Below are 57,671 nucleotides of genomic sequence, written 5' to 3'. Positions count from 1 at the left end.
GGTGAAAAGCGATGAAAAAGATCGCGAAAAAAATTTTAATCGTATTGGTTATCGCTATTGCGGCCGGCATTTCATAAACAGGAATAAGGCAGCACGGAGAATCGTTCCGAGCTGCCTTCGTTATTTTATTGCCCAAACTTGCGCATCGTTTCTTCGAGACGGCGGCGCATTAGCTGCGGGAAGAAATTTAACGATTGCCGTCCTTGATCCGCTTCGCGGAGCGCTTTAATGACATCCACCTGTCCATAGCCGAATATTTCGTCCCGGCCGGGATTTCCCAGATCGATGGACGTTCTTCGCATAATATCCATCACTTCCGTATTGGTTAACGCCGGATTTTTCGAACGGATTAAAGCCGCGAGCGCAGCGACATGCGGGCTGGCCATCGAGGTGCCGGACAGCGCTGCGTATTGATTGTCCAAATAGGTGCTGGCAATGGTGGCGCCCGGAGCTACGACGTCGATATAATTGCCGTAATTGGAGAATGACGCCTTCTTCCGGTTATAATCCGTTGCCGAAACGGCGAACACTTCGGGATAGGCTGCCGGATAACCGGGACGATCCGTATTGTCGTTGCCTGTGGCGGCGATGAGCACCACGTCGCGATCGAAAGCGTACTTGATCGCATCGTGCAAAAATTGGGCTTCCGCATAGTTGCCGAGACTTAAATTGATCACTTTGGCGCCGTGATCCGTCGCCCAAATAATGCCTTCCGCCACCGAGTACGATGTGCCGGCGCCTGAACTGTCCAGCACTTTGACCGGCAATATTTTGTTGTACCAGGTCATGCCCGCGACGCCTTCATTGTTGTTGACCAAGGCGGCTATAATGCCGGCGACATGCGTGCCGTGTCCGACATCGTCCTGCGGAGGTTTGGAAGGATCGATGACGTTGTACCCGTCAAGCAATTGTCCTTTCAAATCCGAATGGGTCAAATCCACTCCGGTATCGACGACGGCTACAATGACATCGTTGCTGCCTTTCGAAATCGACCAGCCTTTATTCGTCTCGATCATCGGCAAATTCCATTGATACTGCTGATACAGCGTATCGTTCGGAATTTCGGCCGCCTGCGGGTCGGCAGGCAAGGGATCGGCTGGTGCCGGATTGGCAGGCGCCGGGACGGCGGGGGCTTGAGCGGGCGGAGCCTCATTGGTCAAATATAAGTAATGAGGTTCGACATAAAGCGGATTCCAGCGCTGGAAGTATTGCTCCAATTGCTTGACGCTCATGCTTCTGGATTTGAAAATATAGGTGTTCCCCACTTTGCGCTCATGCTCGCAATCGATATCCGACCGGATCTGTTCCATCTGCTCCGCCGTCGGGTCTTGCTGGAAGCGGACGACCAGCTCGCGTTTATAATAATGGCTTGCATTGCCGTTATCCTCGCCGTCTTTGACGGTAGTGTCCCGCATCGTATCCGCATCGACCGATTCGGTCCGGTACCTCGACTCGCTAGGAAACGGTACGAGCCGCAAATTCCGGCGTTGGTGGTTGGTTACATGCTGCACGACATTTTGACTGATCACGGCAACAACGCCGCGCTCTCCGTCGCCGTCGGACGGCATGCCAAGCACGAGGTAACGTTTCCCTTCTAGGGTAATGGACGGGGATTCGTACGGCTTGCGGCCGGCTACGTTTTGTTTGGCCGCAACGACATGTTCATGGATCGTTTGCCGCGATTTGTCGGTCCACTTTGCCGGCAAAGCTCCGAATTCTTTTTCCTGCCCGGTTTTCCGATCCATCCATAATATATAAGAGAGATGCTTGTGGTCTTTCTGCAGTCCGTCCACGTACGTTTTTATTTTTTCCGGAGACGCTTTATCCAATTCGGTCAGCATCATTCGCATATGATTGCCGCAGTCGAGCCGGCATAACCGCTCGGTCATCGCCGCATCGTTTTGCAGCGTTTCAAGTTTCATGCGCATTTCTTCCTTCGGCGAAGTATCCGGTTCGGTCGTTTTAAAGGTTACGGGACCCCATAGCGGGTAAAGAAGGGTGCCGACCCCCAGTACGAACAATAAAGCGATTAATCCGCGCCGCATATATAACCCTCCATCAATCGTTTTTCTTCTGATCATTTCGCATTCATACTTTGTAGGTTGCAATCGAACGGGCTTTTTTATGCAGTTTTCCTAATCATAATTCGATCCGACCGAAATTTGCCGCACGCCTATTTCAGCCCAAAAAATATAATATTTGCTTGAGTAAGACCGTACGGCCCAGGGAAAGTTGATAAAGGGGTGATATTATGGCGAACAAGCCGGTAGTAAAATGCAGCGTAGCAAACTGCGCCTATTGGGGAGAAGGCAACAATTGCAATGCCGATGCCATTATGATCGATATCGACGAGCATGCCGGAGCGAAGTATAAAGCGGAATTCGCCGGTGAAACTTTCGATACCGAGCATCAAGATTATGCGTCGAAGTCCTCCGAAACTTGCTGTCATACATTTAAACCTAAAGCGGGTGCATCCAAATGAAGAAAAAGGGAAAAAAGCGTATTGTAGACAAACGGCAAAACCATAACCGCGAGCATGAAGAATATGCCGCGGAAATCGCTCCCGACAACTCGGCTCGCCGCGAGTTGACGAATACGGACAGAGCGGAAGAAAACAACGAGGCGGCAGCCGGCGTAAATATCGGTTGGGTTGCGCTCGTGTTTGCGATCGCTTCGTTATTTTTCTGGCCTGTCATTCTTGGTCCCACTTCGGCAATATTAGGTTTATTCGCTTATTGGCAAGGCAAACGGACGATGGGAGCATGGGCGATAGGGATCGGAGCGGCGGCGTTTCTTTTATCGTTCTTCATGTACAGGTAAAAGCTGCGCGCAACATCGGAAGGAACGGAGCGACGGTGCGAACCGCGGCTCCGTTCGTTTTTTTCGACAGATTTGCATAAAAGTATGGTCGTCCTGCGCAAAAAAGTGTAAAATAGATAAAACATAACAATGAAACAGGGGAATCGATCATGCAAATTGAGCCTCGATTAATGAAAGAAATGATTCGATTGCAAATGACGAACGATGCGGATATTACAAGCGCTTCATTGCAAAGCAACGGCAGTAGCCGCGGCAAGGACGACAATTTTCAAACGATGCTGGAGCAATTGATGTTTGGCGGCTTGCCGGCAGGCGGCGGACGCGGGGCAAGCTCGTTCGATCAACCGTTGTTCGGATACGGAGATGTCATGGAATCGGTTCTGGCTTGGAGCGAACCGACGGATACGGCATCGTCTCATTCGGCAGCGGCTGCTCCGACGGCGTATGACGATATGATTGCGAGGGCAAGCGCGAACTACGGAGTTGACGAATTGTTGGTGAAGGCCGTCATCCGGACGGAATCGTCATTTCGCCCGAATGCGGTTTCTTCCGCAGGGGCCAAAGGGTTAATGCAATTGATGGACGGTACGGCGCGCGGCTTGGGTGTCACCGATTCGTTCGATCCGGAACAGAACATCGACGGGGGAACGAGATACTTATCGTATCAGCTGAAGCGCTTCGGCGGTCATGAGAAGGTGGCGCTGGCAGCGTACAACGCCGGTCCGAACCGTATCGCGCAATTAGGAATTCGGACGGAACAGGACTTGATGGACAAATATCATTTATTGCCGAAAGAAACGCAAAATTATATACGTAAAATTGAAGAAGCGAAACATAAATTGGCATGATAACGTCGAAAGACGTTTTTTTTGTTCATAACCGGACGACGATAATAAAGACATGAATTCAATTATTCGATGAAGAAGGGGACAACATGATTTATTTCGACCACAGCGCGTCAACGCCGCCGTATGCCGAAGTGATTGAGACGGTTGCCGAAGTGATGAAACTGCATTACGGGAACCCGTCTTCGCTCCATCGCGCCGGCGTGGAAGCGGAGAAGCTGATCGAACGGGCCCGCGCGGTAATCGGCAAAGCGCTGCAAGTCAAGCCCGGCGAACTGATATTTACGTCCGGGGCGACGGAAAGCAATAATTTGGCCATTAAAGGGGCGGCCATGCAGTATGCGGGGCGCGGCAAGCATTTTGTTACGACTCAGGTGGAGCATGCTTCCGTATACGAATGTTTTCGCCAATTGGAAGAGCAAGGCTGCAAAGTCACCTATTTGCCCGTAGACCGCAACGGCGTCGTGTCCGTCGATCAGGTGAGGGAGGCTTTGACGAACGAAACCGTGCTGGTCAGTGTCATGCATGTCAACAACGAGGTCGGGAGCGTACAGCCGATTGCCGAAATCGGCGAACTGTTGAAAAGGTACCCGCGCGTATTATTTCATGTCGACGGCGTGCAAAGCGTCGGGAAGCTGCCGCTCTCGATTCGCGAATGGGGAATCGATTTGTTCAGCCTGTCGGCGCATAAATTGCGCGGCCCGAAAGGAACCGGTTTGCTGTATTGCCGGGAGGGGGTACGTCTGACGCCGCTGCTTAACGGGGGAGCGCAGGAGCATGGCATGCGTGCCGGTACGCAAAACGTTCCGAACATCGTAGGGATGGCCAAAGCGATCCGAATAACGATCGAAAGCCAGCCGGAAACGGCCGCGCATTTGTACAAGCTTAGAGATCGATTGATCGAGGCGATCGGACAGATGCCGCAGCTAACCGTGAACGGAGACGCCGCCAGCTCTCTTCAAACAGCGCCGCATATCGTCAACGTTTCCTTTCCGGGCATGAAACCGGAAGTCGTCCTGCACATGCTGGAGCAGCGAGGCATCATCGCTTCGACGCAATCGGCTTGCTCTTCCAAAACCGGAAAGCCGAGCCGGGTGCTGACTGCTATGGGCGCCGGCGAGCTTTGCGCGGCCAGCGGTATACGGTTCAGCATGGCGGCGGAACATACGGAAGAGGACATCGACGTTCTTGCATCGTCGCTTCGGCAAGTGACCGATGAGCTGGGGCGGATCGGGCGTAAGCTTCCGCACGGCTCTTAGCGCGGAACAGGCCTAGCGGGAAACGCCGCCGGCCCAAATTTGAGGAGGAACGATAACCAGATGAATTATGATATGATACTTGTCCGTTTCGGAGAATTTACGATAAAAGGCAAAAACCGCACCCGGTTTGAAAATACGATGCTGCGTCAAGTTCAGCGAGCGATGGCGGCGTTTCCGGAAGCGAGCATCATCAAAGAATACGGGCGTCTTTATGTCGCCTTGAACGGAATGGCCTCCGAGCCGGTCATCGCCGCACTTCGGAACGTATTCGGCATCGTCTCTTTAAGTCCGGTAAAACGAACCGAATCGGTATTGGAGTCGATTCAGACGACGGCGAAGCAATTTATCGAACGGATCGACTTTAAGCCGGGAACGACTTTCAAAGTCAATGCCCGCCGCGTATGGAAACAGTTCCCTCACGGATCGCAGGAAATGAACCATCTTGTCGCCTCGCCGATACTGCAAACATTTCCGGGATTAAAGGTGGATGTCCGCCGTCCGGATATCGAGCTTCGAGTTGAAATTCGCCATGATTATACGTATATCTATTATGAAACGATTCCTGCGGTGGGCGGTTTTCCGTACGGTTCGAACGGGAAGGCGATGTTGCTGCTGTCCGGCGGCATCGACAGCCCGGTGGCCGGCTGGCAGGCGCTGCGCAGAGGTTTGGCGATCGAAGCCGTTCATTTCCACAGCTATCCGTTTACAAGCGAACGGGCGAAACAGAAAGTGATCGACTTGGCGCAAGTGTTGGCCGGTTATGCGGGAGAGGTTCGGCTTCATCTCGTTCCTTTCACGGAAATTCAAACACGGTTGACGCAGACGGGCCACGATAATTTAATCATTACGCTGATGCGCAGAGCGATGCTGAGGATCGCGACGCTGCTTGCCGAAAAGCAAGGTGCTCTGGCGCTCGTCACCGGCGACAGCTTGGGGCAAGTGGCCAGCCAAACGCTCGGCAGCATGAATGTCATCGGCAAAGTAACCGATCTGCCGCTGCTGCGGCCGCTAGTGATGATGGACAAGTCCGAAATTACGAAAATCGCGCAGGATATCGGAACATATGAGCTGTCGATATTGCCGTACGAAGATTGCTGCACGCTGTTCGTGCCGAAAAATCCGTCGACGAATCCGAACCTGAACATTGTGGAACTGGCGGAAAGCAGCATCGAAAATTTGCAGGAGATGATTCGAATCGCGGCAGATACGACCGAGACGCTCGTGCTTAAGGACGAGCCGCAGCCGCAACTGGTCGAATGCGACGACGACCGCTGGTTTTAGCAACGTCCGCCATAAACTTGGAGAGAGCCGTTAATGGCTCTCTCCGCTTTTCTTGTTGGCCGACAAGAGCGGCCGGTCCGTGTGCTTATGTTTTTTGGTGACGAAGCCTGCCGAAAGAATGAACGCGATGAGTAAAGCTATAAACATACATTGAATCAAAAGATGCTGGTCGAAAAAAGGTTTCAGCTTCGGCTCTTCGGTAATCATGTTCGACGCGGTGTAGGCAAGTACGGCGGAGCCGAGATATACGATCCATTGGAACCGATTGATTAGTTTAATGAACAAAGTGCTTCCCCATATCACGATCGGAACGCTGATAAGGAGTCCGAGGACGACGAGCAGCAAATGCCCGCGGGCGGCTCCGGCAACCGCGATCACATTGTCCAAGCCCATGGCGGCGTCGGCGACGACGATGGTACGCACCGCCGCCCATAATGTGCCTTCGGCTTTAATGCCGCCGTGTTTGTTCTCCTCGATTAACAGTTTATAAGCGATCCATAATAATAAAATTCCTCCGACTACAAGCAGCCAAGGGATTTTCAGCAGCCATACGACGATTGCCGTAGCGGCGATTCGAATGGCTACCGCTCCGAACGTACCGTAAATAATCGCTTTCTTCTGCTGGGTGGCCGGCAAGTTTCTCGCCGCCATGCCGATGACGATCGCATTGTCCCCCGCTAAGATTAAGTCGATGAATACAATGTTGGCCAGCGCGAATAAAAATTGCATACTGAAGATTTCCACTTCTGTCACTCCTTTGCCTTGTAATACGGATGGGCGTCCAATAAGATTCATCGAACATTTTCATGCGAGTTCAAAAAGTCCGCTTTTCAGCACCGAGAAGCTCTTTTGGAGAAATCGGCATGCATAGCTTGGCCCCTTCATTCATACAAGTGTAAAGGGGGGATGTCCGTGGAAAATATATGGTTGCTATTGGAAATTTTGATTATCAATATGGTGCTCAGCGGCGATAATGCCGTCGTCATTGCACTCGCGGGGAAAAATTTGCCCCCGAAACAGCGCAAGCTTGCCGTATGGTGGGGAGCGTTCGGAGCTGTTGCGATGCGGTCGATCCTTACCGTTGCCGCCCTATTCCTGCTGAAAATTCCATATATTCAAGCGATCGGTTCTTTGCTGCTTTTGTATATAGCTGTGAAGCTGCTGATCGATGAAGAAAATTATACGAAAGTTCGCGAATCTTCCTCGTTGTGGAGCGCCGTCTGGACGATCATGGTGGCCGATTTCGTCATGAGTCTGGACAATGTCCTTGCCATCGCCGCCATTGCAAGGGGCGATTTTGCCCTCATTGTCATCGGGATCGCGCTTAGCATTCCGATCGTCGTTTGGGGCAGCGGCATCATTATGAAGTTGCTGCACCGCTTTCCGGTGCTCGTCTATATCGGCGCCGCCATATTAGGGTATACATCCGGCGAAATGCTGATGAACGACGCCAAATTGGAATCTTTGTTCAGCGGGTGGGCGCTGGCGCACGCGTATGTTCCGATCGTTCTCGCCGTCCTTGTTATTGTCATCGGAATCGTGAAAAAATATCGATCCTCCGTTCAATCGTAAACGGTATTTTTTCGAATTTGTGGTTTTTTTTCAAAAGTTCAGATAAAATATATTTAGAAACTGTCGTTTCGTGTCTAGTCCATATATGATGAACGGGGGGATAGGACTGGTGTCGAACAAACAGCATGCGATAGGTATCTTTATCGTCATCGCCGGTGTGGTCATATTGCTGGGAAAACTGGGCGTAATCGGTTTTTTGGGAAAGGCGCTATGGCCGCTTCTCATTTTGATTCCAGGACTGCTCGCCCATTATTTCGTTTTTGCCCGTATGGTTCCTTCGATCGTTCTTGTCCCTGGAGGAATGCTAACGGTTTACGGTTTGCTTTTTATTTTTTGCAACTGGTTCGGATGGGATAAGATGAAATATGCATGGCCGGTATTGATTCTGGGCGTTGCCGTCGGATTGTACGAATATTACTTGTCCGATCCTTATCAATCCCGCGGCCTGTTTGTGGCTGCCGCCGCGCTTGGCGTCGTTTCCTTGCTCCTGTTGTTTATTACGCTTTGGAGCTCCATGATTTATTTTTTAGCATTTGTTCTCATTCTGCTCGGTTTATGGCTTGTTTTCCGCAGAAAACCGCGCACTTGGTAAAGATTACGGGGTGTTACGGGGGCTCCGGCGATTTGCAATTTTATTACAATCCCGTATAATATAAGAGATATGTAGCGTCGGCTTATTCTCCGGCGCTTCTTTTGTGTCGATCACTCGCAAAAAATGTCAAATTGATAATTGAAAGGGTTTGGAACTTAGTTATGCATACAAGAGAAAATATACGCAATATCGCTATTATCGCTCACGTCGACCACGGCAAAACGACGCTTGTAGACAAGCTGCTGCAGCAATCGGGTACGTTTCGCGAGCATGAGCATGTTCATGAGCGCGCGATGGATTCGGGTGATTTGGAACGCGAACGCGGGATTACCATTTTGGCGAAAAATACGGCCATTACGTATAAAGATTATTTAATCAATATCGTCGACACGCCGGGACATGCCGATTTCGGCGGCGAGGTCGAGCGGATTATGAAAATGGTCGACGGCGTCTTGCTTGTCGTCGACGCTTTCGAAGGATGCATGCCGCAAACGAAATTCGTCTTGCGCAAAGCGCTTGAGCATCAGTTGACTCCGATCGTCGTCGTCAACAAAATCGACCGTCCGAACGCGCGTCCGGTGGAAGTGATCGACGAAGTGCTGGAGCTGTTTATCGAACTTGGAGCCAGCGACGAGCAGTTGGATTTTCCGGTCGTATACGCTTCGGCGTTAATGGGAACGTCGAGCTTGAATCCCGAACAGCAGGAAGAGAACATGTTCTCGTTGTATGAAACGATTGTCGGGCATATTCCGGCGCCTACGGAAGACGCGGAAGCGCCGCTCCAATTTCTGGTCACGCTGATGGATTACAACGAATATTTGGGAAGAGTGGCGATTGGCCGTGTCAATCGCGGCCAAATCCGGCAAGGCCAGTCGGTTGCCGTTCTGACTCGGGAAGGCCAAACGAAGCAAGCCCGCATCGAGAAGCTTTTCGGATTTCAAGGCTTGAAACGAGTCGAGATTGCCGCAGCCGGAGCGGGGGATATTATCGCCATCGCCGGCATCAAAGATATCAATATTGGAGAAACGATCGCCGATCCGGCCCATCCCGAGGCGCTGCCGGTGCTTGAAATCGACGAGCCTACGCTGCAAATGACGTTCCTGGTCAACAACAGCCCGTTTGCGGGCCGCGAAGGGAAATGGATTACATCGCGCAAGCTGCGGGAACGTTTAATGAAGGAATTGGAGACGGACGTAAGTTTGCGGGTGGACGAAACCGACAGTCCGGATGCATTTATCGTGTCCGGGCGCGGAGAGCTTCATCTTGGCATCTTGATCGAAAATATGCGCCGCGAAGGCTATGAGTTGCAAGTGTCCAAACCGGAAGTGATCGTGAAGGTGGAAGACGGCGTCAAGATGGAGCCGATCGAACGGCTGCTCATCGATATACCGGAAGACAGCATGGGTGCGGTTATGGAAAGCTTGGGAACGCGCAAAGCGGAGATGGTCAATATGGTCAACCACGGCAACGGCCAAATCAGGCTCGAATTTTTAATCCCCGCCCGTGGATTGATCGGATACCGCACTCATTTTCTGACCTTGACGAGAGGGTACGGCGTCATGAATCACGCCTTCGACAGCTACGGTCCGTTCGCAGGCGGGCAAGTCGGCGGCCGGCACCAAGGCGTGCTCGTTTCGACCGAGAATGGGACGGCGACGATGTACGGCATTTTGTCGGTCGAAGACCGGGGCATTTTGTTCGTGCAGCCGGGTACGGAAGTCTATGAGGGCATGATTGTCGGCGAGCATACGCGCGATAACGATATCGTCGTCAACATTTGCAAAGAGAAGCAGTTAACGAATATTCGTTCCGCGACGAAGGACGACACCGTCAAAATGAAGACGCCTCGCCTCTACTCCTTGGAGCAGGCGCTCGAATATTTGAACGATGACGAATATTGCGAAATTACGCCGAAATCGATCCGGCTGCGCAAAAAGATATTGAACAAAAGCGAGCGCGAACGCGCGGAAAAACATCGAAAAATGGCCGAGGCCAATTCATAATTCGACTTTCTCGCATGGAAGAGTGGCGCAAGCACGACATGAACGTGTACAATAACTAGGGAAAGGAGTGATCGTATGCTGCACGATTGGTTTGCCTCCCACAAAATCATTTCGTATATCATTATATACGTTTTGCTGATGTACATTTTCAACAAAGTGTTTCGCGTTCGCAGGCTGCCTCTACTAAAGGAGATTCTCATCTATCTGTTAATGGGGGTAGGAGCGTTTATTTTGTTGATTTTTCAAGTCGACAAGCTGCCGATTATACCTTGCCTGCTCGTTGCGGTCGGTTTAATGCTGCTGGTGCGCATTCGCTATTTCGTCGAAGCGCGCCAGAAACGCAAGGCCGAAGCCTCCGCATCGGCGGGCCAATCTCCCTCTCCCGGGGAATAGAGAGGAGGGAGAGCTCGGGTGAAATTTCAGGATGCGCTCTTTAACTGGCTGCAAATCAAAATCGTGGCCAACGCTCGTCCGGACGATCGGGCGGCGCTCGATACATGCGAATTTTTCGCCGCCATTTTGACGGAAGATCATGGGGTAAGCGAATTGAATATCGAAACGACCGACGCGACGATGGTTCATATCCGTTACGTCGTCGACGGACAGGCGAAGAAGCAAATGTTTCCGCGGGAAGTCGCGGAACAATTGCTCCATGACATTAACTCCAATCCGAAATATAACGAGTAAGACGGGGATCGTAGGAGGGCTTTGGAAGCAACCTCTAAAAAGCATAAGGGTGTTGGATACATGAAGAATTCTGTTGCGAATCTTCCGCCGCGGGAGCGGGGCAAACGTTCCAAGACGAATCCGTGGTGGTACGTTCTATATGTTTTTATTGCAATCGTCATTATTTTGCTAATACTGTCTATTTTATCGGTTCTAGGTTTGATCGGATATACCGGCGTCAAAGTGAACGATGCCATCAATGAAATTTCGACGGTGGAGGATGGCGAACCAAGCGATCTCCCCGTTCCGTCTGCGAAGGAAAAACCGGTGTCCATGTTGATTCTGGGCTTGGATTCGCGCAAAGAGACGGGTTCTTTGAATACCGACGTTATTATGGTAGCGGTGTTGAATCCGGAAACGAAGAAAGCGACCATCGTTTCGCTGCCGCGCGATACGTTAGTCGAAATGGACGGATACGAGAAACATAAAATCAATTGGTTCTACCCGAACTTCAAATCGATGGAAAACCGCAAAAAAGTAGAAGACGGCAATGCAGAAATGAAGAAGATGATGAGCCAGTTTATCGGGATTCCGATCGATTACTTGACGACGATCAATTTCCAAGGTTTCGTGGACGTCGTCAATACGTTGGGCGGCATTGAAATCGATGTCGATATGGATATGAGATATAAGGATACGGCGGACGGAACGAACATCGATTTGAAAAAGGGATTGCAAACGTTAAACGGCGAGCAAGCTCTCGATTTTGTCCGTTACCGCAAATCGTCCTCCAACGTGAAAAAGCCGACGAGAGAATCGAGCGATTTCGAACGGAATCAGCGGCAAACGAAAGTGCTTAAAGAAATTGTGCGCAAACTGCAATCGTTTAATGCCGTCATGAAGATCGACGAAATTTTCGGGGCTGTCGGCAAAAATTTGAAAATGGACGTGCAGCCAAGCCAAATTCGCGAGATGATCTCGACATACTACAATATTAATAGAGACGATATCGAATACATACCTGTGCCGGGGACGTGGAAAAGTCCATACGTCTATTTGGATGAGACCGAATTTGCCGCGGCGAAGGAGAAATTGAAGCAGCATTACGATACGGAAGCGCCGCAATAATCCGTAGTTGTCATATAGCGGCCATAATGCGCCTATGCTATAATATATAAACATCATTGCTTCGGCAACGCAAAGGAGGTCGGCCCATGACGGAACCAGTTACGGTATTGTCAGCGGCTTTATTCGATCAATTGCAAAAAGAAACGTTCGCTCTATTGAACACCATCGATGCCGAAACGGGCGCTCCGACCTGCAGCGCTATATCGTGGATCTACGCTGTGAATCAAACGACGCTTCGTTTCGCGATCGATCAGCGTTCCCGGTTGATCGCGAACATGAAGAACAATCCAAACGTGACGGTCTCCGTGTTTGGATTGGGTACGCTGTATGCGATATACGGGAAGGCATCCGTTGCGGACGGTACGCTGGAAGGCGTTCCTATCAAATTGGCCTGTATCGATGTAGGGATCGACGCGGTGCGCGAAGCGATGTTTTACGGCGCCCGCATTACCGCAATGCCTGAATATGAAAAAACATACGATAAGCGTGCGGCGGCAAAATTGGATGGACAAGTGTTTGCCGCATTACAAAAAGCCTAGTGATATGCTCACTTGGCTTTTTGTTTTTTGGCGGGTTCGCCAACTTGCGGAAGCTATAGATGCCGGTTCAATTTTGGCTCGTCTACCGGTTTTCGATCCGGATTTTCCCTGACGGGAACGGTGTCTTTCGGCATTTGCGGCACGATTCTGCCGACGATATCGGCCAGTTCGTTTAAGATTCCGGCGATCGGTTTTCCGTTTTGTATATCGAGCCCAACTTCGCGAATCCGTTCGCGCAAATCAACGTCGGCGGTTACGACGGCATTCATGCCGTAAGGATCTTTGCGGAACGCCTCGGCAACGGAATATTTAATCGTGCCTACGCGCGATCGTTCCATCTTTTCATTGACATCGATCCCGACGACGGCCGTGTTGCCGAGGATGACGCAATTCGCTCCGCGAACGCCCGGGATGCTCGTAGCGAGTCGCTCCAAATGCTGTTTCACAGCATTGGCGTCGTATATAGCATTGTTATTCCCTGTATTATAGGTTCTTGCAGATTGCGTTTGCGGTCCCATACCTTGCGGAGAGGGTGATGTGTTGTTCCGTACTTGATTGCAGCTTGTGAGCAATAGCATCAGCGCTACAATCGAGAGCCATGTTCGCATTTCTACCCGTCCTTTCAATTTCCAACTTATCATCGTCATTATTTTGTCCTGCGCCCATTTGTTTTATGTACAAAGGCATAGCCGTCGGCAACCGAATACCACGCTTGGAGGGAACTCGAGTGAAAAAAATATTTGTGTTGGATACGAATGTATTGTTGCATGATCCCAATGCGATTTTTGCGTTTGAAGACAACGAAATGATTATTCCTGCGGTGGTATTGGAGGAGATCGATTCGAAAAAAAGAAACGCGGACGAAATCGGGCGCAACGCCCGCTACGTTTCACGCTTACTGGACGGATTGCGCGATAAGGGACATTTGCACAGCGGTATATTGCTTCATAACGGCGGCATGCTGAAGGTGGAATTAAACCACCGCAGTTTTGTCAAAATGCAAGAAATGTTCGGGGAGACGACGAACGATAATCGAATATTGGCCGTGGCTCTCAATTATAAGTTGGAAGAGGATAAAAGAAAGGAAGCGAGGCCGGTCGTTCTCGTCAGCAAAGATGTGCTCGTACGCATTAAAGCCGATGTGCTGGGGCTGAACACGCAAGATTATTTGTCGGACAGAACGGCGGATCCGGCGGATCTGTATCTGGGCTGCTTGACGGTCAACGTCCATCCGTCGCTCATCGACGAGTTTTACTCGTACCGTTATTTGCTTGTTAAAGACTTGCAGGTCGGATATCGTTTATATCCGCATGAATTCGTCATCTTGAAGGACGAGATGGGAACGAGCAAATCGGCGCTCCTGAAAGTGAATCAAGACGGAACGAGGCTTGAACCTTTGTTCCTGAGCAACGATCCGGTGTGGGGAATCGCAGCGCGCAACGCGCAGCAAAGAATGGCGCTGGAATTGCTGCTGAGCGACGAAATCCCGCTCGTGACGATTACGGGAAAAGCGGGAACGGGCAAAACGCTGCTGGCGCTGGCCGCCGGTTTGCTGAAGGTCGAAGACGAGCGCAAATATAAAAAATTGTTGATCGCAAGGCCGGTTGTGCCGATGGGGAAAGACATCGGATATTTGCCGGGAGAAAAGGAGGAGAAGCTTCGCCCGTGGATGCAGCCGATATACGATAACCTGGAGTTTTTGTTCGATACGAAAAAGGCCGGCGATATCGATAAAATATTGGCGGGCATGGCCAGCATCCAGGTCGAAGCGCTCACTTATATTCGGGGCAGGTCGATCCCCGGGCAATTCATCATTATCGACGAGGCGCAAAATTTGTCCAGGCATGAAGTGAAGACGATCGTCTCGCGGGCCGGGGAAGGAAGCAAGATGATTTTGATGGGCGATCCCGAACAAATCGATCATCCGTATTTGGATGCGGCGAGCAACGGTCTGACTTATATTGTAGAACGGTTCAAAGACCAGAATGTCAGCGGCCATATTACGCTGGAGAAAGGAGAGCGCTCCAAACTGGCGCAACTGGCGGCCGATTTATTATAGTTTGCAAGATCAAGCCGATTCGCGAGCGGATCGGTTTTCTTTTTTCAACTTTGCTTTTTTTGAAAATAAGGGACAAAGGGCCCATTCATTTGTTAGAATAAGAGAGATTAGAAAGCGGATGAAAGGAAGAAAGTCGTGTCCAAAAAGAAATATGCGATTGTCCTTTTCTCGATGCTGCTCTTATGCTTTGTATTGTTTTCCCAATTTTTCATTGCCGCTCCTACGGTGGAGAAGACCGATCCGGGCGGAAAGGAAGGGAGTCAACAGCCTTCCGATATAGGCAATCCGAACGAGAACATGAAAGAGCTTCACGTAACCGTTCAAATGGATCCGCTCGACTTCACCGTATTGAATCAGATGAATATGGAGTATATGGAGCGCAACAACGTGAAAGTCTATCTTGAAAATATACCTCCCGAAAGCGCATACACCGAAATGAAGAGGGCGGCGCGAATCGGCGACGCGGCCGACGTCATGCTGCTGGACAGCGAATGGATCCGCGAATTTGCCGTTTCCGGTTACATTTTGCCTGTCGATTCGTATTTCTCGAGCGTAGCTTCGAACGAGGCTCTCGACGTTGTGATGAATATGGTGAAATGGAACGGATACATATGGGCGGTCCCGAAGGATGTCGATCCTTACGTTTTCGTTTGGAACGAAAGCTTGCTGCGCGAGCTTGGCGCCAATCGGCTTCCCGCAGACCGGGAAGCTTGGCTCGACTTGCTTCATCGCCTGGACGAAGCGGCGGATCGCAGCTATTTATTGGCGCTCCAACCGGAAGATCCGTACAGCTTCGTCTCGTTGTTGCGGCGGCTCGGACCGACCGGCGACGCGATTCCATTGCTGGAAGCGATTCAACCTTATCTATACATATCGATCCAAGATGATCGCGGTGCGTGGGAGTTGATGAAGGAAGGCAAACTGTTAGGGTTTGTCTCGACCTGGTCTCAAGCGATGAAACAGAAAGTTCGCGGCATCCAGATCGAGCCGGCCTCTCCGGAACGGGCAGGGGGCGAATTGTGGATTGCCAGCCGAAGCTTTGCCGTCTTCGCCGGATCGAAGCAAGAGGAGGAGGCGAAACGCTGGATTTTGGAAATGACGTCTCCCGAGACGCAGAGGGAATGGCTGGAGAAGACGGACGGGCTGCCCGCCATTAAAGCCGAATATGCCGGATTGAACCCGCAGATGTATCCGGCTGCCTTGCGGGAACGAATGATATCGGCCGCCGATCAAGGCATCGCCGCAAGTCCCGAGCTTGCCGAACAAATGGCCGCTTTATCGAAGCTGGTGCGGCAATTTGTGCAGAAGAAGACGCCGGCCGCGTTAATCGCCGAACATTTGCTGGCGGCGGGAGAAGGGCGGAAGGCAAGCGACGATCCCGAACGGGAACAGTCGGAGCCGCCGCAAACCATTGGCGAGCTGTCGCCTTCGTCATAAGTTTAGCGTTAATTTCACTTTCATCAGGCCGTCCTCGATTTGCACTTCGGTCGCTTTCAAGAAAGGCATGATTTGTTTCGGGTAAAAACCGAGATCGAATTGTTCCTCAAGCGAGCGGCGGGTCGTATCCGGCAATTCCAAGCCGTTAAAGAGAAGATGGTCGACATGGAATAAAATCGAGTTTTGCGGTTCTTCCTCAACCGTGTAATGACCTTGGATCGCGACGATAATATCGTTCCGTTTGCCGGTGGCGACCAGCCGGTCTTGCTCGAACGCAAATGCGAAATTGTCGAACAAGTTGTTTTTGCTGCGCAAAAAGGCGTTTAATTGATCGTCCTTGACCTGCACGGTATAGTTTAATCCGTCGATCGACAAGCTGTCCTTATCGCTTGTGATCATTTCCGGCAAATCTTGCATGACCGAAGCGAGCGCCTCGAAATATTGGCGCACTTCCCGGATGCCGATATTTTGCCAAAATTCGCTCAGTTCGGCGATGAGCCTTTTCATCGTTTCCGGATCGGCGCTTTGCGCCAAGGCGTTGTCGATATCGCTTTGCAGCCCAAGGACGCGTTCCCGCTGGGCGAGCAAACTCGTTTTCAATGCGCCGAGCTCGGCTTGCGTCGCCTGCAACTGCTCGTCTAGCTCACGGACTTGCCGGTAGTCGGCCATATATGTATGTAACAACTTGTGATCGTGTTCGACGATAATATTATAATATTCCCACATGAGCAGCATGTCGTTCCAGTTTTTCGTGGAGAAGAGCGCCGATAGGAGTACGTCCCGGTCTCCCATATAATAAGCGCGCAGCACGGCGCCGGCTTGGCCGCGTTTCTCGGCGACAAGACGGTCTTTATCGAGCAATTCCCGCTCAAGCGAGGTTAGCCGCGCAGCGATGTCGCGCTGCTGTTGTTCGATACGGGCGATTTCTTTATCGATTTCGACGACGGACAAACTTTTCTCCAAGATCGCTCTCGTCTCTTCCGGTGTCGGTTCCGCGAGCAACAAGGCGGGCTTGGACAGTGACGCGAATATAAACATACAAAGGGCTGCCGCAATCATGCGAATCCAAGCGTTCATATTGAGTGGCTCCCCTTTCACTTATAATGCTGTGTTCAACCTCTAATAGCTGGCAATTTAATATATGTTTCTCCAATCCCAATCATGATGCCGGTCCCGGTATTCCGCGGGCAAACATGCGAAATACGGCTGCACCGGAGGAAAGGTGATCCTATTGTCTCATTATCGTGGTTCCGCGAACTTAATTCAACATATTTATGATCAAATCGATCGCAGCGGCCGCAAAGCGATTCCTTTTTCTACCTATATGGAAAGTTGCTTGTATCATCCGGAATACGGATACTATATGACTCCCCGGATGAAAATCGGCAAAGACGGCGATTTCTACACCAGTTCGTCCATCGGGACAGTAATGGGCGAAACGCTGGCCTCCTATATCGTGAAGCGGATTGATGCGGAAGGATGGAAGGACGGGGAGGTGGCGATCGTCGAATGGGGCGCGGGGAACGGCAATATGGCGGTGCATGCCATGCTCGAGCTGGAGCGTATGAAGCGGCCGATCCGCTATGCGATCGTCGAACAAAGTCCTTACCATCGTGAGCTGGCCGGAGCGGCTTTGGACGCGAATGGGCTCCGGGCCGAATGGTGGTCTTCCGCCGAATTCGCCCGTCGCGCCGCCCGTACGAAAATCGTCTTGATCGCCAATGAATTGCTGGACGCGTTCCCGGTAGAGCGTCTCAGAGTCAAGGAAGGCCGCCTGGAACAGCTGCATGTCGCCCGCGGCAACAATGCGGACGGATTTGCTCCGGCATGGCTGCCGGCAGAGGGCGCGATCGCCGACCGGTACGGCCGGCTGCCGTGGACGGAAGGGCAACAATTCGAGGCGAACGATGCGGCGCTTGCCTGGTTGCGGCGTATGGCCGCCGCGATGAGCGAAGGGTATATGATCGCGATCGATTACGGCGATGAAGCGGATGAACTGTTCGGCGCCCATCGTATGAACGGAACGTTCGTCTGCTATTATAAGCACCGGGCTCATGACGACGCTTTTCTGCTGCCCGGCGAACAAGATATGACCGCCCACGTCGATTTTACGGCTTGTATTGCCGCCGGGGAAGAGGCGGGCTTAGAATCGGTAAGTTACGGCACGCAAAAACAATTTTTGGTCGAAGCGGGCATTTTGGAGCGGCTGCAAAACGATTGGGGCGGCGACCCGTTCGGCGAAACGGCCCGCCGCAACAGGGCGATTCGCCAATTGCTGCTGAGCGATCAAATGAGCGAATTGTTTAAAGTGTGGATCGCACGAAAAAAAGCGACCGGCGCATAAGCGCGGTCGCTTTATTGATTTTGTCGTTAGAAAGGCAGCCCCATTTTGAAAATGGTCCAATAACTGAATCCCGTAAACGTAACGATCATGTATCCCCAGAAAATTAAAATATATGTTCTTTCGGTAAATTTCAAGTACCCCAACAGAACAAAGACGGCCGTTTGCATAAAGAAAAGCAAAGCCATCTCAACCATGTCCCCGGCGAATGCCATGAGTCCGATCACAAGCGTGAAAAAGCCCAGTACGCGAAACATGCGTGCCATGTATTCATCCCCCTCTCGTCGTATGGATCGCCCATAATTTTCTATTCATCATTATAGCTCTTGATTGCCAAGGTGTAAACCGTGATGCGTGACGAATTATCAAATTTTTTGCGGGCGCTATAATATTTATTATTGTTTTTTGCAATTCGGCAAAAAATATGTATGAGCCTCCGTAAATTTGGAAATACAAAATAGTATTAAATAGATTCTATGAACTCTACTATGGGCATAGAGATGAAGTAAGCATTTTTTTTCATTCCAACGCGAACGGGCGTTAGTTTCCATGGCGGGAATCGTTATTTGGCTTGCCTGCGGAAGGTAACGTTTCACAAAAAAACGAGCGTATGCTTTCGAAGCAAGTTTGTTTGCGGCAATTTCGCGAAAGCAACGCTTCATAAAACTTTTAGGAGGTTATATAGCATGACTGCAGTTAGACAGGATGCTTGGAGCGCAGACGACGATTTGATTTTGGCGGAAGTGACGCTGCGCCATATTCGGGAAGGGAGCACACAATTGGCCGCATTTGAAGAAGTGGGCGAGAAAATCGGCAGAACATCGGCCGCCTGCGGTTTCCGCTGGAACAGTTGTGTCCGCAAAAAATATGAGACGGCAATTCAAAATGCGAAAGCGCATCGGCAAAAACGCAATTATATGAAGAAACAACCGCTTGGCGCAGGAGGCGCCCAGGTTGCAAGCTTGATGACAATGGAAGGGGAAGAGAGCGGGTATAAGCACGACGGCATTAGCGAGGAATCGATCTCGATCGATGCGGTTATTCGGTTTTTGCGCCAATGGAAAAGCTCCTATCAAGAAACGAGCCGCCAATTGAAAATGTTGGAGCGGGAATACCGCGAGAAAGAAGAGGAACTGCAATATTTGCGGAGAGAAAACGAGCGTCTGTCTAAGGAAGTTAACGAAGTGCAAACCGATTATCGCGTCGTAAACGACGACTATAAAGCATTGATTCAAATTATGGATCGTGCCCGGCGTCTCGCCTTCTTAAGCGAAGAAGACGACGAAACGAAAACGCGGTTTAAAATGGACGCGAATGGAAACTTGGAACGAATTGAATAAATGTAAAGAGTAAAAGGGATCCTGAAGAAGTTTGCACGGCAGGTGCGAACATTCAGGATTTTTTGTTTTTTTATTCATTCTTTGTTATATATGAAACGAGAGAATTAACTGCGGGTGGGAGGATAAATACATGTACATACAAATCGTAGGCGCCGGCGCAATCGGCCTGTTATTTGCCGGCAAAATGGCGGCGGCGGGGGCTCGGGTCCGTTTGTTGACGCGGACCGCCGAACAAGCGGAACGATTGAATCGATTCGGCATAACGCTGACCGGTACCGACGGTTCCAAACTGGCGGTAGCCGGTTGTTCGGCCCGGCCTGCCGGGGAAACGGGCGAAATCCGGCGGCAGGGGGCGGAGGAGCCGGACTGGGTGTTCGTTACGGCGAAACAGCGCCATCTGGACGATCGGTTGATGCGAATGGTGCGGGACGAAGCCGGAAAGCAGGCAAACGTGCTCTGTTTTCAAAACGGGATCGGCCATATCGAGAAGCTTGCAAACTATATTCCCGCGAATCGAATCTACGCGGCGGTTACGACGGAAGGAGCGAGACGGGATTCGGGCATTGAGACAGCGCATACCGGAAGAGGGCAGACGTGGATCGGACGAACGGGCGGCGACGCGGGCCGAAAGGTCGAAACGGAGGAACGATTATCGGAAAAATGTTTGATTGCTTTGCTCAAAAAGGCAGGATTCGAAGCGTTTATGTCGAAAGACATCGATAGGATGATTTATCGCAAACTGACGATCAACGCTGTGATCAATCCGTTGACCGCGCTGTTCCGTATTCGAAACGGCGAATTGCTCGCCAAGCCGGAGCGGCTCGAATGGATGCGTACGCTGTACGAGGAGACGCAACCGGTTTTCGAGGCGAAAGGTGTCGATTTGGGAGCGGGACTGTGGGAACAGATCTTGCAAGTATGCCGCGATACGTCCGGCAATACGTCGTCGATGCTGAAAGATGTGGAGAACGGCGCGCCGACGGAAATCGAATGGATTAACGGAGGCTTGATCCGTTTGGCGGAAGAAGTCGACATCGATGTGCCGGCGCATCGATACATATATAAGCTCATCAAAGCGATTTGATGTAAAAAAATGTTATCCAATTGTAAAAAAATTTAAATTTTTTTTAAGGGGGGGCGGTTTATTGATGAATTTTATTACATCTATTTTCGGGTCGATGGCCATTCTTCCGTTTATACCGTTTTTGGCGATTTGGCTAGGATACGGCGCCTGGTCCAAAGACCGCAAACGGGCATTCCGCCTGGCGATGGATGTGACGACCGCATTTTTGATCGCGTCCGTCGCTGCGTCGTACAATACGATTTTCGGCGGACAATTCGGTTTTTATTTCATATTAATACTGCTTCTCGTCGCTGCGGGTTTGCTCGGCGGGGCGCAGAACCGGCTTAGAGGCAAAATCGACGCGCGAAAACTGGCGAAAACGATATGGCGTTTGACTTTTTTCGTCATGAGCGTGTTCTATGTCATTTTCTTGTTTATCGGAATCTTTCATTATACTTTTAAAGTGTAAAATCTATTCTTGAATTTGGTATAGATTTTTTTGACCATTGGATGTATAATTGGTAATTATAAATTTTAATTATTTAGGGGGAGTAGTGCTTGATGAAAAGGAAGAGTTTGTTAATTATTTTAACATTAGTGCTCACTGTAGGCTTAGCTCTTGCAGGTTGCGGCGCTAAAGAGGGTAAGGCGCCCGAACAAACGCCGAACAATGAGAACCCGCCGACAACAAACGAACCGGCACCGGAAACGCCTTCTGTGAAGAAGGGCGGAGAGTTCCGCTTGAACCTTCACTCCGAACCGCCGACACTCGATCCGGGACAAGCGCAAGACAATACTTCAGGTACGGTTCTTGACGCAATTTACGAAGGATTGGTCAATGTAGACGAAGAAGGGAAGATCCACCCTGGCGTAGCTGAAAAATGGGATGTTTCCGAAGACGGATTAAATATTACTTTTCATCTTAACAAAAACGCGAAATGGAGCAACGGCGATCCGGTAACGGCGCATGATTTCGAATATGCGTGGAAGAAGGTGCTCGATCCGAAGACCGAACCGGCTCCTCCATATGCTTACCAATTGTACTATTTAAAAAATGCGGAAAACTATAACTTGGTAGATAACAACCCGAATCACATCGACGATCCGAACCAAGTCGGGGTGAAAGCGGCCGACGATTATACGTTGGAAGTAACTTTGGAAAACCCGACGCCATATTTTATCGGTTTGACGTCGTTCTATACCTACTATCCGCTTCATAGCTCGACAAAAGACAATGAAAAATGGGCAGCGGAAGCAAGCACGATCATTTCGAACGGACCGTTCAAAATCGCTTCTTGGCAGCATAACAACTCCATCGAGCTTGTTCCGAACGAGAACTACCATGACAAAGACAAAGTCAATCTTGACAAAGTCAAATTTGTAATGATCGATGCGGACGCTACCGAGTTGAGCATGTACCAAACAGGACAATTGGATTATGCCGGCGGGCCTACGGGCGCGGTTCCGACAGACCAAATTCCGAGCTTGCAACAATCCTTGCCTGATGAAATGAAAATTCAACCGTACGCAAGCGTTTATAACTACATTTTCAATAACAAAGCCGAACCGTTCGATAACGCGAACATCCGTAAAGCATTTGCGATGGCGATCGACCGTAAAAACATCGTAGAAAAAGTTACGCTCGGCGGACAAGTGCCGGCATACGGATGGGTAGCGCCAGGTTTGCTTGGAGCAGAGAAAACGTTCCGCGAAGAGCATTCGGAAAGCGACTACTTCAAGGAAGATTATGAAGAAGCAAAAGCATTGCTGCAAAAAGGTATGGAAGAAAAAGGATATACAAAACTTCCGGAAATTACTTTGATTCATAACCAATCCGACGGCCATAAGAAAATTGCGCAAGCGATTGCCGATATGTGGAAACAAAACCTTGGCGTCGAAGTGAAAATTGAGCAACAAGAATGGGGCGTATTCCTGAAAAACCGTACGAACGGCAACTATCAAGTGGCGCGTTCCGGTTGGGGCGCGGATTACAACGATCCGATGACGATGCTCGACATGTGGATGACGGGCAACGGAAACAACGATACATTCTTCTCGAATGCCGAGTATGATAATTTGCTGAAAGAAACAAGAACGATGACCGATCCTAAAGCACGTATGGAAAATTTCGCGAAAGCGGAAAAAATCTTGATCCAAGACAATATGGCGCTTATGCCGATCTACTACTACACGAACGTCAGATTAGTGAAACCGTACGTAAAAGGTGTTTATATCGACTATAAAGGTAATATTCACTTTAATAACGCGTACCTTGACAAGTAATCATCATTTCTAAAAATGGTGGCCTTGGGATATATGTGGCGTCCCCATATATATCCCCTTTTTTATTGATTAAATAAATCGAGGTGTACACGAATGGTTCGTTATATATCTAGCAAATTTATCTATATGTTAGTCTCGATCTTCGTGCTGGCGACCCTGACGTTTATGCTGATGAAAGTCATCCCTGGCGACCCGTTCATGTCGGAAAAAGCAGTACCGCCGGAAGTAAAGGCCCGATTAATGGCGCAGTACGGGTTGGATAAGCCTCTTTATCAGCAATACGGCCAATATTTGAACAATATTATCCATGGCGACCTCGGCGTCTCAATGAAAATGCAAAACCAGGACGTAGGCCGGGTCATTCGCGACTCGTTCGGATTCTCGCTCCGTCTGGGGATCGTTTCCATCATCGTCTCGGTCGTCGTGGGGGTATCGCTAGGCATGATCGCGGCATTGAATCACCGCAAGCTAATGGACAATTTCGCCATGGTCGTGGCGGTGATCGGGGTATCCGTCCCGAGCTTCGTGTTGGCGTCGTTTATGCAGTACTTTCTTGGAGTAAAGCTTCGCTGGTTTAATGTGGCAGGATTGAACGGCCCATTGGATTATGTGATGCCGGTTATCGCTCTATCGGCATTATCGATCGCCTTTATCGCGCGGTTGACCCGTTCCAGCATGCTGGATGTATTACATGCCGATTACATTAAAACAGCGAAAGCAAAAGGTTTGACTAATTGGTATATTATTCGCAAACATGTGATCCGCAACGGCATTTTGCCTGTCGTTACCTATTTGGGGCCGCTCACGGCTAACGTTCTTACCGGTTCCGTGGTTATCGAATCGATCTTCGGAATCGGCGGCCTAGGGAAAGTGTTCGTATACAATATTTCGAACCGCGATTATCCGATGATTATGGGGATCACCTTGTTCTACGGCATTATTTTGATGGTTGCCCGCTTTCTGACGGACATCGCTTACGGATTGGTCGATCCGAGAATTAAACTTGCCAGAAGGAAGGAGGGCTAACAATGGCGGCGAATAAAACGGAACGCGTCGTACTCGTTCAGCCGAAACCGGAAGATTTTCAGCATATCGGGCCGAATATCGCGCAGAACGAGGAACTGAAGCGCGAAAGCATCTCGGCTTGGCGCGATTCATGGGAACGTCTGAAAAGCAACAAGCTGGCGATGACGGGACTTTATGTTCTTATCTTCTTGATTATTATGGCGGTCATCGGACCATTGATTTCACCGCATGATTTTTATACGAACAGCTTGGACAAAACGAATCAGCCTCCTTCGGCGGAATTCTGGTTCGGCACGGACGATCTTGGCCGCGATATGTTCGCCCGTACATGGATGGGAGCGCGCATCTCGCTTACCGTCGGCGTTGTCGCCGCGTTGATCGACGTATTGATCGGCGTCATTTACGGAGGCATTATGGGTTACGTAGGCGGCCGCACCGATGAGATTATGAATAAATTTGCGGAAATTCTATACTCCATTCCGTATTTGCTCGTTGTTATTTTGCTGCTCGTCGTTATGGAACCGAGTTTGGTAACGATTATCGTCGCATTGTGTATTACGGGATGGATTAATATGGCCTGGATCGTACGCGGGCAAATTATGCAGCTCAAAAATCAGGATTACGTGCTTGCATCCCGTTCGCTTGGGGCCGGGGCGTCGCGTATTTTGTTCAGGCATCTCGTCCCGAATTCGCTAGGGCCGATTATCGTTACTTTGACATTAAGCGTGCCTTCGGCCATTTTTGCAGAGGCCTTTTTAAGTTTCTTGGGATTAGGCGTTCAGGTGCCTGTCGCATCATGGGGAACGATGATCAACGACGCGATCGCGTCCTGGATGATCTATCCGTGGCGCATGGTATTCCCTGCAATCCTGATCAGCTTGACGATGCTTGCCTTTAACGTGCTCGGAGACGGCTTGAGAGACGCGCTGGATCCGAAGATGAAAAAATAGGAGGTGGGAAGGTATGCAACCGATATTGGATATTAAAGATTTACACGTATCGTTTCATGTGCGCGGCGGGGAAGTTAAAGCTGTGCGCGGGGTGAATTTGCAAGTGAACGAAGGAGAAGCGGTGGCGATCGTCGGCGAATCGGGATGCGGAAAAAGCGTAACGGCGCAGACCATTATGCGATTACTACCTACTCCTCCTAGCGTGATTAAACAAGGCTCGATTACGTTTAAGGGCCAAGATATATTGAGCAAGACGGAAAAAGAGATGGAATCGGTCCGCGGCAAAGATATGGGCATGATCTTCCAGGATCCGATGACATCGCTCAATCCGGTCATTCCGATCGGCAAGCAAATTACCGAAGGGCTGATCAAGCATCAGAACATGTCCGCGAAGGACGCCCGCGACCGGGCCGTTGAAATGCTGAAATTGGTAGGCATTCCGAACCCGGAATCGCGGTTCAATCAATATCCGCATGAATTCTCCGGCGGGATGCGGCAGCGTGCGATGATTGCGATCGCGCTGGCATGCAATCCGTCGCTGCTCATCGCAGACGAGCCGACAACGGCGCTTGATGTGACGATTCAAGCGCAAATTTTGCGGGTGATGAAAGAAATGCAGCAGCGCTTGGGCACATCGATCATTCTCATTACGCATGATCTCGGCGTCGTTGCGGATATGTGCGACCGCGTCGTCGTTATGTATGCCGGCGAAGTGGTGGAAACGGGAACGAAATGGGAAGTGTTCAAAAATCCGCAGCATCCGTATACTCGCGGTTTGCTTCGTTCGCTGCCCAGACTCGATCAAGGGAAGGACGAGCCGCTCGTTCCGATTCTCGGCACGCCGCCCGATTTGATCAAGCCTCCGGCGGGATGCGGCTTCTGCGCGCGCTGCGATCATGCGATGCGCATTTGCGAGAAGGTTGCGCCTGAAGCCACAACGCTGAGCGAGACGCATATGTCCCGTTGCTGGCTGCTTCACCCGTCGGCGAAGCAGGAGGTGAAAGCATGAGCCATTCATTGATTGAAGTCGATAATTTGAAAAAATATTTCAATTTAGGCAAAGGCAATATATTAAAAGCCGTTAACGATATCAGCTTTTCGATTCAAGAAGGGGAGACGCTCGGAGTCGTCGGCGAATCCGGCTGCGGCAAATCAACGGCGGGCCGTACCGTTCTTCGCTTGTACGAACCTACCGCCGGGCAAGTGCGTTTCAACGGCACGAATATTTACAGCTTGAACGGTGCGAAGATGAAAGCCTTGCGCCGGGAAATGCAGATGATATTCCAGGATCCGTACGCTTCCTTGAATCCGAGAATGACGGTAACCGACATTATCGGCGAAGCGTTGGACGTTCACCATTTGGTTGGCAGCAAGGCGGAACGCAAGAAACGAGTGGAAGATTTGCTCGATATGGTAGGTTTGAACCCGGATCACGCTACCCGTTATCCGCATGAATTTTCCGGCGGGCAACGCCAGCGGATCGGAATTGCGCGGGCGCTCGCGGTTGAGCCGAAATTTATCATTTGCGACGAGCCGATTTCAGCGCTGGACGTGTCGATCCAGGCGCAAGTCGTTAACTTGCTGCAGGAATTGCAAGACCGATTAGGCCTTACGTATTTGTTTATCGCCCACGATCTGTCGATGGTCAAGCATATTAGCGACCGCGTCGCGGTTATGTATCTCGGCAAAATGGTAGAGCTCGCCGACAGTGCGGAACTGTACGACAATCCGCTTCATCCGTATACGAAAGCTTTGCTCTCCGCGATCCCGATTCCGGATCCGGAAGTGGAAGCGGCGAAAGAACGGATCGTGCTCTCGGGCGATTTGCCAAGCCCGATCAATCCGCCGAGCGGCTGCCATTTCCGCACTCGTTGCCCGATGGCGACGGAGAAATGCGCGCAGGTCGAGCCGGAATTCGTCGAAGTGAAGAAAGGCCATTGGGCCGCTTGCCATTACGCGTAAATATAATATCGTTAGACGAAGCCGCCGCTTCCGCCGTCCGCGGAAACGGCGGCTTTCATGTTTCTTTTGACGTTGAAATCGCAGTTGTGTACAATCAAGGAGTATCATATATCTTGTTTGAACTTATATTTGTTCTTATATAAGGAGGCAGGGGAGGCAGTCATGAAGGTTGTGAATGGGCCGGTCGCCGCAAGCAATCCATTGGCGGAACATGTCATGCGCCGGTTTCAAGAAGTGCGCGAACTGTTCGAATTCGATCCGCAGACGGATTGGGAAGCGCGCGCCTCCTGGATTGACGGATCGGCCGACACGCGAGTCGATCGCAAGCAGCTGGCCGCATGTTTGCGGAGCTATAATGCGGGCCGAAACGATGCGGACGCCGTACGCGAGGCGTTGGAAGCGCTCGAGAGAGAGGAGACGCTTGCCGTCGTCGGCGGGCAGCAAAGCGGTTTGTTTACCGGACCGCTGCTGGTCGTCTATAAGGCGGCGACGATTATTCAGACGGCTCGAATGGCAGAGCGCAAGCTTGGTCGCAAAGTGGTGCCCGTGTTCTGGATTGCCGGCGAAGATCACGATTTTGACGAAGTGAACCATACCTATGTATTGTCGCCGGAATTGAAGGCCGAGAGAATTAAGCTGGACCGTCCGACCGAGGAACGCACCTCGATTAGCCGAATCGCCTTCCAAGCGGAACAGTGGGACGCGGCAATCGAACAACTTGCATCCTTGCTGCCGGATAGCGAATGGAAACCCGCATTGCTTGCGAGACTGAAGCGATTCGCCTCGGAGTCCGCGACGTTGAGCGATTATTTCGCCCGCATGATTGGCTGGCTGTTCGGCCAATACGGATTGGTGCTGCTTGATTCGGCCGATCCCGGGCTAAGACGGGTTGAAGCGGGAATGTTCGAACGGCTGATCGCGGACAACGATGAGCTCGAGCGGGCGCTATTCGCTTCGGAAGAGGAAGTGCGGCGTCTCGGGTTCGCGCCGCAAGCCGACGTCGTTGAAGGCAACGCGAATCTGTTTATTTTGCATGAAGGGATGCGCCTTCTTTTACATAAGGAAGGAGAGCGGTTTACCGACCGCAAAGGCCTTGTATCCTATACGGCTTCGCAATTGCGGGAGGAGGCGCGGCTGCATCCCGAACGGTTCAGCAACAACGTATTCACCCGCCCTCTTATGCAGGACCATCTGCTGCCCGTCTTGGCTGCAGTGCTCGGACCGGGGGAAATCGCCTACTGGGCGTTAACGCGCCGGGCCTTTCGGACATTTCGCATGCGGATGCCGATCATCGTGCCGCGGATGGCGTTTACGCTGCTTGACGGTACGCTGGAGAAGCATATGGACAAATTCGGCTTGCGGTTTGCCGACATCGGCGACAAGTTCGCCGAGCGCCGGGACGCTTGGCTCAAGGGGCAGGACTCGCTTGAACTTGATGAGCAATTTGCGGCATTGAAGACGGAAGTGGAGCGAATGTACGCCCCGCTGTTGGGCAAACTGACGCTCATACAGCCGGGTTTGGGCAAGCTGGGCGAAACGAATCGGCAGCGAGTGCTGGATCAGATCGCATATTTGGAGCAGCGCGCGTTCGAAGCGATTGCGAAGCAGAACGATGCCGAATTGAAACAGTGGGAACGCATTCAAATGTCGCTCTTGCCCCTTGGCAAACCGCAGGAACGCGTTTATAATATCTTTGCGTATTTGAACCGGTATGGGGAGACCCTTATTTCGGACATCATGGAAATTCCCCTTGATATATCCGGGCAGCATCGACTTATATATCTATAAGAGGAATGACTTTTTGAACATGCATTAAAAGGAGGTTTTTTCATGAGTACGTTAGCGAAGCAAAACAGTATGATTACCGATTTGAATTTAGCGCCGGAAGGCCACTTAAAGATTGATTGGGTCAAAGCGCATATGCCCGTTCTGAACCGCATCCGGGAACAATTCGAGCGGGAGCAGCCCTTCAAAGGGTTGAAAGTGGCCATTTCCCTTCACTTGGAAGCGAAAACGGCTTATTTGGCCAAAGTGGTGCAAGCTGGCGGGGCCGAAGTGACGATTACCGGCAGCAATCCGCTCTCGACGCAGGACGACGTATGCGCGGCATTGGTGGAAGACGGCATTACCGTTTACGCCAAATACAATCCCGATCCGAAGGAATATAAGGATTTGATGGTAAAGACGTTGGAGACGAAGCCGGATTTGATTATCGACGACGGCGGGGATTTGGTGACGATCTTGCATTCGGAACGTCCCGATTTGCTCGCGCAAGTGCGCGGGGGCGCGGAAGAAACGACGACCGGGATTTTGCGCTTGAAAGCGTTGGAAAAAGACGGGCAATTGAAATTCCCGATGGTGGCAGTCAACGACGCGTTCTGCAAATATTTGTTCGACAACCGTTACGGTACGGGCCAATCCGTATTCGACGGCATTAACCGTACGACGAATCTCGTCGTTGCCGGCAAAACGGTCGTCGTTGTCGGTTACGGCTGGTGCGGCAAAGGCGTGGCGATGCGCGCCAAAGGACTCGGCGCGAACGTCGTCGTTACCGAAATCGACGCAATCCGGGCCGTGGAAGCTTATATGGACGGGTTCGCGGTTATGCCGATGAGCGAAGCTGCCAAAGTCGGGGACTTGTTCGTAACGGTAACCGGCAATCGCGATGTCATTCGCGGAGAGCACTACGAGGTAATGAAGGACGGCGCGATTCTCTCGAATGCCGGCCATTTCGACGTCGAAGTGAATAAACCGGAACTTGCCGCTTTGTCCTCTTCGGTTCGCACGGTTCGCCGCAATATCGAAGAATATCAGTTGAAGGACGGACGCAAAATTTATTTGCTTGCCGAGGGACGATTGGTTAACCTCGCGGCAGGCGACGGACATCCGGCGGAAATTATGGATATGACTTTTGCGCTGCAAGCGATGTCGTTGAAATATGTGAACGAACAGTACAAGCAAATCGGCAGCAAAGTCGTGAACGTTCCGTACGAGCTGGACGAACAAGTGGCGCGCTTTAAACTTGCCTCGCTCGGCATCGGCATCGACGAACTGAGCGCCGAACAGAAAGCTTATCTTGACAGTTGGGCCGAGCATTAATTGCCAATCGGCGAATCGAACAGCCCGGGCCTGCGCCCGGGTTGTTTGGCTAGGAAGGAGCGCGCGATGAAGCGGATTTTTATGCCGTTGGCCATGCTTTTTACGCTAATGTTAAGCGGTTGCAATCTACTGGAATCCGAAAAATATGAGGTGCCGATTGAGTTGGTTGCTTTCGGGCAGCTTACCGATGCGGAAAGGGAGCGAATGGTCGCGAGCCCGAAAGATTCGGTTGTCGAGAAAGTGACCGTTATCGGCGATATGGCAGCATTTCTGGACAAAAACTTGATCGGGTCGGAAGTGTACGCCGTAACGTTTCGCCGCACCGCGACGGATGATACCGGGAATATTACGGTGTACATTGCATTGGATAAACAAACGGCGCTCGGAAAAGGGTTCAGCGATAAAGAACAGTAGAACCGGAGGCAGTTTCCTCCCGAAGCTGCGAAAATACAGTTTTCTCCTCCATTTCTTCTAACGCCCTGCTTCCCCAAGTTCGCGGACACAGGAGACGTTAATTGTGACAAACGACCCGCTTTCGGGCAGTTTCCTGACATACGATCCTTTATTCGTGGCAAAAGCGTAAAAATAGGCCCCCAACGAACGGATAAAGGAACCAATGTCCGCCTAAACAGCGAGTAAGCGATTTTGACGCAAAATAACGGCCGTACGGTCCGGATGCATTTTCTCGTTGCAACGGCATTGCATAAACGGCGACTATTGTATGAAATTTCGAACAAAATCGACGGATCCGATGCTTGCGCCGCTCGTTGTGTGTGATATTTCGTCTACATTTTGTCATGCCTATGCTGATTCATCACCCCAACCCTAATGCAACGCCATTGCCTCAAAATCCGCTCACTCCGCCAAAACAGCGCTTATGGACAAAATAAGGCCTCCAATATCCGCTAACCAATGTCCATCTCTTCGGAACCGTCCGCTGAAAACACAGTAATACATTCGATGCTACGCTAGTGCGTTAGCGGCCGGCTTGCTCCTGCAGAACGGCAAAACCTGCGAAAGCGCATGCCTTCCCGACCGCAAAAGGGCATCAATGTTATACCGATAACTGCTCATACTTAAATTAAACAGATTAAAAAATGCAAATTAAATTAATTTTACTCATTCGCCACCGCTGATGAAACTGGCTTTATTGCGCATATACAAGGAGATGCCTTCCTCCATTTCGAAGGCGATTCGCGCGGCGCTCTTGTTCGGCGCTAACGAAATTGACCATCCTTATTGGCCTCAAAATGAAGACGTTCCCATTCTAACGAAAGTACGTATTGTGTCGCCAAGCTATCAATCTCTTGCTCCTCCTATTCATCTATTACTATAATAATAGAGTACGCCCCAATTATTAGGAGGAATATTATGGAGAAGAAAAGATGGCAATTCTCTCTCGCACTTTTGCTTTGTCTCGTCCCGTTTATGGCAAACGTCCCGTCTGCGAACGCCGAATCGAAGACGACGATTTTGCTGGACGACTATCCTCTATCATTTCCCGCAGAACCGAAAATAATAGACGGAACGACGATGGTCCCTTTCCGCGCCATCGCCGAAGCGCTGCGCATTCCGGTTGCATGGGACGCGGCATCGAAGACGATTACGGCCGTGAAGAAAACGGCAGACGGGGATAAAGAAGTCGTGCTGGAATTGAACAGCACGACCGCGAAAGTTGACGGCGCGCCGGTTGCGCTTTCGGTTAGCCCTGTAAGCGCAGGAGGCACAACACTCATTCCGTTAAGCTTCTTCAGCAAACAATTCGGCGCGGACGTCTCTTGGGATGCCGCAACGAAAACGGTCCGTATCGTTTCCCCGCAAACGGACATGTACAGTTTAGCATTCTACGCGATCTCATCCTTCGGACAAAAACATTTGATCGAACATTTCGACGCCGTATCTTTCGGCTGGGCAAGAATTGACGGCGATGGGCGGCTGACAACGGAAGGGAAAGACTTTTACTGGCCGAAACCGGCCGGCGACGTAACTCCCGAACAAATTGTCGCCGACGCATCGCAGGAAGGGGCCGCCGCATACTTGATGGTTTTCGCCGGAGACGATACCGGGGAATTGACCAGGCTGATCGAAGATCCGGCCCTGACGGAGAATGCCGTCGCCGAGATGGTGAAGCTGGCGCTAGAGAAGAAATTTTCGGGCATTTCGCTCGATTTCGAAGGACTGGGACTTACGGGCGACATCGACAAAGCGAAGGCAAGCTATACCGCTTTTGTCAAAAAGCTCGCCGCAGAAACGAAAAAAGCGGGCTTGAAGCTTTCGCTCGTTCTGCATCCGCTGAACGGCGCGTACCGAGGCTATGACTATGCCGCCCTAGGCGCTTTGGCCGATGAAATGATCGTGATGGCCTACGCTTACGAGGGGGAGAAGGGGCCCGAACCGCTGAAAAGAGTGGACGAAGCGATTCGCCTCGCATTGCAGGAAGTTCCGAAAGAGAAATTGGTGCTCGGCATTTCCATGGGGAGCGAGAATGAGCAATCGGTAGGCAGCAAGATCGGGCTCGCCAAACGTTATGACTTGAAGGGAGTCGCCATATGGAGGCTCGGACTCGTTAGCGATGCGGCAATGACGCAAATCGGATCCAGCATTTCTCCGCTTCGGAGCTTGTAATCATATCTATTTTTTCGGACGGTGCAACCTCTTTGCTATCGGTTTCGTCTTTATGAAAAACATGGAAATTCATAATTAAGACGCCGAAAGGCAAGGGGGTTGTCATTTTGACAAAACATGTGAGGAAAACGTTTGCAATGATTGGCGCATGCTTGTTGTTGGCCGCGCTTATCGCGGGTTGCAGCAGCGCCGGCAAATCTGACAGCGCTTCGGACGCCGGGTCTGCGCAATACTCGAGCACCGAATCGCTTGCGTCGGACACGAAGGCATCGATGAATAAAGCGCCACAGGCGGAAGCTCCGCAAGCGCTTGAAGCGGAGAGCGGGGAATACGCTTCCGATTCGGCGCATTCCGCTGCCGGAATGGGCACGGATGCGATTGCAGCGGACGAGGGGTTCAATCGAAAACTTATTTATCGCGCCGATCTTTCCATGGAAGTGGAAGATTACGTCAAGGCGCAAAGCGAACTGTTGAACCGCGTCCAACTGGCAGGGGGGTACGTTCTGGAATTTTCGGACCAGAAAAGTCTCTATGAACTTGGCGGAACCTTCACTGTGAAGGTCCCGTCCGGCGGATTCATGAATTTTATCCAGCAATTGGAGCAGATGAAGCATCTCGAATTTTCGCGCAACTTGCAGGCAAACGATGTGACGGAAGAATACGTCGATCTGGAAGCGAGATTGAAAGCGAAGCAAGTGGTAGAGGCCCGCCTCCTCTCGTTTATGGAAAAGGCGCAGAAAGCGGACGATCTCGTCCGGTTCTCGTCCGAGCTCGGAAGCGTTCAGGAAGAGATCGAGCGGATTAAAGGGAGAATGCGTTACCTGGAACAAAACGTCGCCTTTTCCACCGTCAATCTTCGACTGTATCAGACTTTAGAAGATGCCGATCAAGCGTCGATCAAGTCGAAAAAACCGTTCGGCGAACGAATTTCCTCCACGCTGTCGACCAGTTGGCAATGGACGGTCGCATTTCTGCAAGGAATCGTCCTTTTTGTCGTCGGAGCGCTGCCAATCCTCGTTCTTTTGTCGATTGCCGCCGCTGTTTACTGGGGCGTTTACCGCAAGAAATGGAAAGCGAAAAAGAAATTGGCCGGACAAATCGGACCTTCCGAACAAGACGAAAAGAAAGATTAACATAATTTTAGGATGTTTGGCAACAAAAATTTAATAATTTTGAAAAAATCCTGCTTGCATAGCAGGATTTTTGTTTGTTTCGGCGAATTAATATGTCATTGGTGGTGAAAAGTGGTGTAAAGTGGGAGACTTGGGGTAAGGGGTGGAGCGGCCGATGTTCATGGGCGAATATCAACACAGCATTGACGATAAAGGTCGAATGATCGTGCCTGCGAAGTTCCGCGAACCTCTCGGATCCTCATTTGTACTTACCCGCGGCTTGGACCAATGTTTATTCGTTTATCCGAAAGAGGAGTGGGCATTGCTCGAGCAGAAGCTGAAAGCTTTGCCTCTGATGAAATCCGACGCCCGCGCGTTTACAAGGTTCTTTTTTTCCGGGGCGACGGAATGCGAGTGGGATAAACAGGGCAGGGTAAACATACCGGCCAATTTGCGCCAATATGCAAAGCTTGATAAGGAATGCGTCGTCATCGGCGTATCCAATCGGGTGGAAATTTGGAGCAAAGACATTTGGGAAAACTATTTTGAGCAATCGGAAGAAGCGTTCAACGAGATTGCCGAGAAGCTGGTGGATTTTAATTTTGACTTATAACGGTTCTGCGGCTCGCCTGGCTTCGAAGGGTGCCATAACGAAAGCAGTATAGGGGGCTTAACGTTGTTTCATCACATCACGGTTCTAAAAGAAGAGGCCGTAGCGGGCCTTAACATCAAGCCCGACGGAATCTATGTCGATTGTACGTTAGGCGGGGCGGGGCATAGCGCTTCCATCGCTTCCAAGCTTAACGGCGAAGGCAAATTGATTGCTTTCGATCAGGACGATCTGGCGCTTGCCAATGCCGAAACCCGGCTTGCCGATTACAAGGATCGCATTCAACTGGTGAAAACGAACTTTAGATACATCGAAGAAACGCTGCTGAATTGCGGCGTACCGCAACGAGACGGCATCCCGCAGGTGGATGGCGTGCTGTTCGATCTAGGCGTGTCGTCGCCTCAGCTCGATGAGGCCGATCGCGGATTCAGCTACAATCACGACGCGCCGCTCGATATGCGCATGGACCGAACGGGGGAATTGACGGCTTACGAAATCGTCAATCGTTGGTCCGAACAAGAAATTGCCCGCATTTTGTTCGAGTACGGGGAAGAGAAGTTTTCGCGCAGAATCGCGAAAACAATCGTGCAAGCTCGCGCGCAGCAGCCGATCGAATCGACGGGACAACTCGCCGAGCTGGTGAAAGCGGGCATTCCGGCCGCCGCACGCAGAACGGGCGGACATCCCGCCAAGCGCAGCTTCCAGGCGCTGCGGATTGCGGTGAACGACGAGCTAGGCGCTTTCGAAGAAGCTTTGCATAAGACGATCCGCTGCCTGGCGCCGGGCGGACGCGTATCGGTCATTACGTTTCATTCGTTGGAAGACCGGATATGCAAGCAAACATTTGCGAGCTACATTGAAAAATGTACCTGTCCCCCGGATTTTCCGATGTGCGTTTGCGGCAAAACAAGCACGTTGAAACTGATTAACCGAAAGCCGACATTGCCGAGCGACGAGGAATTGGATTCCAATCCGCGCGCGCGTTCGGCAAAATTGAGAATTGCGGAAAAGCTGTAAATGATTTCGGGTTCAAAAAATCGCGAAAGTTGCATTGAACAATCATTATGAATGATTTGTTGGAGGGTATACCGTATGGCCTATGTACGCGGCAATCTAGCCTTGCAAGAAAAGAAAATTAATCGCACTCCCGAACGATACCGCGAAACGACGAAAGTCGTAAAGCGGAAAGTAGCGCTGCCGATGCAGGAAAAGCTGCTCTATTTGTTCACGATCGTTATTTGTGTGTTTGTCGCCGGGGTCATCATATGGCGTTACGCGCAAATCTACGATTTGAATACGCAAATGCAGCAAATGAATCGGGAGATTCAAACAATGCAGCAGGAAATCGCGGTTTTGAAAATCGAGAAAGAAAAACTTGAAAGTCCGGAACGGATTCGGGAAGAAGCGGAAAAACTCGGGCTGATTGCGCGAGCGGCGGACGGGGATGAAATTGACGTACATACTACCGGCTCCAAAGGCAAAAATGTGAAAACAAGCACGGCACAGTGAGGGATTTTGAATGAAGAAAAGAATAAGAATTCGCACCATGTTTATTGGGGGATGTTTTACCATCCTTTTTTTTATTCTATTGGCCCGAGTCTTTTGGTTCCAAGTCGCGAACGCGGAATTTTGGCAAGTGAAGGCAAAGGAAACCTGGTCGGCGCAAATTACGTTAAATCCGGTTCGAGGCACGATTTACGACCGGAACGGGAGCGCGCTTGCGATGGATGCTCCCGCCTATACGGTTGCGGTCAGCCCGAAAATTATCGATCATTTGAAAATTGCTGACGAAGTCGTAGACATTCTGCACGGAATATTGAACAAGCCGAAGGATGAATTGTATAAAATCGCAACGGCGAAAAAAGACGACGGCGACTTTTATCAGCAGCGCGAAGTGCATCCGGAAGGCTGGAAGGTCGACGTTGAAGTTGCGGAACGGTTGAAAGAGGAGATCGCGGCATTAAGCAAGGAAACCGAACAAAAAGACGTAGGCATTTATTTGCTGGAAATGGATAAAAGGTATTATCCGAAGGAAACGTTGGCGTCGCATATATTAGGCTATATGGACAAAGAAGATAAGCCTGTCAACGGGCTGGAATCCTATTACGACGAGTTGCTGAGAGGCATACCCGGTTCCATCTCGTACGAAAAGGATAGAAAAGGCTATAAGCTGCCGACAGCCAATGAAGTCTACAAACCGAAAACGGACGGCAAAAACATCGTGCTCACGATTGACGAAACGATACAGCACTATACGGAAAAAGCGATCCAATCCATTTACGACCAATACAAACCGGTCAGCGTGACGGCCATAGCGGCAGATCCGAAAACGATGGAAATATTGGCCATGGCGAATATGCCGAATTTCAACCCGAATTCGTATTGGGAAGCGGGGAGCCAGGCCGCATTCTACGACCACGCGATTCGTTCGATTTACGAGCCGGGTTCCACGTTTAAAATCGTAACCCTGGCCGCGGCGGTCGAGGAAGGCCTTTTTAATCCCAATGAGTGGTACATGTCAGGCCAAATTAAAGTAAAAGGCTGGCCTAAACCGATTCGCGACGTGAAGCGGGGCGGATGGGGAGAAATTACGTTATTGGAAGGGGTCAAGCGCTCCAGTAACGTTGCATTCGTTAAGCTAGGGATTGAGAAATTGGGGGAGGAGAAAGTAAAACAATATATCCATGATTTCGGTTTCGGCCAAAAAACAGGCATCGAACTGCCCGGAGAAAGCAGAGGGACCGTCTCTATCGAAAGAACGATCGACGTGGCAACGGCAACATTCGGCCAAGGCGGGGTTGTCGTCACGCCGATCCAACAGGTTGCGGGCATTGCCGCTGTCGCTAACGGCGGAACGCTGTTAAAACCTCACATTATTAAGGAAATCGTAGATCCGGTAACGGGTGAGAGAACAAAAACGGAACCGGAAGTCGTGCGCAAAGTCATTTCGGAAGAAACTTCCCGCAAAGTCGGCGAATATCTAGAGCAAGTCGTTTCCGACCAGAAGATTGGCAGCGGTAGAAATGCTTATATCGAGGGCTATCGCGTCGCCGGTAAAACGGGAACGGCGCAAAAAGCGGTCAACGGGAAGTATGTCGACGGGAAATATGTTGTCTCCTTCATCGGGTACGCCCCGGTCGAAGATCCGAAAATTCTTGTCTATATCATTGTGGATGAACCGAACGACCCGTACGCCGGAGGAGGATCGGTCGCCGCCCCCGCATTCAAGGAGATCGTCAGCCAATCGCTCCGGTACATGAACATCCCGTCCAACAAGTCTGCGCAGCAGACAGAGAAGAAGGAGGGGAAAGAGAAAACGATACCGCGTACGTTAGTGCCTAGCGTGACGAAGCAGAGAACGGCGGACGCGAAAAGCCAGTTGACCCATGCCGGAATTACGTTTGAAACGATCGGCGACGGGGACGAAGTCATCGGCCAATATCCGGAGGCGGGATTGCCTCTGCCGCAAAGCAAGCGGGTCTATCTCTTTACGGAAGATCCGAAAAATATGGATGTGCCCGATATGAAAGGAGCGTCCTTGCGGGATGTCATCGAAATGTGCTCCTTGCTTGGCATCGATTATTCCGTTTCAGGCGAAGGTTATGTCGTCGAACAGACGGTTACGCAAAACGGCGACGTGCGGAAAGCGGAATTTACTTTGGAACCGTCCGCACCGTCCGATTCGGCGGAAGACGAATCGGAGAAGGCGGAGGAATAGCTTGTTCTAACCCCTGTTTGTCCCGAATAGTCATGATTATGAAACCGTCATAATTATGAGGAGACAGGAGGGGCCGATGTGAAAGGTTCGAATGTTACCGTTCGGCGCAGATTGTTCTTATCGATTGTGCTTATTACGATCGGATTTGCCGCCTTATGTATTCGTCTCGGCTATTTGCAGTTATGGAAGGGAGCGGAGTTGACGGAGAAGGCGGAAAATTCATGGAGACGCCAAATACCTTTTACCGCAAAGCGCGGAGAAATATGGGACCGCAACGGCGAACGTCTAGCGTATAATGTCAGTTCGCCGACGATTATGGCCGTACCGGCCCAAGTGAAGGAAGCGAAATCGACGGCGAGCCGGCTTGCCGCGGCGCTGGGTATGCCCGAGGACAAAATATACGGCCAATTAACGAAACGCGAAAGAATTGTGCGTATTCAACCGGGCGGGCGGAAAATTACGATGGAGAAAGCCCAAGAAATCCGCAATTTGAATTTACCGGGAATTTATGTCGCGGAAGACAATAAAAGATACTACCCGTACGACGGGTTGGCCGCACATATTCTGGGATTTGTCGGGATCGAGAATCAAGGCTTGACGGGAGTGGAAGTCAAGTACGACAATGAATTGAAAGGCAGCGAGGGCAACGTTTCGTATTTGGCGGACGCGGCCAATCGCCAGATGCCGAATTCGACGGAAAAATATGTTGAACCGAGAGATGGATTAAATTTGCAATTGACGATCGACAAATATATTCAGACAATAATGGAGCGGGAACTTGATCAGGCGATGCTCAAATTTCAGCCGAATTCGATTTTGTCGATCGCGATGGATCCGAAGACGGGCGAGATTTTGGCGATGGGAAGCCGTCCGGGATACGATCCCGGCAATTATAGAGATTATCCGGCGGACATTTATAACCGGAATTTGCCGATTTGGATGACTTACGAGCCGGGTTCCACGTTTAAGATCATTACATTGGCCGCCGCGCTGCAAGAGGGAAAAGTCGATCTGAAGCACGATCACTTCTACGATCCGGGATTCATTGAAGTAAGCGGGTCGTTTCTGCGCTGCTGGAAGCGCGGCGGGCATGGAAGCGAAACTTTTATGCAGGTGGTGGAAAATTCATGCAACCCCGGCTTCGTGGCGCTCGGCCAACGGCTCGGGAAAGACAAATTATTCGAGTACATACGCAATTTCGGATTCGGGGCGAAAACCGGCATCGATTTGAACGGCGAGGCGACGGGGATCTTATTCAAGCCTTCGCGCGTCGGTCCGGTAGAGCTCGCTACGACGGCATTCGGCCAAGGGGTTTCGGTGACGCCGATTCAACAGGTAGCGGCGGTAGCGGCGGCGGTGAACGGCGGCAAGCTGTTTAAGCCGCATGTGGCCAAAGCGTGGATTCATCCGGTAACCGGCGAAGTCGTCAAGGAAGTGGAACCGGAGCTCGTCAGGGAGGTCATTTCCCCGGAAACGTCCAAATTGGTGCGCGAGGCGCTGGAGAGCGTCGTCGCGAAAGGAACGGGACGCCCTGCCTTTATCGACGGCTATCGTGTCGGTGGCAAGACGGGGACGGCGCAGAAAGTTGTTAACGGCAAATATTCCGCTAGCGAACATATCGTTTCTTTCATCGCCTTCGCTCCGGCGGACGATCCGCAAATTGTCGTGTACATAGCGGTGGATAACCCGCAAGGGATTCAATTCGGCGGCGTCGTCGCGGCGCCGATCGTCAAAAATATTATGACCGATACGCTGCAATATATGGGAGTCGAACCCCGTAAAGATCAATTGGCGCGCGAATATAAATATAACGAAACGCCGCTCGTGAAAGTGCCGAATTTAGTAGGAATGTCGCTCGTCGATATTTACGAGGATTTGCATATGGATTTCTCGCTCGCTAAGTCGGGAACCGGCCCGGTTGTCGTCAGCCAGGCGCCGAAGCCGGGAGCGCGCGTGGAGAAAGGATCTACGATCCGCATTTATATGGGGAATGAAGAAACGAATAAGAGTGAATGATGATAGTGACAGATATTCTTCATCTGCCTAGACTGCAGCAGGTTGGGGAACATTGGACGGAGGGGTATGACATGCAAGTAACGGAGCTCGCTTCTTTGCTGGTGACCGCACGGATCGAAGGGGAAGGCGGAACGGAAATAACCGGCATCGAAACGGATTCTCGCAAAGTGAAGCCGGGAGATTTATTCATATGTTTGCCGGGACATACGGTCGACGGGCACGACTATGCCGATAAAGCGGTCCAGTCAGGCGCGGCGGCGCTCGTCGTGCAGCGGAAACTGGAGGTTGGGCTGCCGCAAATCGTCGTGAAAGATTGCCGGCATGCGATGGCGGTATTCGCCGATTATTATTACGGCTTCCCGAGCCGTCGATTGAAATTGATCGGTGTAACGGGCACAAACGGCAAAACGACCACCACTTATTTGGTGGAACGCATTATGAACGATTTCGGCCAACATACAGGCATCATCGGAACGATTCAAATGCGCTACGGCGGCCGGACGTTCGATATGTCGCGAACGACGCCGGATGCGCTGGAATTGCAGCAGTCGCTGCATGCGATGGCGGAACACGGCGCAGCCTGCTGCGTCATGGAGGTCTCTTCGCATGCATTGGAGCAGGGGCGCGTGAAAGGTTGCCGATTCCGCACCGCGATTTTTACGAATTTGACGCAGGATCATTTGGATTACCATAAAACGATGGAAGAATACCGGGCTGCCAAGGGTTTGTTCTTCTCCCGTATGGGCAACGAGTTCTCCGGTTCTCCGGAAGAACGGCGATACGCCGTTTTGAACGAGGACGACGAAGCTTCGCCCTATTTCCGGAAATTGACTTCGGCCGAAGTCATCACTTACGGTTTGCGGGAGAGCGCAGACGTATATGCGTCGAACATCGAAGTGACCGCGAAAGGAACGAGCTTTCATGTCCGGACGTTTGCCGGCGAAACGGATATCCGGCTGAAGATGGTCGGCAAATTCAATGTGTATAACGCGTTGGCGGCGATCGCAGCCACGCTCGCGGAGGGCGTTCCCCTGGAGCGGATCAAGTCGAGCCTGGAGGGGATGCCGGGCGTTGCCGGGCGTGTCGAAGCGGTCGATGAAGGCCAGCCCTTCGCCGTCATTGTCGATTATGCGCATACGCCGGACGGGCTTGAAAATGTGCTCAAAACGGTGAAGGAATTTGCCAAAGGCCGCATTTATTGCGTGTTCGGCTGCGGCGGGGACCGCGACCGGACCAAACGGCCGGTTATGGGGCGCATTGCCGCCGATTATGCGGACTACCTTCTGGTCACTTCCGACAATCCGCGTACGGAAGATCCGTACCGCATCTTGCAAGATATCGAGCAAGGCTTGACGGACCCAAGTGGCGGCCGGCAATCTTACGAACTCGTCGTCGACCGGCGCACTGCGATACAAAAGGCTATTGAAATGGCAAGCCCCGACGATGTAGTATTGATTGCGGGGAAAGGACATGAAACCTATCAAACGATTCAAGGGGTCAATTACGACTTTGACGATAGACTCGTTGCCAAAGAAGCGATAAGGGGCAAAGTATTGTGATTAATAAAACATTGCGTGAATTGGCCGATATGTGCGGCGGAACATTGACAGGCACCGATTCGGATACGGAATTGGTAAAAGTTGCGGGCGTTGTGACCGATACCCGCAAATTGACGGAAGGCAGCCTGTTCGTCCCGTTAAGCGGGGAGAAGTTCGACGGGCACCGGTTCGTCGAAGAAGCGTTCGCGAGCGGCATCGCCGCCTCCGTATGGCGGAAGGACATCGCCGTTCCAAGCGGATTGCAAGAAAGGCCGCTTATTATTGTGGACGATCCGCTGGCGGCGCTGCAACGGCTGGCTGCGGCCTATGTCCGGGAACGGGCCGTCCGCGTGATCGGAGTGACCGGCAGCAACGGAAAAACGACGACCAAAGACATGATCTATTCCGTCTTAAGCACGACCTATAACGTTCATAAAACGCAAGGAAATTACAATAATCATATCGGTCTGCCGCTCACGATCTTGGAAATGGACGAACGAACGGAAATCGCCGTGCTGGAAATGGGCATGAGCGGGCGCGGGGAAATCGAGCTTCTGTCGCGCATTGCGCGGCCGGAAGTCGCCGTTATTACAAATATCGGCGAAGCGCACTTGCTCCAACTCGGATCGCGCGAAGAAATTGCGAGAGCGAAGCTGGAAATCGTCAGCGGCTTGCGGGAAGACGGCGTGCTCATTTATAACGGCGACGAACCGTTGCTGGATCGATGTCTGGCAGAGACGGATTTCGGCCGTTCGGCTCCGCCGGCAAGGGTACGCTTCGGATTATCCGAAACGAACGATCACTATCCGACGGGAATGATGTTTCATACGAGCCGGACGATCTTTACGACGAACGGCGCAAGCGAACAAAGCTATACGATCCCGCTTATGGGACAGCATAACGTCATGAACGCGCTGGCGGCGATCGCGGTAGCCCGACATTTCGGCGTAACGGACGAGTCGATTCGATCCGGGCTCGGCCAACTCGACATGACAGGCATGCGCACGGAAGTGATTCAAGCCGCCAGCGGATTGACGATCGTCAACGACGCATACAATTCCAGTCCAACCGCCGTCCGCGCGGCGATCGACATGTTCGCGCCGATGAAAGGCTATCGCAGCAAAACGGTTGTGCTTGGAGACATGCTGGAATTAGGACAGGAAGAAGAAGAGCTTCATCGGTCGATCGGCCGTTATTTGGACGCCGGCAAAACGGATTACGTCTATACTTACGGTCCGCTCTCGCTACGGATCGCCGAAGGCGCGCTTGAGAATATGCCCGAGGGCAGGGTGTTTTCTTTTACCGATAAAGAGGAATTGATCGGAGCGCTCCTGAAGCAGTTGAGCCCGAGAGACATCGTGCTTGTGAAAGCCTCCCGTGGCATGAGACTGGAAGAAGTTGTTCATACTTTAAGAGATTACCCATTATAATAACCAATAGAAAACGAACTAATAGACATACTTACGAGGCAGTTTCTTCGCCAGGCCTGGAGGTGGCATAGAGTGGACTTTAAATTAATAATGCTTACGATCGGCGTTTCATTCATACTCGCCGTCATCGCGTGCCCGCTGTTCATTCCGCTGTTGAGAAGGATGAAATTCGGACAGCAAATTCGCGACGACGGTCCGCAGGCGCATTTGAAAAAAGCGGGAACCCCTACGATGGGCGGAATGATCATTTTGATTGCATTTACGCTTTCCTTCTTGAAATTTTCCGTCATCAATACGAATTTTGCCATTCTTTTGATTGCGACGTTAGGTTTCGGGCTCGTCGGGTTTCTGGACGATTATATCAAAATCGTATTTAAACGCTCGCTCGGTTTAACCGCCAAACAAAAGCTGATCGGTCAATTGCTGTTCGCCGTCATCATATGCGTACTGCTCGCAATGAACGACCATCCGACGACGATCTCCATTCCGGGAACGTCCGTAGTATGGGAGTTTGGCTGGTTCTACTATCCTTTCATCGTATTGATGATGCTTGCGATCAGCAATGCCGTTAATTTTACCGACGGGGTGGACGGCCTGCTGTCGGGCACGAGCGCCATCGCCTTCGGCGCATTCGCCATTATCGCGATGCAAACGACCGAACATGCGGCAGCGGTATGTGCGGCGGCCATGATCGGAGCGGTGCTCGGTTTCCTGGTGTTCAACGCGCATCCGGCCAAAGTGTTCATGGGCGATATCGGCTCGCTCGGTATCGGGGGAGCGTTCGGCGCGATCGCCATATTGACGAAGACGGAGCTGTTGTTTATTATTATCGGCGGCGTGTTCGTCGTGGAAATGCTGTCCGTCGTCTTGCAAGTCGCATCGTTCAAGACGCGCGGCAAACGTATTTTCAAGATGAGTCCGATCCATCATCATTTTGAGCTTACAGGCTGGTCCGAATGGCGGGTTGTCATCACGTTTTGGGCTGTCGGCATCATTCTTGCCGGGCTTGGACTTTACATCAACAAGGGGTTGTAATCGATGAAATTTCCTGAAGCATATCGGGATCAAGAGGTCGTAGTGCTGGGCCTCGCCAAAAGCGGAGTGCAAGTTGCGAAAATATTCCATCAAGCCGGCGCCCGCGTCACCGTTAACGATAAAAAAGAGAGACAACTTTGTCCCGAAGCCGCTGAATTGGAGGCTTTGGGAATTTCTGTTATTTGCGGCGGACATCCCGATACGCTGGTTCATGCAAATATCGCGCTAGTGGTCAAAAACCCGGGCATACCTTATTCGGCCCCCCCGGTCATGCAGGCGCAATCGCTCGGCATCGAAGTCGTCACGGAGGTGGAAGTCGCCTCCTTCCTGTGCCAAGCCCCGATCATCGGCATTACCGGATCTAACGGAAAGACGACGACGACGACATGGGTCGGCAACATATTGAAACAGGCCGGCGCGAAAGCCATCGTCGCCGGCAATATCGGCATCCCGCTCAGCGAAGCGGTGCAGGCGGCGACCGCCGAACATTGGCTCGTAGCCGAATTAAGCAGTTTTCAATTGAAAGGGACGTCGCAATTCCATCCGCGCATCGCTTGTTTATTAAACGTCGGAGAGACGCATTTGGATTACCATGGGACGATGGAGGACTATATCGCTTCCAAGGCGAAGCTGTTCGCCAATCAGACGGAGGAGGATTATGCCGTTCTCAATTGGGACAATGAAGTTTGCCGTTCCTTGGCGGAACGAGTGCGCGCCACGTTGCTGCCTTTTTCCGCCAAGGAACGGCTGGACTTCGGGGTGTATGCCGAGCCGCCGTATTCGGCCGAACCGGACGAACTGCAGCGCAGCGTCGTATACCGGGACGAGCTCGGACAAGTCCATCGCATTATCGACGTCCGGGAAATCGGCATCCCCGGGCGTTACAACGTCGAGAACGCGCTGGCCGCTTCCGCCATATGCCTTGCCGCCGGGATTGATCCCGAACGGCTGCGGCAGCCTCTGGCTTCGTTTGAAGGCGTGGAGCATCGCCTGGAATATGTGCGGACGGTTGACGGAGTGTTGTATTACAACAATTCGAAGGCGACGAATGCGGTCGCGACCGCGATGGCGATCGACGCGTTCGCGGGCGGCATTGTGCTGATCGCGGGCGGGCTGGATCGCGGCTCCGATTATATGGAGCTCGTACCGATCTTCCAGGATAAGGTGAAGGCGGTCGTGACGCTCGGCGAAACGAAGGATAAGATTCGCCGCGTGGCGGAGGCGGCGGGGATACGCGCGATCAAAACCGTCGATACTGGTGAGGACGCCGCCGACACGATTCGGCAAGCGGTCCGGGAAGCGGCCGCGCTGGCCGCTCCGGGAGATATCGTCTTGTTGTCTCCCGCCTGTGCGAGCTGGGATATGTTCGCTTCCTATGAGGAGCGTGGACGAATTTTTAAAGAGGCGGCGCATAGTCTTAAGTAGGGGGGTATCCAAGCCCCGGCATGTTCGATGCCGGCAGGGCAAGCCCCTACAATCGATTGCAGAGGTGTCTCGCCATGTCAAAAGCTCGTTCCGCGCCGGATATTTGGCTTATCGTATCCATTTTGTCGTTACTGGGCATCGGAGTCGTGATGGTCTATAGCGCCGGAGCCGTTCTCGCATTTCACGATTACGGAGATTCGTTCTATTTTGTGAAACGGCAACTGCTTTTCGCCGTATTAGGTTTGGTTGCGATGTATTTTACGATGAACTTGGATTATCTTATTTGGAGAAAATATGCGAAAATTACGCTCATCGTTTGTTTCGTATTGCTGTTGATCGTTCTGATTCCGGGCATCGGCGTCGTGCGCGGCGGCGCGCGCAGCTGGCTCGGAATCAGTTCGTTCGGCATTCAGCCGTCCGAATTTATGAAATTGGCTATGATTTTGTTTCTTTCAAAGTTATTGTCCGATCAACATGCCAAAATCGACTCGTTCACGAAAGGCCTTCTTCCGCCGCTCGGCATAATGGGGGCCGCGTTCGGCCTTATTATGCTGCAGCCGGACCTTGGAACGGGCACCGTAATGGTTGGAGCGTCCTTGCTGGTCATTTACTCGGCCGGAGCGCGATTGAAGCATCTCGCTTCGCTCGCTTTGGTCGGGGTCGCCGGCTTCGTCGGATTAGTGATCGCCGCGCCGTACAGGCTGCAGCGCATTACCGCTTTTTTGGATCCGTGGCAAGACCCGCTCGGCGCAGGCTACCAATCGATCCAATCGCTGTACGCGATCGGACCGGGCGGTTTCGTCGGGCTCGGACTCGGTATGAGCCGGCAGAAGTACAGTTATGTTCCCGAGCCGCAAACGGATTTTATCTTTTCGATTTTGGCGGAGGAGCTTGGCTTTATCGGCGGGATGACGGTGTTGCTCTTATTTCTTATCTTGGTATGGCGCGGCATGAGGGTCGCGCTTACGGCTCCCGATACGTTCGGCAGCTTGCTGGCCGCGGGCATCGTCGGGATTGTCGCCGTTCAGGTCATTATCAACATCGGCGTCGTCATCGGGTTGATGCCCGTAACGGGCATTACGCTGCCGCTCATAAGCTACGGCGGCTCCTCATTGACTTTAATGCTGACCGCGCTTGGCATTCTATTGAATATATCCCGTTATGCGAGGTGATTGATATGCGCGTTGTGTTAAGCGGAGGCGGCACCGGAGGGCATATTTATCCTGCGCTCTCCATTGCCAGGCAATGCCAGGCGCAGCATAAAGATATCGAATTATTATATATTGGCACACAGAAGGGATTGGAGCATACGCTCGTCCCGAAACATAATATTCCGTTCGAATCGATCGACATTACCGGGTTTCGCCGTAAATTATCCGTCGATAATATAAAAACCGTCATGCGTTTCGTTCAAGGAGTCAAGCGATCCAAACAATTGCTGAAGCAATTTCGCGCGGACGTCGTCATCGGCACCGGAGGTTACGTTTGCGGACCTGTCGTATACGCCGCCGCCAAATTGGGCATTCCGACGGTTATTCACGAACAAAACGCGATACCGGGGCTGACAAACAAATTTTTAAGCCGTTATGCCGACACGGTCGCGGTAAGTTTCAAAGAGTCCGAACCGCATTTCAATAAAGCGAAGCGGGTGCTGTTCACGGGCAATCCGTGCGCGTCGGCGGTCGCGCTTGCGGATCGGAAGAGCGGCTACTCTTCGCTCGGCATACCCGCCGGCTCCAGAATCGTGCTTGTAGTCGGCGGGAGCCGCGGGGCCAAAGCGATCAACGAAGCGATGATCGAAATGACGCCGCTTTTGCATCGTTTGGAGGGCGTTTACTTCGTCTACGTTACGGGGGAAAGCTACTATCCCGGCACGAGCGAACGGATTGAACGGGGGAATACGAAGGCTCCGGAACGGTTGAAAGTATTGCCTTACGTTCATAACATGCCGGAAGTATTGGCTGCGACATCTTTGATCGTCAGCCGCTCGGGCGCTTCTTCCTTGGCGGAAATTACGGCGCTGGGCATTCCTTCGATTTTGATTCCGTCTCCCAATGTAACCAATAACCATCAGGAGGCGAACGCCCGCTCGCTCGCCAATGAACAAGCGGCCGAGATGATTTTGGAAAAGGATTTGAGCGGACAGGCGCTGTTCGCGCGAATCGAAGCGATCATCGGCGATGAGAAACGATGGAAGTCGATGTCGGAACGGGCGAAAACGCTCGGCATGCCGGATTCGGCCAAGCAAATTGCAGAAGAAATCGAAAGATTGATTACTTTGCCTAGATAAAGCGACTGGGCGATTGTCACACTCCCGTTCTAATCGACATAAGATACTCTATAATCGTGACAGTCTCCCGAGAGGAACCGGCATTAATGTAAAGGAGGTTCGTTAGATGCAGCAGTTTATTACGGAATTTACGGACGCCAATCTCGGCAGCATTAGCTTCGATGAACCGTTATCCAACCATACGACATGGAAAATCGGAGGGCCTGCAGACATTTTCATCGTTCCCGGCGGCAAGCGGCAGTTGGCTGATACGCTCAAGCTGCTTCGCAAACATCATGTGCCTTGGACGACCGTCGGCAGGGGCTCAAACATGCTCGTTTCAGACAAAGGAATTCGCGGCGCTGTCGTGAAAGTGGGCAAAGGTTTGGACCACCTTCATTTCGACGGGGAAACCGTTCGCGTCGGAGCGGCGTATTCCTTTATTAGACTATGCGTAATGGCGGGGAAACAGGGTCTGGCCGGGTTGGAGTTTGCCGGGGGCATACCGGGCACCGTTGGCGGCGCCGTATATATGAATGCCGGTGCCCATGGATCGGATGTGTCACGCATATTTAAGGAAGCTGAGATTGTACTGGAGACAGGGGAATTGGTTCGGTATAACGCCCAAGATATGCAGTTCCGCTATCGTCATTCCATTTTGCAAGAGCGGCCGGGAATCGTCGTGGAGGCGACATTTCAATTGGCCTACGGGGAACGGAAAGAAATCGCGGCTGCGATGGCATCTTACAAAGACCGCCGAATGCGTACCCAACCGCTGAAAATGGCTTGCGCAGGCAGCGTGTTCCGCAACCCGCCGGGCGATTACGCGGCGAGGTTGATCGAGGAAGCGGGATTGAAAGGACGCCGCGTCGGCGGAGCTCAAATATCCGAACAGCATGCCAATTTCATTGTGAACACCGGGCAAGCGACAGCTGGAGATGTTCTCACCCTGATGAAGGAAATCCAACAGACGATATCATCAAAATATGGCATTTCATTAGTGCCGGAAGTGTTGGTAGTGGGTGAGCGGTAAACTCGGAGGTGATACATTGGACAAATTGGTGATTGAGGGCGGGCGACCACTATCAGGAACCATTCGTATCCATGGAGCGAAAAATGCCGCATTGCCGATTCTTGCAGCAAGCATTCTGGCGAAAGGGAAGGTAGAGCTTCATAACGTTCCAAGACTTTTAGACATTGAAGTCATGCTGCAAATTTTGGAGGAGATCGGTTGCCGTACGGAACATGCTGATGAGAAGGTTATGATCGATACCGCTTTCACACACTCCTCGCACATTCCGGAAGCATTAATGAGACAGATGCGATCCTCGATATTTCTCATGGGTCCGCTGCTCGCACGTTTCGGCGAGGTGCAAATCTATCAGCCTGGCGGATGTGCGATCGGAGAACGGAAAATCGACCTTCATTTGCGGGGGTTAAAAATGTTGGGGGCGCAAATCGTCCAGAAGGATCAAAGGATCATTTGCCGCGCCAAACAATTGAGAGGAGCGGATATTCATCTTGACTTTCCGAGCGTAGGAGCGACGGAGAACATTATGATGGCCGCCGTGCTGGCCAAAGGGACGACGACGCTGACCAATGCCGCCAGAGAACCGGAAATCCAAGATTTGCAAAATTTCCTGAATCGCATGGGGGCGCATGTGATCGGAGCGGGAACCGACACGATTACGATCGACGGCGTCGATTCGCTCACCCCTTGCAGCTATGAAATCATTCCGGACCGGATCGTTGCGGGTACGTTAATGATCGCCGCCGCCGTTACGAAAGGGAATGTGACGCTGACGAATGCGAATCCGTCGCATTTGACTTCGCTCATTCATGTGCTTAGGCGGGCCGGTGTTCAAATCGTAACGGGCGATGATATAATACAGGTGAACTGTTCCGGCAGGCTGAAAGCCGTCGAACGCATCGTGACTTCGCCTTATCCGGCGTTTCCGACAGACCTGCAATCGCAAGTGATGGTATTGTTGTCGCTTGCGGACGGATTCAGCGTGATGAAGGAAAATATTTTCGAAGGTAGATTTAAGCACGTGGACGAATTGACGCGTATGGGAGCGGATATTCGCGTGGATCTAAGCTCGGCGTTCATCCGGGGCGTCAACCGCCTGTACGGCGCGACGGTGGAAGCGACCGATTTGCGGGCCGGCGCGGCGCTCGTTATTGCCGGGTTGGCGGCGCAAGGAAGAACGATCGTCGAACAAGTCCATCATATCGACCGCGGTTACGATCGGATCGAACAGCTGTTTCATCGCTTGGGAGCGTCCATATATCGGCAATCTCCCGTACCCAGACAACTTGATTTTGCAAACTGACCGCCTTCATCCCCTTCCTCGCCGAAGGGGATCATAGGCTTTATAGCGTATGCTTTCGAAGAAGTTTTACTTCGTAAAACTGTGCAGACGCTTTCGAAGATAGTTTTACTCCGTAAAACTTTTGAGGTGAAATGGATGCAAAAATCGATGCCGGTTTTAAAAGAGAAGAAAGTGAAGCCGAGAGGCAATCGCAAGCTTTTATTCATCTTGCTTCTCCTCTTTATTATTTTACTCGCCGTCTTATTTTTTAGATCATCAATCAGTAAAATTTCCGAAGTTCGGTTTGCAGGAAATCGCTATGTATCCAACGAAGAACTATGGAAGACGAGCGGCGTGAAGATCGGCGACCAATATTTCGGCACAAGCAAAGGAACGATTCGCGAACGGCTGCTTGCGATCCCCTCGATCGAGGACGTGAAAGTGGACAAGCATTTCCCCGGCGTCATCGACGTACAGGTGAAGGAGTTCGCCACGGTAGCGTATGAATTGTCACAGACGGACGGACATCTGTCGGCTATTCTAGCGAATGGAACGAACGTCTCGCTAACGGACAAGGACGTCATCGTGGAAAAACCGATTTTGACGCAATGGAAGGCGGACGATCCGAACAAAGCCTTGCTGTCCAAGGAGCTCGCGTTAATTCCGAACGAATTGCTCGCCGATATTTCGGAGATTATTCCGTATCCTTCCCAGTCTTATCAAGACCGCATCAAAATATATACCCGCTCGCAGTTCGAGGTCGTCACAGCCATCTCTCTTCTTCAAGATAAAGTCAGATATTTGAGCGGCATTATCGAAACGCAACAGCCCGGCATCATCACGATGCTGGCGGCCGATTCCTATATACCGTACGAAGGCGCCGCAGATGGCGCGGAGCAAGAAAAAGAGACTACTCAATAAATAGAAATAATGTTAGAATAATAATTATGGGCTGAATGTAGGTGAATTGGAAATAGATTACTAGCAAAAAAATTGTAGAAAAAAGAGGGAAAAAATAAAGTTTGTTGAATATGTAGAGAGTATATTTTCAGGATTTATTATTTTTTAGGTAGAAGTAGGAGGTGCCACGGATTGAGCAGCAATGATATCATTGTTAGTTTGGACATCGGTACATCCAAAGTTCGTGCTATTATCGGGGAAATGAATAATGGAACCCTTAATATTATTGGAGTTGGATCTGCCGACTCGGAAGGTATCCGAAAAGGTGCAATCGTAGATATTGACCAAACGGTTCAATCGATTCGCAATGCAGTCGATCATGCGGAAAGAATGGTCGGCATTCAAATAGCAGAAGTTTTTGTCGGAATTTCGGGAAATCATATCGGATTGCAATCGAGCCACGGCGTCGTCGCCGTTTCGAATGAAGATCGCGAAATCGGCGACGAAGACATCGAGCGCGTCCTCAAAGCGGCGGAAGTGGTAGCAATGCCGCCGGAGCGGGAAATTATCGATGTCGTAGCGAAGCAATATGTAGTGGACGGGCTTGAAGGAATACAAGATCCCCGCGGAATGATCGGCGTACGCCTGGAAGTGGAAGCGACGATCATTACCGGCGCCAAAACGACGATACATAATCTTTTGCGTTGCGTTGAAAAAGCGGGCTTAAAAGTGAAAGATCTGGTGCTCATGTCTTTGTCGGCAGGGCAACTCGCGCTTTCGAAAGACGAGAAAACGATGGGAGCCGTGCTGGTCGATATCGGTGCCGGCGCGACGACGATCGCCGTCTTCCAGAACGGTTCGATGATTGCGACGTCCACGCTGCCGATCGGCGGCGAGTTCGTAACGAACGATATTGCCTACGGGCTGCGCACATTGACGGATCAAGCGGAGAAAGTGAAGCTCAAATTCGGCTGCGCTACGATGCGGGACGCATCGGAGGATCAAACGTTCAAAGTCATTCGAATCGGCAGCAATGTGGAGAAAGAGTTCTCGCAAGCCGATCTTGCGGCCATTATCGAACCGCGCATCCAGGAAATATTCCAAATGGTCCGCGGGGAAGCGAAGCGGTTGGGATACGCGGAGTTGCCCGGAGGCTATGTGCTGACGGGAGGTACCGTCTCCATGCCGGGCGTGCTTGAGATCGCCCAAAGCGAGCTCGATGCAACCGTCCGCATCGCAGTGCCCGATTACATCGGCGTACGCGATCCCGCTTTCACAAGCGGCGTAGGAATTATCCATAGCGTGAGCAGAACGGTAAGAATGCGCAGCGGCGGAGGCGCCGCGAAGAAGACGGTCAATCGCAACAACAAACCGGCTAAGCCTGCAGCGGAATCCCCGGGATTTATCGAACGAGTTAAGAAATTTTTTGAAGATTTTATATAGCGGTTTGAATTGGCCATCCAGGCGCATTGAGGGGGAGATGGAAGATTATGTTGGAATTTGATTTTGAGATGGAATCACTCGCGCAGATTAAGGTCATCGGGGTTGGAGGCGGCGGAAGCAACGCCGTAAACCGGATGATCGAGAACGGCGTGAAGGGTGTCGAATTTATTACGGTGAATACGGATGCGCAAGCTTTGCATTTGGCAAAGTCCGAGCATCGTTTGCAAATCGGCGATAAATTGACGCGCGGTTTGGGAGCCGGCGCAAATCCGGAAGTCGGCAAGAAGGCGGCCGAAGAATCGCGCGAACTGATTATGAACACGCTGCGCGGCGCGGATATGGTATTCGTGACGGCCGGCATGGGCGGCGGCACCGGAACGGGAGCGGCTCCGGTCATCGCGGAGATCGCCCGCGAGTGCGGCGCGCTTACCGTTGGCGTCGTTACGCGCCCGTTCACTTTCGAAGGCCGCAAGCGCCTGTCGCAAGCCGAAGCGGGTATTGAAGCGTTGAAAGAAAAAGTGGATACGCTGATCGTCATTCCGAACGATCGGCTCCTTGAAATCGTAGACAAGAAAACGCCGATGCTGGAAGCTTTCCGCGCGGCGGACAACGTTCTGCGTCAAGCGGTGCAAGGCATCTCCGATCTGATCGCCGTACCGGGGCTAATCAATCTCGACTTCGCCGACGTGAAAACGATCATGACCGAGCGCGGATCGGCATTGATGGGAATCGGCATGGCGAACGGGGAGGATCGGGCCGCGGAAGCGGCGCGCAAAGCGATCATGAGTCCGCTGCTCGAAACGTCGATCGAAGGCGCCCGCGGCGTGATTATGAATATTACCGGCGGAGCGAATCTATCGCTTTACGAAGTGAACGAAGCGGCCGAAATCGTCATTTCGGCGTCCGACCCGGACGTGAACATGATTTTCGGCGCGATCATCGACGAAAGCTTGAAAGACGACATCAAAGTAACGGTCATCGCGACCGGGTTCGAGCATAAGTCGGCGGCGCCGCAGGCGCGCAAGCCTGCCGCCGGCACGTCGCCGGCGGAAACGACGGAGCCCAAAATCAACAATTTGCGCCCGTTCGGCAATCAATCTTCAGGCGATCAATTGGATATACCGACGTTTTTGCGCAATCGTCCGCGCAATTTCGATTAATGGATTCGCTGAATGAATTTCATACAGGCATCACGAGACCCGGCTTCGCTTCCTGTGCAAGGATGCGGAGCCGGGTTTTTGTATGGCCGGGAGATGCCTGGCTTGAACCGGGTCTCCGGGATGGGACGCACGCATGATGGGATGTTATCCATTGGATTTTATCCAATGCTTGATCCTTGAATTTGGCGAAATACGGTTTTCCATTGGAAATCATACAACGAAATTGTGTTAAATAAGCCTCACGAGTGGAAACGGGGGAAATCCGCTGGACGGTTTCCAACAGAACTCCGATTCAATCAACCGATTAGCCGTTTCTGTTGGATATTTTCCAACGGCCGCGATCTATTTCCACATTTCAAGCGCAGCGAACTAACCTTCCACGCCGCTTCGACAAAAAAAGTACCTGGGCAACGGCGCGTTTAGACAGACTTTGGACTGAAGCTTTACTATACTAGTTTCATCCGTTGTCTAACGATAGGATGAAGACGATTTCATTCAGGCAGGCGGTGAAGTGGACTGGTTGTTTATATCGATCTTATTTTTCTAACAAATTTGCTCATTGACGGAACCGTATTGTGGACAACGGCATGGATGCGGAAAATACGGCCGAAGTTTTGGCGTATCGCCGCCGCGGCTTGCATCGGAGCTTCCTATGTTGTCATGATGTTCGTGCCGGCCCTCTCCTTTATGTTTACGTTTTTGATCAAATTTGTATTCTCCCTTGTTATGCTGTGGACGGCGTTCGGCTTTGGAAGTTTGCAAAACTATTTGCGAAATTTAGGAGCCTTCTACATCATTAATTTCGCGGCGGCCGGCGGCATATTCGGGGTTCACTATTTGCTGCAAAGCTCGGGCGAAATTTTCAACGGAATTTGGTATTCCTATTCCGGCGGTCTCAGCTTCGAACTGAAAGTCGGTTTTTTATTTACGGCGGTCGGTTTTGCGGCAATGATTCTTTTTTATAAAACGGTCATTCGCTCGCGCGATCATCGGGAGAATATAACCCGATTTACGGCGGAAGTGGAAGTGTCCATCGAAGGAGAGACGGCGCGTTGCACCGGACTTATCGATACCGGCAATCAATTGACCGATCCGCTGACGCGAACCCCTGTCATGATTATGGAGGCGGCGGCATGGGGGACAGCGTTGCCCGAGCATTGGGCTTCCGGGCTGAAGGAGATGCAGGCGGATCAGTTTCTGCTGAAACTGGATGAAGAAGCGTGCAAGTGGAGCGACCGGTTGCGTCTTGTCCCGTATCGCGGAGTGAATCGGGGCACGCAGTTTATGTTGGCTGTCAAACCGGATAAAGTCAGCATTACCTATGAGGGCACGACGGAGGAATGTACGAAGGTTCTGATCGGATTGGACGGCGGCAAGCTGTCGTCCGACGGAACCTATCAAGCGATCATTCATCCGGCATTGCTGCAAACTTTGTCCGAGTAGAGTATAAAACATATAGGAGGAACAGTAATGCGCTTGAAATGGAAATTGATGTTGCAATTGTACTATTACCGTATTTTGTTTCGATTTGGTTTGAAGAGCGAAGAAATCTACTATATCGGCGGAAGCGAGGCCTTGCCCCCGCCGCTCACCCGGGAAGAAGAAGAATATTTGCTCGAACGGTTGTCTTCCGGCGACTCCGCCATTCGCGCGATGCTGATCGAGCGCAATTTGCGCCTTGTCGTTTACATCGCCCGCAAATTCGAAAATACCGGCATTAACATAGAAGATTTGGTGTCGATCGGCGCGATCGGTTTGATTAAAGCGGTCAATACGTTCGATCCCGAGAAAAAAATAAAACTGGCGACATACGCTTCGCGATGCATTGAGAATGAAATCTTAATGTATTTGCGCCGCAACAGTAAAATCCGGACGGAAGTTTCATTCGACGAACCGCTTAATATCGATTGGGACGGCAACGAGTTGCTGCTGTCGGACGTACTCGGCACCGAGAACGACACGATTTACCGCAACATCGAGGAACAGGTGGACCGTAAATTGCTGCATAAGGCGTTAGATAAACTGTCCGAACGGGAACGGATCATTATGGAATTGCGCTTCGGCCTGACCGACGGGGAAGAGAAGACGCAGAAGGACGTAGCCGATCTGCTCGGCATTTCCCAATCCTATATTTCCAGACTCGAGAAAAGAATTATTAAACGATTGCGCAAGGAATTCAACAAAATGGTGTGAGGATAAGATAGATAAAGGGATGTCGAATCGTGCGAATCGTGTCCGATTCGGCGTTTAGAGGAAGGAATAAAAATACAGCCCTCGGAGATAATGAACATTAATGTTTCTCCTTGGGAGGTAGTCACAGTGACCCGAAATAAAGTCGAAATATGTGGTGTTGATACCGCGAAACTGCCAGTTCTGACCAATGCGGAAATGCGCGAATTGTTCGTCGCTCTACAAGAAAATAACGAACGAGCAGCAAGAGAGAAATTAGTGAACGGCAACTTAAGGCTCGTCCTAAGTGTCATTCAAAGGTTTAACAATCGGGGAGAATTTGTCGACGATCTGTTCCAAGTCGGCTGCATCGGGCTAATGAAAGCGATCGATAATTTCGATCTTAGCCAGAACGTTAAATTTTCCACCTATGCGGTGCCGATGATTATCGGCGAAATCCGCCGCTATTTGCGGGACAACAACCCGATCCGCGTATCGCGCTCCTTGCGGGATATCGCCTATAAAGCGTTGCAAGTGCGCGACGCCTTAACGAATAAAAACTCGCGCGAACCGACGATTTTTGAAATTTCCGAAGCGCTTAACGTTCCCAAGGAAGATGTCGTGTTTGCGCTGGATGCGATCCAGGATCCCGTATCCTTGTTCGAGCCGATTTATCACGACGGAGGCGATCCGATTTATGTGATGGATCAAATTAGCGACGATAAAAACAAAGACGTGTCCTGGATCGAAGAAATTGCGCTGCGGGAAGCGATGCGCAAATTGAACGACCGCGAAAAAATGATCTTATCGATGAGGTTTTTTGAAGGGAAAACACAGATGGAAGTGGCCGACGAAATCGGCATCTCGCAAGCGCAAGTATCGCGTTTGGAGAAATCGGCCATTACGCAAATGCAAAAGCATGTGAAGTCCTGACCGGCTGCAAAGAAACAGGTCGCTAAGCGGTGTCCATGACCGCCGGGCGACCTGTGTTTGTATTTAGGTTACACGTTCCTCGCCGAACAACACGCTAATATCAAGATCCTCGGTTCTTTCGTCAAAGACGACGAACCATACGAAGCTTGAACTTGCCTGCGTTAACGAGGCTTCCTTCACGACGCCTAATTTATTAAACAGAATAGACATTTTTTCGGCAGGCCGTTCCGGCAGTCTTCCGAAGTATATCGAGTATGCTTTATTCGCTATTTCCCTCGAAGAATAATGCCATTCGGGAGCTTCGTCATCTTGACTTAAATACCCTCCAATGCCATAAATGTTGTACGTCCTCCCATTCATACTTATGAATGCTACTGCAATGTCTTGTTGGGTGAATCGTTCATAAAAAGCGATTTCGCCATGAGTGACTTCAGCCGTATGGAAGACGGCGAAATTATCGCTTGATTCATAATAGGAGATCGCTTCTTCGATACTTTTATAAGCAGGACCGGAACAAGATGTTGAAATGATTAATAAGATCGATAGAAGCAAGAGAAAAGCGAATTGTTTCATCGCGGATTCCTCCTCATATAGTATTTCTTGAAGGCAGTTTTGAGTTTACTTCCAGTCCCCTAGGGGACTGGCGGCCGCCTTCAAAATTTCCAGTTGATCTTTGAAAAATAAATTTGGGACTGGACTTTCCGGAATGCC

Annotated in this window: 54 protein-coding genes; 48 read left to right on the top strand and 6 right to left on the bottom strand. The window is 51.3% G+C overall.

The features are described from left to right. Positions 1-125 precede the first annotated feature (125 nt). A complete protein-coding gene (locus tag LQ229_RS10285; RefSeq protein WP_230191658.1) occupies positions 126-2,045 on the bottom strand; it encodes a S8 family peptidase in 1,920 nt (639 codons plus the stop codon). Between the two features lie 206 nt (positions 2,046-2,251). On the opposite strand from LQ229_RS10285, the gene LQ229_RS10280 reads away from it, so the two are divergent. The 5 genes from LQ229_RS10280 to thiI all read left to right on the top strand — a co-directional run bounded on the left by LQ229_RS10280 (position 2,252) and on the right by thiI (position 6,205). After that, complete coding sequence (locus tag LQ229_RS10280; RefSeq protein WP_216536219.1) at positions 2,252-2,482, top strand: DUF1540 domain-containing protein; 231 nt, start codon at positions 2,252-2,254, stop codon at positions 2,480-2,482. Then, the gene (locus LQ229_RS10275; RefSeq protein WP_216536220.1) at positions 2,479-2,820 is read left to right on the top strand and encodes a hypothetical protein; all 342 of its coding nucleotides are present in this window, start codon (positions 2,479-2,481) and stop codon (positions 2,818-2,820) included. Before LQ229_RS10280 ends, LQ229_RS10275 begins: the two co-directional genes overlap by 4 nt. 149 nt (positions 2,821-2,969) lie before the next feature. After that, positions 2,970-3,668 carry a lytic transglycosylase domain-containing protein gene (locus LQ229_RS10270; RefSeq protein ID WP_216536221.1) on the top strand — a complete coding sequence of 233 codons (699 nt, stop codon included), beginning with the start codon at positions 2,970-2,972 and terminating at the stop codon, positions 3,666-3,668. Between the two features lie 86 nt (positions 3,669-3,754). After that, positions 3,755-4,924 carry a cysteine desulfurase family protein gene (locus LQ229_RS10265; protein ID WP_216536222.1) on the top strand — a complete coding sequence of 390 codons (1,170 nt, stop codon included), beginning with the start codon at positions 3,755-3,757 and terminating at the stop codon, positions 4,922-4,924. A 60-nt stretch (positions 4,925-4,984) separates the two neighbouring features. Further along, positions 4,985-6,205 (top strand): tRNA uracil 4-sulfurtransferase ThiI, encoded by a 1,221-nt coding sequence (gene thiI, locus LQ229_RS10260; protein WP_216536223.1) that lies wholly within the window; start codon positions 4,985-4,987, stop codon positions 6,203-6,205. Positions 6,206-6,235: 30 nt separating this feature from the next. Here the strand turns inward: thiI and LQ229_RS10255 are convergent, their stop codons facing one another. Continuing rightward, entirely contained in the window at positions 6,236-7,000 is a 765-nt protein-coding gene (locus LQ229_RS10255) for a TerC family protein (protein ID WP_216536224.1), read from the bottom strand. Between the two features lie 117 nt (positions 7,001-7,117). Here LQ229_RS10255 and LQ229_RS10250 point away from each other — a divergent pair, with 117 nt between their 5' ends. From LQ229_RS10250 to LQ229_RS10220, 7 genes are all read left to right on the top strand, one after another. Further along, positions 7,118-7,777 (top strand): TerC family protein, encoded by a 660-nt coding sequence (locus LQ229_RS10250; RefSeq protein WP_230191657.1) that lies wholly within the window; start codon positions 7,118-7,120, stop codon positions 7,775-7,777. Positions 7,778-7,886: 109 nt separating this feature from the next. Further along, positions 7,887-8,369, top strand: coding sequence for a hypothetical protein (locus LQ229_RS10245; RefSeq protein ID WP_356710314.1), 483 nt, complete (start codon positions 7,887-7,889; stop codon positions 8,367-8,369). A gap of 161 nt (positions 8,370-8,530) precedes the next feature. Beyond that, positions 8,531-10,372: a translational GTPase TypA gene (gene typA, locus LQ229_RS10240; RefSeq protein ID WP_216536226.1), complete on the top strand. Its 1,842-nt coding sequence runs from the start codon at positions 8,531-8,533 to the stop codon at positions 10,370-10,372. Positions 10,373-10,450: 78 nt separating this feature from the next. Continuing rightward, positions 10,451-10,765 (top strand): YlaH-like family protein, encoded by a 315-nt coding sequence (locus tag LQ229_RS10235; protein ID WP_216536362.1) that lies wholly within the window; start codon positions 10,451-10,453, stop codon positions 10,763-10,765. An 18-nt stretch (positions 10,766-10,783) separates the two neighbouring features. Further along, positions 10,784-11,059, top strand: a complete 276-nt coding sequence (locus LQ229_RS10230; protein WP_216536227.1) for a hypothetical protein — start codon at positions 10,784-10,786, stop codon at positions 11,057-11,059. Positions 11,060-11,119: 60 nt separating this feature from the next. Further along, a complete protein-coding gene (locus LQ229_RS10225) occupies positions 11,120-12,166 on the top strand; it encodes an LCP family protein (protein ID WP_216536228.1) in 1,047 nt (348 codons plus the stop codon). An 86-nt stretch (positions 12,167-12,252) separates the two neighbouring features. Then, on the top strand, positions 12,253-12,705 hold the full coding sequence (locus tag LQ229_RS10220) for a pyridoxamine 5'-phosphate oxidase family protein (RefSeq protein WP_216536229.1): 453 nt from the start codon (positions 12,253-12,255) through the stop codon (positions 12,703-12,705). Positions 12,706-12,758: 53 nt separating this feature from the next. Here the strand turns inward: LQ229_RS10220 and LQ229_RS10215 are convergent, their stop codons facing one another. Next, positions 12,759-13,346, bottom strand: coding sequence for a YhcN/YlaJ family sporulation lipoprotein (locus LQ229_RS10215; protein WP_230191656.1), 588 nt, complete (start codon positions 13,344-13,346; stop codon positions 12,759-12,761). Positions 13,347-13,432: 86 nt separating this feature from the next. Between LQ229_RS10215 and LQ229_RS10210 the strand changes: the two genes are divergently transcribed. Together LQ229_RS10210 and LQ229_RS10205 are read left to right on the top strand one after the other, a co-directional pair. After that, positions 13,433-14,764: a PhoH family protein gene (locus LQ229_RS10210; RefSeq protein ID WP_216536230.1), complete on the top strand. Its 1,332-nt coding sequence runs from the start codon at positions 13,433-13,435 to the stop codon at positions 14,762-14,764. A 135-nt stretch (positions 14,765-14,899) separates the two neighbouring features. Next, entirely contained in the window at positions 14,900-16,201 is a 1,302-nt protein-coding gene (locus LQ229_RS10205) for an extracellular solute-binding protein (protein ID WP_216536231.1), read from the top strand. Here the strand turns inward: LQ229_RS10205 and LQ229_RS10200 are convergent. Then, the gene (locus LQ229_RS10200; protein WP_216536232.1) at positions 16,196-17,278 is read right to left on the bottom strand and encodes a hypothetical protein; all 1,083 of its coding nucleotides are present in this window, start codon (positions 17,276-17,278) and stop codon (positions 16,196-16,198) included. The two genes, LQ229_RS10205 and LQ229_RS10200, sit on opposite strands and share 6 nt — an antisense overlap. A 154-nt stretch (positions 17,279-17,432) precedes the next feature. Between LQ229_RS10200 and LQ229_RS10195 the strand changes: the two genes are divergently transcribed. Beyond that, a complete protein-coding gene (locus LQ229_RS10195) occupies positions 17,433-18,545 on the top strand; it encodes an SAM-dependent methyltransferase (protein WP_230191655.1) in 1,113 nt (370 codons plus the stop codon). Between the two features lie 26 nt (positions 18,546-18,571). Here the strand turns inward: LQ229_RS10195 and LQ229_RS10190 are convergent, their stop codons facing one another. After that, entirely contained in the window at positions 18,572-18,808 is a 237-nt protein-coding gene (locus tag LQ229_RS10190) for a DUF2626 domain-containing protein (protein ID WP_216536234.1), read from the bottom strand. Between the two features lie 420 nt (positions 18,809-19,228). Here LQ229_RS10190 and LQ229_RS10185 point away from each other — a divergent pair, with 420 nt between their 5' ends. The 33 genes from LQ229_RS10185 (at position 19,229) to sigG (ending at position 56,960) form a co-directional block, all read left to right on the top strand. Further along, positions 19,229-19,882, top strand: coding sequence for an RsfA family transcriptional regulator (locus tag LQ229_RS10185; protein WP_216536235.1), 654 nt, complete (start codon positions 19,229-19,231; stop codon positions 19,880-19,882). 130 nt (positions 19,883-20,012) lie between these two features. Further along, on the top strand, positions 20,013-20,966 hold the full coding sequence (locus LQ229_RS10180) for a 2-dehydropantoate 2-reductase (RefSeq protein WP_230191654.1): 954 nt from the start codon (positions 20,013-20,015) through the stop codon (positions 20,964-20,966). 64 nt (positions 20,967-21,030) lie between these two features. Continuing rightward, positions 21,031-21,414 (top strand): DUF3397 domain-containing protein, encoded by a 384-nt coding sequence (locus LQ229_RS10175; protein WP_216536237.1) that lies wholly within the window; start codon positions 21,031-21,033, stop codon positions 21,412-21,414. 92 nt (positions 21,415-21,506) lie between these two features. Then, positions 21,507-23,228: a peptide ABC transporter substrate-binding protein gene (locus LQ229_RS10170; RefSeq protein ID WP_230191653.1), complete on the top strand. Its 1,722-nt coding sequence runs from the start codon at positions 21,507-21,509 to the stop codon at positions 23,226-23,228. Between the two features lie 93 nt (positions 23,229-23,321). After that, positions 23,322-24,254 (top strand): ABC transporter permease, encoded by a 933-nt coding sequence (locus LQ229_RS10165; RefSeq protein WP_230191652.1) that lies wholly within the window; start codon positions 23,322-23,324, stop codon positions 24,252-24,254. Positions 24,255-24,256: 2 nt separating this feature from the next. Further along, positions 24,257-25,204 carry an ABC transporter permease gene (locus tag LQ229_RS10160; RefSeq protein ID WP_230191651.1) on the top strand — a complete coding sequence of 316 codons (948 nt, stop codon included), beginning with the start codon at positions 24,257-24,259 and terminating at the stop codon, positions 25,202-25,204. 13 nt (positions 25,205-25,217) lie between these two features. Next, positions 25,218-26,213: an ABC transporter ATP-binding protein gene (locus LQ229_RS10155; protein WP_230191650.1), complete on the top strand. Its 996-nt coding sequence runs from the start codon at positions 25,218-25,220 to the stop codon at positions 26,211-26,213. After that, a complete protein-coding gene (locus LQ229_RS10150; RefSeq protein WP_230191649.1) occupies positions 26,210-27,166 on the top strand; it encodes an oligopeptide/dipeptide ABC transporter ATP-binding protein in 957 nt (318 codons plus the stop codon). The genes LQ229_RS10155 and LQ229_RS10150 overlap by 4 nt, the downstream gene beginning before the upstream one ends. 162 nt (positions 27,167-27,328) lie before the next feature. Next, entirely contained in the window at positions 27,329-28,954 is a 1,626-nt protein-coding gene (bshC, locus tag LQ229_RS10145) for a bacillithiol biosynthesis cysteine-adding enzyme BshC (RefSeq protein ID WP_216536243.1), read from the top strand. Positions 28,955-28,996: 42 nt separating this feature from the next. Continuing rightward, positions 28,997-30,265, top strand: a complete 1,269-nt coding sequence (locus LQ229_RS10140) for an adenosylhomocysteinase (RefSeq protein WP_216536244.1) — start codon at positions 28,997-28,999, stop codon at positions 30,263-30,265. A 66-nt stretch (positions 30,266-30,331) separates the two neighbouring features. Beyond that, positions 30,332-30,679, top strand: a complete 348-nt coding sequence (locus LQ229_RS10135) for a hypothetical protein (protein ID WP_216536245.1) — start codon at positions 30,332-30,334, stop codon at positions 30,677-30,679. Between the two features lie 721 nt (positions 30,680-31,400). Beyond that, positions 31,401-31,601 (top strand): hypothetical protein, encoded by a 201-nt coding sequence (locus LQ229_RS10130; protein WP_230191648.1) that lies wholly within the window; start codon positions 31,401-31,403, stop codon positions 31,599-31,601. A gap of 35 nt (positions 31,602-31,636) precedes the next feature. Further along, on the top strand, positions 31,637-32,890 hold the full coding sequence (locus LQ229_RS10125; RefSeq protein ID WP_230191647.1) for a stalk domain-containing protein: 1,254 nt from the start codon (positions 31,637-31,639) through the stop codon (positions 32,888-32,890). A gap of 107 nt (positions 32,891-32,997) precedes the next feature. Further along, positions 32,998-34,023: a DUF4349 domain-containing protein gene (locus LQ229_RS10120; protein WP_230191646.1), complete on the top strand. Its 1,026-nt coding sequence runs from the start codon at positions 32,998-33,000 to the stop codon at positions 34,021-34,023. Positions 34,024-34,177: 154 nt separating this feature from the next. Continuing rightward, positions 34,178-34,615 carry a division/cell wall cluster transcriptional repressor MraZ gene (mraZ, locus tag LQ229_RS10115; protein WP_230191645.1) on the top strand — a complete coding sequence of 146 codons (438 nt, stop codon included), beginning with the start codon at positions 34,178-34,180 and terminating at the stop codon, positions 34,613-34,615. Positions 34,616-34,678: 63 nt separating this feature from the next. Then, positions 34,679-35,629 (top strand): 16S rRNA (cytosine(1402)-N(4))-methyltransferase RsmH, encoded by a 951-nt coding sequence (gene rsmH / locus LQ229_RS10110; RefSeq protein ID WP_230191644.1) that lies wholly within the window; start codon positions 34,679-34,681, stop codon positions 35,627-35,629. A 75-nt stretch (positions 35,630-35,704) separates the two neighbouring features. Further along, positions 35,705-36,121 carry a cell division protein FtsL gene (gene ftsL, locus LQ229_RS10105; RefSeq protein ID WP_216536250.1) on the top strand — a complete coding sequence of 139 codons (417 nt, stop codon included), beginning with the start codon at positions 35,705-35,707 and terminating at the stop codon, positions 36,119-36,121. Positions 36,122-36,248: 127 nt separating this feature from the next. Continuing rightward, positions 36,249-38,330, top strand: a complete 2,082-nt coding sequence (locus LQ229_RS10100; RefSeq protein WP_230191643.1) for a penicillin-binding transpeptidase domain-containing protein — start codon at positions 36,249-36,251, stop codon at positions 38,328-38,330. Positions 38,331-38,408: 78 nt separating this feature from the next. Then, positions 38,409-40,346 carry a stage V sporulation protein D gene (locus LQ229_RS10095; protein WP_216536252.1) on the top strand — a complete coding sequence of 646 codons (1,938 nt, stop codon included), beginning with the start codon at positions 38,409-38,411 and terminating at the stop codon, positions 40,344-40,346. Between the two features lie 71 nt (positions 40,347-40,417). Further along, the gene (locus LQ229_RS10090) at positions 40,418-41,905 is read left to right on the top strand and encodes a UDP-N-acetylmuramoyl-L-alanyl-D-glutamate--2,6-diaminopimelate ligase (protein ID WP_230191683.1); all 1,488 of its coding nucleotides are present in this window, start codon (positions 40,418-40,420) and stop codon (positions 41,903-41,905) included. After that, positions 41,902-43,314, top strand: a complete 1,413-nt coding sequence (murF, locus tag LQ229_RS10085) for a UDP-N-acetylmuramoyl-tripeptide--D-alanyl-D-alanine ligase (protein ID WP_230191642.1) — start codon at positions 41,902-41,904, stop codon at positions 43,312-43,314. The genes LQ229_RS10090 and murF overlap by 4 nt, the downstream gene beginning before the upstream one ends. 72 nt (positions 43,315-43,386) lie before the next feature. Continuing rightward, positions 43,387-44,349, top strand: a complete 963-nt coding sequence (gene mraY, locus LQ229_RS10080; RefSeq protein WP_216536254.1) for a phospho-N-acetylmuramoyl-pentapeptide-transferase — start codon at positions 43,387-43,389, stop codon at positions 44,347-44,349. A 3-nt stretch (positions 44,350-44,352) separates the two neighbouring features. Then, a complete protein-coding gene (murD, locus tag LQ229_RS10075; protein ID WP_230191641.1) occupies positions 44,353-45,774 on the top strand; it encodes a UDP-N-acetylmuramoyl-L-alanine--D-glutamate ligase in 1,422 nt (473 codons plus the stop codon). A gap of 74 nt (positions 45,775-45,848) precedes the next feature. Continuing rightward, positions 45,849-46,946, top strand: a complete 1,098-nt coding sequence (gene spoVE, locus LQ229_RS10070; protein ID WP_216536256.1) for a stage V sporulation protein E — start codon at positions 45,849-45,851, stop codon at positions 46,944-46,946. A gap of 5 nt (positions 46,947-46,951) precedes the next feature. Then, a complete protein-coding gene (gene murG, locus LQ229_RS10065; RefSeq protein WP_216536257.1) occupies positions 46,952-48,064 on the top strand; it encodes an undecaprenyldiphospho-muramoylpentapeptide beta-N-acetylglucosaminyltransferase in 1,113 nt (370 codons plus the stop codon). Positions 48,065-48,170: 106 nt separating this feature from the next. Beyond that, the gene (murB, locus tag LQ229_RS10060; protein WP_216536258.1) at positions 48,171-49,076 is read left to right on the top strand and encodes a UDP-N-acetylmuramate dehydrogenase; all 906 of its coding nucleotides are present in this window, start codon (positions 48,171-48,173) and stop codon (positions 49,074-49,076) included. Positions 49,077-49,092: 16 nt separating this feature from the next. Next, positions 49,093-50,376 (top strand): UDP-N-acetylglucosamine 1-carboxyvinyltransferase, encoded by a 1,284-nt coding sequence (gene murA / locus LQ229_RS10055; protein ID WP_216536259.1) that lies wholly within the window; start codon positions 49,093-49,095, stop codon positions 50,374-50,376. 135 nt (positions 50,377-50,511) lie between these two features. Then, positions 50,512-51,276: an FtsQ-type POTRA domain-containing protein gene (locus tag LQ229_RS10050; protein WP_216536260.1), complete on the top strand. Its 765-nt coding sequence runs from the start codon at positions 50,512-50,514 to the stop codon at positions 51,274-51,276. A 171-nt stretch (positions 51,277-51,447) separates the two neighbouring features. Beyond that, a complete protein-coding gene (gene ftsA / locus LQ229_RS10045) occupies positions 51,448-52,698 on the top strand; it encodes a cell division protein FtsA (RefSeq protein WP_216536261.1) in 1,251 nt (416 codons plus the stop codon). A 47-nt stretch (positions 52,699-52,745) separates the two neighbouring features. Further along, a complete protein-coding gene (gene ftsZ / locus LQ229_RS10040) occupies positions 52,746-53,858 on the top strand; it encodes a cell division protein FtsZ (protein ID WP_230191640.1) in 1,113 nt (370 codons plus the stop codon). A 516-nt stretch (positions 53,859-54,374) separates the two neighbouring features. Beyond that, entirely contained in the window at positions 54,375-55,301 is a 927-nt protein-coding gene (gene spoIIGA, locus LQ229_RS10035; RefSeq protein ID WP_230191682.1) for a sigma-E processing peptidase SpoIIGA, read from the top strand. Between the two features lie 27 nt (positions 55,302-55,328). Continuing rightward, positions 55,329-56,051, top strand: coding sequence for an RNA polymerase sporulation sigma factor SigE (sigE, locus tag LQ229_RS10030; RefSeq protein ID WP_216536263.1), 723 nt, complete (start codon positions 55,329-55,331; stop codon positions 56,049-56,051). 126 nt (positions 56,052-56,177) lie between these two features. Then, positions 56,178-56,960 (top strand): RNA polymerase sporulation sigma factor SigG, encoded by a 783-nt coding sequence (gene sigG / locus LQ229_RS10025; RefSeq protein WP_216536264.1) that lies wholly within the window; start codon positions 56,178-56,180, stop codon positions 56,958-56,960. Between the two features lie 63 nt (positions 56,961-57,023). Here the strand turns inward: sigG and LQ229_RS10020 are convergent, their stop codons facing one another. Next, complete coding sequence (locus LQ229_RS10020; protein ID WP_230191639.1) at positions 57,024-57,533, bottom strand: hypothetical protein; 510 nt, start codon at positions 57,531-57,533, stop codon at positions 57,024-57,026. Positions 57,534-57,671: the final 138 nt, after the last annotated feature.

The sequence above is a fragment of the Paenibacillus sp. CECT 9249 genome (assembly GCF_918697855.1).
Classification (GTDB): Bacteria; Bacillota; Bacilli; order Paenibacillales; family Paenibacillaceae; genus MSJ-34.
This window is presented reverse-complemented; position numbering and strand designations above follow the sequence as displayed.

Coding starts and splice junctions, on each gene's coding strand:
- LQ229_RS10285 (WP_230191658.1), bottom strand. CDS start 2,045: ATGCGGCGCGGATTAATCGCTTTATTGTTCGTACTGGGGGTCGGCACC.
- LQ229_RS10280 (WP_216536219.1), top strand. CDS start 2,252: ATGGCGAACAAGCCGGTAGTAAAATGCAGCGTAGCAAACTGCGCCTAT.
- LQ229_RS10275 (WP_216536220.1), top strand. CDS start 2,479: ATGAAGAAAAAGGGAAAAAAGCGTATTGTAGACAAACGGCAAAACCAT.
- LQ229_RS10270 (WP_216536221.1), top strand. CDS start 2,970: ATGCAAATTGAGCCTCGATTAATGAAAGAAATGATTCGATTGCAAATG.
- LQ229_RS10265 (WP_216536222.1), top strand. CDS start 3,755: ATGATTTATTTCGACCACAGCGCGTCAACGCCGCCGTATGCCGAAGTG.
- thiI (WP_216536223.1), top strand. CDS start 4,985: ATGAATTATGATATGATACTTGTCCGTTTCGGAGAATTTACGATAAAA.
- LQ229_RS10255 (WP_216536224.1), bottom strand. CDS start 7,000: ATGAATCTTATTGGACGCCCATCCGTATTACAAGGCAAAGGAGTGACA.
- typA (WP_216536226.1), top strand. CDS start 8,531: ATGCATACAAGAGAAAATATACGCAATATCGCTATTATCGCTCACGTC.
- LQ229_RS10225 (WP_216536228.1), top strand. CDS start 11,120: ATGAAGAATTCTGTTGCGAATCTTCCGCCGCGGGAGCGGGGCAAACGT.
- LQ229_RS10220 (WP_216536229.1), top strand. CDS start 12,253: ATGACGGAACCAGTTACGGTATTGTCAGCGGCTTTATTCGATCAATTG.
- LQ229_RS10215 (WP_230191656.1), bottom strand. CDS start 13,346: ATGATAAGTTGGAAATTGAAAGGACGGGTAGAAATGCGAACATGGCTC.
- LQ229_RS10200 (WP_216536232.1), bottom strand. CDS start 17,278: ATGAACGCTTGGATTCGCATGATTGCGGCAGCCCTTTGTATGTTTATA.
- LQ229_RS10190 (WP_216536234.1), bottom strand. CDS start 18,808: ATGGCACGCATGTTTCGCGTACTGGGCTTTTTCACGCTTGTGATCGGA.
- LQ229_RS10185 (WP_216536235.1), top strand. CDS start 19,229: ATGACTGCAGTTAGACAGGATGCTTGGAGCGCAGACGACGATTTGATT.
- LQ229_RS10180 (WP_230191654.1), top strand. CDS start 20,013: ATGTACATACAAATCGTAGGCGCCGGCGCAATCGGCCTGTTATTTGCC.
- LQ229_RS10175 (WP_216536237.1), top strand. CDS start 21,031: ATGAATTTTATTACATCTATTTTCGGGTCGATGGCCATTCTTCCGTTT.
- LQ229_RS10170 (WP_230191653.1), top strand. CDS start 21,507: ATGAAAAGGAAGAGTTTGTTAATTATTTTAACATTAGTGCTCACTGTA.
- LQ229_RS10165 (WP_230191652.1), top strand. CDS start 23,322: ATGGTTCGTTATATATCTAGCAAATTTATCTATATGTTAGTCTCGATC.
- LQ229_RS10160 (WP_230191651.1), top strand. CDS start 24,257: ATGGCGGCGAATAAAACGGAACGCGTCGTACTCGTTCAGCCGAAACCG.
- LQ229_RS10155 (WP_230191650.1), top strand. CDS start 25,218: ATGCAACCGATATTGGATATTAAAGATTTACACGTATCGTTTCATGTG.
- LQ229_RS10150 (WP_230191649.1), top strand. CDS start 26,210: ATGAGCCATTCATTGATTGAAGTCGATAATTTGAAAAAATATTTCAAT.
- bshC (WP_216536243.1), top strand. CDS start 27,329: ATGAAGGTTGTGAATGGGCCGGTCGCCGCAAGCAATCCATTGGCGGAA.
- LQ229_RS10140 (WP_216536244.1), top strand. CDS start 28,997: ATGAGTACGTTAGCGAAGCAAAACAGTATGATTACCGATTTGAATTTA.
- LQ229_RS10135 (WP_216536245.1), top strand. CDS start 30,332: ATGAAGCGGATTTTTATGCCGTTGGCCATGCTTTTTACGCTAATGTTA.
- LQ229_RS10130 (WP_230191648.1), top strand. CDS start 31,401: ATGAAACTGGCTTTATTGCGCATATACAAGGAGATGCCTTCCTCCATT.
- LQ229_RS10125 (WP_230191647.1), top strand. CDS start 31,637: ATGGAGAAGAAAAGATGGCAATTCTCTCTCGCACTTTTGCTTTGTCTC.
- mraZ (WP_230191645.1), top strand. CDS start 34,178: ATGTTCATGGGCGAATATCAACACAGCATTGACGATAAAGGTCGAATG.
- ftsL (WP_216536250.1), top strand. CDS start 35,705: ATGGCCTATGTACGCGGCAATCTAGCCTTGCAAGAAAAGAAAATTAAT.
- LQ229_RS10090 (WP_230191683.1), top strand. CDS start 40,418: ATGCAAGTAACGGAGCTCGCTTCTTTGCTGGTGACCGCACGGATCGAA.
- murD (WP_230191641.1), top strand. CDS start 44,353: ATGAAATTTCCTGAAGCATATCGGGATCAAGAGGTCGTAGTGCTGGGC.
- spoVE (WP_216536256.1), top strand. CDS start 45,849: ATGTCAAAAGCTCGTTCCGCGCCGGATATTTGGCTTATCGTATCCATT.
- murG (WP_216536257.1), top strand. CDS start 46,952: ATGCGCGTTGTGTTAAGCGGAGGCGGCACCGGAGGGCATATTTATCCT.
- murB (WP_216536258.1), top strand. CDS start 48,171: ATGCAGCAGTTTATTACGGAATTTACGGACGCCAATCTCGGCAGCATT.
- LQ229_RS10050 (WP_216536260.1), top strand. CDS start 50,512: ATGCAAAAATCGATGCCGGTTTTAAAAGAGAAGAAAGTGAAGCCGAGA.
- ftsZ (WP_230191640.1), top strand. CDS start 52,746: ATGTTGGAATTTGATTTTGAGATGGAATCACTCGCGCAGATTAAGGTC.
- sigE (WP_216536263.1), top strand. CDS start 55,329: ATGCGCTTGAAATGGAAATTGATGTTGCAATTGTACTATTACCGTATT.
- LQ229_RS10020 (WP_230191639.1), bottom strand. CDS start 57,533: ATGAAACAATTCGCTTTTCTCTTGCTTCTATCGATCTTATTAATCATT.